Raw genomic sequence first — 56,131 nt, 5'->3', positions numbered from 1 at the left:
CACTGAACGACGGCGCGCCGGGCTCAGGAGCCGGCGCATTTTCCGCGACGTCCGCGTCTTTTTGCATGTCTTACCGACAACCCTATTGAAATCAGTGCCATCGCCCATATCGTAGAATTCCGATATATGATTCGGACAGTTACGATGCAGCCGCGATGAAGACCCCCCCTACCACTCAAGCTCTAGACGTCGACGCGATCTGCAAGGCGCTCTCCAATCCGGTGCGCCGCGAGATTCTTGCGTGCCTGCGCGAGCCGCAGGTGCACTTCGGCGACCAGGAGCTGCCGCTCGAAAACGGCGTTTGCGCGGGCAAGATCGACGCGCATTGCGAGCTTTCGCAATCCACGGTGTCCGCGCATCTGGCCGTGTTGCAGAAGGCCGGACTTGTCACGTCCAAACGCGTGGGGCAATGGGTGTTCTTCAAGCGCAACGAGCCGGTCATCGAGGCGTTTATCGCCCATATGAACGCGCAGTTGTGACTCTTCAGCGACGAAACATCCGCTGAATACGCATCGTCCGTTTCGACTCCTGTATCGCTTTTCAGCCCGCGGGCCGCGCCCGCAGACAAGGTGACCCTACATGGCAACGCTTTTTGACCCCATCCAGATCGGCGACCTCACGCTGCCGAACCGCATCATCATGGCCCCGCTCACGCGTCAACGCGCAGGTGAAGTGCGCGTGCCCAACGAGCTCATGGCGAAGTATTACGCCGAACGCGCCACGGCCGGCCTCATCATCAGCGAGGCGACCTCGGTGACGCCGCAGGGCGTCGGCTATGCCGAAACGCCGGGCATCTGGTCGCAAGAGCAAGTGGAAGGCTGGAAGATCGTGACCGATGCGGTGCATGCCGCGGGCGGACGTATCTTCATGCAGCTGTGGCACGTGGGCCGTGTGTCCGACCCTGTGTTTCTGAACGGCGACCTGCCGGTGGCGCCCAGCGCGATTGCGCCGCAAGGCAACGTGAGCCTCGTGCGTCCGCAGCGCGGCTTCGTCACGCCGCGCGCTCTCGAAACCGTAGAGATCGCCGACGTGATCGCCGCGTTCCGCCAGGGTGCAGTCAACGCGAAGGCGGCCGGGTTCGACGGCGTGGAAATCCACGGCGCGAACGGCTATCTGCTCGACCAGTTCCTGCAGGACAGCACCAACCAGCGCTCGGACGCCTATGGCGGCTCGATCGAAAATCGCGCGCGCCTGCTGCTCGAAATCACCGACGCGTGTATCGACGTTTGGGGCGCGAATCGCGTGGGCATGCATATCGCACCGCGCGGCGACGCTCACACGATGGGCGATTCGAATCCGGCGGCGACGTTCGGTTATGTGGCGCGCGAACTCGGCAAGCGCAAGATCGCGTTCCTCTTCGCGCGCGAATCGCTTGGCGACAACCGTCTCGGGCCGCAGCTGAAGGCCGAATTCGGCGGTCCGTTCATCGCGAACGAAAAGTTCTCGCTGGAATCGGCGCAGGCCGTACTGGCGGCAGGCGAAGCCGACGCGGTCGCGTGGGGTCAGCTCTTCATCGCAAATCCCGATCTGCCGCGCCGTTTCGAACTGAACGCGCCGCTCAACGCGCCGAATCCGTCGACTTACTACGCGCGCGGCGAAACGGGCTACACGGACTACCCGTCGCTCGAAACCGCGGCATAAGGACTGCGTGCGGCCCATGGCCGCATGCCATCAGGCGGCCACGGCGCAGACATTCTGTCTCGCCGTGGCCGTTTTTCGCTGGAAGTCCCGAAAATGCGGGGTCTCGCGCGAGCGGGCGCTAAAGTTCAGACAGATCACGCTTTCGACCCGCTGCCGGCGTTTTTTGCGTGATAGGCGGATTCAATTGGTATCCCGCGCCCCGATGTCCTTGAATGGAAAGCCCCCTCCCAACCCCTCCTCGCTGACCGGAGCCAAGTCATGCCGAAGACCGCCGATGCTTCCGAGATCGTCCATACCATCGCCGAAGAAACCAATACGCCGGAGGAAACGGTCGCGCGCATCTACGCCGACACGCTCAATGAATATCGAGCGCAAGCGCGCATCCTCGACTATCTGCCGCTTTTCGCCGCGCGCAAGACACGTGCGACGCTGCGGCAAAATGGCACGAAGCCGCACTGATCGCCGTCTGTCAGCTTGTCTTTGCGCCGGTCACACGCAGGCCGGCCGCCCCACCCCGCCACATTTTTTTGGATGATGCGCGCCCGCTTAGGGCTCGCACCGCTGCATCCATAGGCCGTGCCCGTCGCACTCCGGCTGCCAGCGCCCAAGCCCTTCTCTTAAGGTTGGTTTAATTCTTTGCTGCAACCATAGGCTCAACCCCTGTTGAGCCGCCGGAAACATCGGCGGCGTTTTTTTGCGCGGCAAGCCTAGGAGGAGCGAGGTCATGGTTGAAGACGATGTGCTGGTGCACCTGCAGTCCCTGCTGCGCGACGGGGCCGCTTCGACGGTCGCGTCGTGCCGGGTCTCCACGCCGCTCCAGCATCCGTGGGGCCGCGCCTACCGGCTCGTCGAATGGACGACGCCGCTCGATGACAGCGCCCGCCGCCAGGTCGTGCCCGCCGAAAGCACGGCGCTCGATATCGCCCGCCTCGTTGCGCAGCACGTGCCCGGCCGCCGCATTCTGCTGAACGGCGAACCCGCCGCAGTCGAACGACCCCGTACGCGCCGCCGCCGCGCGCCTGGCACCGCGAACGCACGCGCGGTACGCTAGACGCGCCTCTTCCGGGCGGCGCACAAGAGGCGGCTCACGCCGCACGTCCCCAGCACGTCGCCCCGCCACGCGCCCTTCCCGCGGCGGCAGCGTCAAGCCACAAGGCGCGCCAGCGACGCCTCCAGTTCACCGCTCACACGCGTCATCGGCGCGCGCAGTTCATTGCGGATCCGCCCGCAGGCGGCGAGCCCCGCCTTCACCGGCCCCGGATTAGGCTCCGCGAACGCCGCCCGCACGAGCGGCACGAGCGTGTGCCAGATCGCGCGCGCATCGGCGAGACGGCCTTCCTGCAACGCACGCGCCATCCCCACGAAACGCTCCGGCCGCCAATGCGCCGACGCCGCAATCGCCCCGCTCGCGCCCGCGCACATCGCGCCGAACATGTCGATGTCCTCGCCGCAGAGCACCTGCAAACGGCCGTCGAGAAGCAGCGCGAGCGTCTTGTCGAGCGAGCCGCCGCAGTCCTTCACCGCGACGATGCGCTCGTGCCCAGCGAGGTCGAGCAGGCTCGGCAACTCGATGCGCACGCCCGTGCGCGCAGGGATGTCGTAGACGATCAGCGGCTTGCGGCTCGCATCGGCGAGCGCCGCGAAGTGGCCGATCACGCCCGCCTGCGAAGGGCGGACGTAGTAAGGCGCGGCCGCCAGCACGCCCGCGATGGGCCGCTCGTTGAGCGCCTCGATGCGCTCGCAGACGGCCGCCGTGTGATTGCCGCTCACGCCCGCCACGACCGGCAGCCCACCCGCCGACGCCAGCACGGTGGCAAGCACGTCGTCCGCTTCCGCGTCGCTCAGCGCGGCGGGCTCGCCGGTCGTGCCGAGCGCGACGAAGCCGGCCACGCCGGCCTCGACGTAATGGCGCACGAGCGCGTCGAGCGCAGCATGATCGACTGCACCGGCGCTGAACGGCGTGATGAGCGGAATCCAGATACCCGAAAACTCAGACATGACTTTCCCTTGAACTCGACCGTATGGAAGGTCCGTTCAGCGGTGCGCAGGAGGGAAGCAAGCCGTGAATGAGGCGGAAGGCAGGGCGCCTTCGGCTGGCTGTTCCGTCGCACATCTGACGGAACAGCGGACTCCGGTCAGATGAGCGGCTGTTTTTTGGCTTTGGCTTTCACCCACGCCGAAGCGGCCTGCGCGAGCGACGACACCGCGCGCGTGGCGGCGGTGATATTCGGCAGGTCGTGGCGGAGCGGGTTACGTAGCATGTCGCGCAGTGTAACCGAGATCGCGCGTGTTCGGGCGCGCGCCAGCAGGCGGCGTGCTGCGCGCCCAAAACGGCCTCTCGAGCGCTCCTCCGACAAAAGAACTTGACTTCTCGCGTCACCGAACTAATATACGCACCGCGTACATTAACCAGAAATCACGGGTGCCAGCATGAGCGTTCCGCAACAAGCCTTTCTCCGTGACGCCATGCGGCGTCTGAACATGACCCGCGACGCATTTGCGAGCCGCATCGGCGTGTCGCGCCGTGCGCTCGATACGTGGCTGCTGCCAGAGGAGTCGCAGGAATCGCGCGCCATGCCGGAGATCGTCGAGCGCTTCGTTTCGGAAATCGTCGGCAACGGCGAGTCGCGCGAGGACTATACGCAAAGCGTAGACTCGCCGCGTTCGCTCGCAAGCCAGATGCAGTTCGAGGGCAAACCGCAACTGCTTTCGGTGGAACAGTTCTCGCGCGACTCCGTCGAGGCGCTGTTCCGCGTGGCCGACATCATGCAGCCCATCGCGCGCCGCCGGAAAATCTCGCGCGTGCTCGAAGGCGCGGTGCTCGGCAACCTGTTCTTCGAGGCCAGCACGCGCACGCGCGTGAGCTTCGGCGCCGCGTTCTGCCGTCTGGGCGGTTCGGTGTGCGACACGACCGGCTTCACGTTCTCCTCGATGGCCAAGGGCGAATCGATCTACGACACGAGCCGCGTGATGGCCGGCTACGTGGACGCGATGGTGATTCGGCATCCTGATCAAGGCTCGGTGGCCGAATTCGCGCGCGCCGTGAACATCCCCGTGATCAATGGCGGCGACGGTCCCGGCGAGCACCCGAGCCAGGCGCTGCTCGACCTCTACACGATCCAGCGCGAGTTCTCGCGCCTCGGCAAGATCGTCGACGGCGCGCATATCGCGCTCGTGGGCGACCTCAAGTACGGCCGCACGGTGCACTCGCTCGTGAAGCTGCTTGCGCTCTATCGCGGCATCAAGTTCACGCTCATCTCGCCCCCGCAACTCGAAATGCCCGCTTACATCGTCGACAAGATCTCGACCAACGGCCATGTGGTCGAGCAGACGCACGACCTGCGCGCGGGTCTGCGCGGCGCGGATGTGGTGTACGCCACGCGCATTCAGAAGGAGCGCTTCGCCGACGAGTCATTCGAAGGCTACACGCCAGAATTCCAGATCAACCAGGCGCTGATGGACGAGTGCTGCAGCGCTGAAACGCTCGTGATGCACCCGCTGCCGCGCGACAGCCGCCCAGGCGCCAACGATCTCTCGACCGATCTGAACCACGATCCGCGCCTCGCGATCTTCCGCCAGACCGACAACGGCATTCCGGTGCGCATGGCGATTTTCGCGGTGCTACTGGGCGTGGAAAATCTCGTGCAGCATTCGATGCGCGACGCCGTGTGGCGTCCGCCCGCGTACCTCGGCCCGGACGACGCCGTGTTCCACGGCATCGACTGAAGCTCGTTGCGCTCGCAACGTCATCGGCCCGCAAGCGTCAAGTCGCGCTTGCGGGCCGATTTGTTTATGGCGTGCTCAAGCGCCTTGCGACGTGCACACGGTCACGCAGGTTAGCCCTTCCGCCTTTTCCGCCGCGTCGATCGCGCTCTCCAACGCATCGAACGGGTGACTCTGGACTTCGATCGCATCGAGCGGCAGTTGCCCGGACTGCACGAGCGCGATCAGCGCACGATAGTCCGCACCGCTGTACATGAAGTGGCCCATCAACTCCCAGTTGTTGATGAGCATCTCGCCATACTTGATCGGCAACTCCACCTCCATGCTGCCCATCAGCACCATGCGGCCGTTGCGGCGCAGGCTGCGCAGCGCGGCGAGCGTGGCGGCCGGATCGGTGGCGTGGCCCACCATGTCGAAGGCGAGGTCAGCGCCGCCGTTCGCGGCCGCGCGGACGGCCTCCACGTCGCGCGCCATCTCGCCGCTGAGCGCGACGGTGACCACGCGGGCGCCGCCGAGCTTCGCTAGCGGCGCCAGCGCCGCCGCGCGCCGCCCGAGCGCCACCACACGGCCCGCGCCGAGTGCGAGCGCATCGAGCACGGCCGCCGAGCCGAACGCGCCGGCCGCACCGTTCACCACCACGGTTTCGCCCGCCGCGAGCCGGCCGCGCCGCAGACCGCCGAACGGCACCACGAGCTTGCCGAGCGCCGCGAGCTGCGCCGAGGGCACATGATCGAGGCCATCGAGCGCGAACACCGTCGAGGCCGGAAACTCGACCGCCTCTCGAAGCGTGCCGTGCGGAAAATCGCCGAGCATGGGGCCGCTGTCGGGGCTGATCGCCGTGAGCCCGAGCAGCGCCTGGGCGGGCTCGCGCAGCGCCTCGTCGGCAACCCAATAGGGGCTCAGCGCCACGCGCTGACCCACGCGATAGCCGTACACGCCTGCGCCGACCGCGAGCACCCGGCCGATGCCGTTGGTCCCCGGCGAAAACGGCCCCGGCGGGTAGCCGTAGGGCAGCTTGCCCTGCACGTACTGGCGCGTATAGCTCAGGAGCGGCACGGCTTCCACGCCCACCAGCAGCGCGCCGCGGCGCGGTTCGGGTTGCGGCACGTCGCGCAGCGCGAGCGGCTGGCCGGGTTGATCGAGCATCCAGGCTTTCATGGCTTCTCCTAGTGGAACGGCATTTGACGATTGATCCGACGGATTGAACTCTAGGCGAGCGAGACGTATTCTTGAAATCAATTGCCGACATTCCACCTATTACCGTGATTGATCTCTCTGGCATCGACCTGAATCTGCTCGTGTCGCTCGACGCCATGCTCGGCGAGTCGAACGTGACGAGGGCCGCCGCGCGCCTCAATCTAACGCAGCCGGCCGTTTCTGCGCAGCTCGCGCGGCTGCGCCAGCTCTTCGACGACCCGTTGCTCATTCCCGCCGCGAATGGCCGCGGCATGACACCCACGGCGCGCGCGCTCGAATTGATGGAGCCGCTGCATGCGGCGCTCAAGACGCTCGAAACGGTGGTGCGCCGCGAGAGCGCCTTCGATCCGCTCACGGGCACGCGGCGCTTCTTGGTCGCCGCGAGCGATCAGTGCGTGGCCGTGCTCGGCCTGCCGCTGATGATTGAGTGGCCGCGTCTCGCTGGGCCAGGGCTGCAACTGGCGTTCATCGCGATTGAATCCGGTTCGCTCGCGGAGCGCTTCGAGCGCGGCCAAATCGATTTGCTGCTCGGCTCCGCGCAGCAGGTGCCCGCAACGCTCAAGGCCAGGAAGCTCTACGACGAACGCTTCGTCGTAGCGCAACGCAAAGGCCACCCGCGCGGCACGGCCCCATTCGACCTGGACGGCTATTGCGCGCTCGAGCACGTGCTCGTTTCGACCAGCGGCGCGAGCTTCTTCGGTTTCATGGACGAACATCTCGAAGCGCTGGGCCGACGCCGCCGCGTGGCGCACTCGGTGCAGCACTTCACGCTCGTGCCCGAGGTGCTCACGCGCACGGACTATGTGGCGACGTTGCCTTACCGGCTCGCCGCACGCTACCTGGACCGCGTGGACCTGTTCGAGCTGCCGTTCGAGGCACGCGGCTTTTCGATGCATGCGGCATGGCATCCACGCAATCACGCCGATCCGGCGCTCGTGTGGCTACGCGACGCCGTCGCTGCCCTGAGCACCGGAGACACGGTTAGCGATCCTCTCGATTGACGCGTGCGCAATTCGTTCGCGCTACGTTGCGAAAGCCCGCTTTTGTCCATGCTCCCCGAAGCCGAATTCGCACGAGCTCATCGTGCGCGGCGAGTCGCTCGAGAACAAGATGTCGAGTGCGGCGGCCTGTTCGCGTGCATCGGCGCAGACGCGGACAGGGGCTGGCTCGCCCGGGAGATCGCTTGCGACAAGCGCGGCTACGTGCTGACCTGCGACTCTGCGACCGCGTTTCTGTCCGTGGCGCCAGCTTCGCGCCGGGCTGGCGTCAGCCATGCGACCGCGTTGCGCCATCTAGCAATATGCAGCGAAAAATTCACACGTAAGCGCTTTACTTTCGTGTTCGAGAAGTGCAATTTGCAGTTCTGCAGTGCCCAGTCGAACCAACCGCGGCATCGGAATTGCTGCACAAAAGAGGCGCGCCGCTGCGCGACGAAGCCCTGCGCAACTCCGCGCGGCCAGCGCTTGAAGTCCCGGTTTGTCTTCCGTCTTCATCCTGGAGTCCGCAGATCGCCATGTCCAACGAACGTCCCCTCGATGCGCCGTGCGATTGCGACGACGCCTCCCAAGCTTCTCCCTCCCGCGCGCCCGCCGACGTCACGCGCCGCCGCTTCCTGCAATCGGCGGCTGCCGCTGCCGCGTTGAGCGCGACGCCTCATCTGCATGCACAGAATGCACCGCCGGCCAGCGCGCCAACTGAAGCGCCGCCGCCCGCGCCCGCGCAACCGGTCAGGCTCGACATCAACGGGCGCGCATACGCGCTGCATATCGAACCGCGCGTCACGCTGCTCGATGCGCTGCGCGACTATGCTGGCCTCACCGGCACGAAGAAGGGCTGCGATCGCGGCCAGTGCGGCGCCTGCACGGTGCTCGTCGAAGGACGGCGCATCAACAGTTGCCTCACGCTCGCGGTGATGCACGAAGGCCAGCGCATCACCACGGTCGAAGGCCTCGCGGGCGTGGCCACGTTGAGTCCCGTGCAGCGTGCCTTTATCGAGCACGACGCCTTCCAGTGCGGCTTCTGTACGCCGGGCCAGTTGTGTTCGGCAACGGCATGCCTGAGCGAATTCGCGGCAGGCGCAGCGAGCGCCGCCACGTCCGACGTACGCACGCGCCCCGCGCAACTGAGCGATGCCGAAATACGCGAGCGCATGAGCGGCAACATCTGCCGCTGCGGCGCGTATGTCAACATCGTGGCCGCCGTGCGCGACGCGCACACGGCAAGCGCCTGAGTACGGAGGCACACAAATGGATGCCATCTCGTACCAGCGCGCCACCGACGTGAACGGCGCGATTGCCGCCGCCCAGCGTCCCGGTGCGGTGTTCATCGGCGGCGGGACGAATCTGCTCGATCTCATGAAAGGCGGCGTCGCGCATGCGGTGACGCTCATCGACATCACGCGCATCGACGCGCTCAGTCAAGTTGCAACGCTGCCGAATGGCGGCCTGCGCATCGGCGCGCTCGTGCGCAACAGCGACGCGGCCAATCACACGCTCGTGCGCACGCACTACCCGCTGCTCTCGCAGGCGCTGCTCGCCGGCGCTTCGCCGCAACTGCGCAACATGGCGACCGTGGGCGGCAATCTCATGCAACGCACACGCTGCCCGTACTTTTACGACACTGCGTTCACCCAGTGCAACAAGCGCGCGCCAGGCAGCGGCTGTGCGGCGATCGGCGGCTTCAACCGCATGCACGCGATCCTCGGCGCAAGCGCACAGTGCGTGGCCGTCAATCCATCCGATATGAGCGTCGCGCTCGCGGCGCTCGACGCCACCGTACAGGTGAGCGGTCCGGGCGGCGCACGCACGATCCCGTTCGCGTCATTTCATCGCCTGCCCGGCGACCGGCCCGATCTCGACACGACGCTTCAGTCAGGTGAACTGATCACAGCGATCGACCTGCCGCCGCCGCTGTTCAGCGAGCACGCGCACTACCTCAAGGTCCGCGACCGCGCGAGCTATGCGTTCGCGCTCGTCTCGGTCGCGAGCGCGCTGCAACTCGACGGCCAACGCATTCGCACGGCGCACATCGCGCTGGGCGGCGTCGCGCATCGGCCCTGGCGCGCGAGCGTAGCGGAGCAGCATCTCGCTGGAAAAACGCTCAGCGAATCGACGCTGCGCGAGGCCGCTGCGGCGGAACTCGCGCAGGCAAAACCGCTCGCCGGCAATGCATTCAAGGTCGGACTCGCGCAACGCGCGATCGTCCGCTCGACGATGCTCGCCGCCGCCGGCACGCAAGGCAACAACACCGGAGATTTCGCATGAGCACGCTGACCGGACAACCGATGGACCGCATCGACGGCATGCTCAAGGTCACGGGGGGCGCCCTCTACGCGAGCGATTTCCCCGAAACGCGGCTCGCCCATGCCGTGCTCGTCACCAGCACGATCGCGAGCGGCACGATCGCGTCGATCGACGCGAGCCGCGCGCAGTCCATGCCCGGCGTGCTGCTGGTCATGACATACCAGAGCGCGATGCGGCTTCCCAACGGCGGCCGCTCGCCGCTCAAGCCGCCGGCGGGACGGCACCTCACGCTGCTGCAGGACAACGTCGTGCGCTACAGCAACGAGCCCGTTGCGGTCGTGGTGGCCGACACGCTCGAACACGCCACGGATGCCGCGCGTCACATCAACATCGCCTACGCGCCGACGCAGGCCACGCTCGACTTCAATCGCGCGAAAGGCGACGCGCACGCGCCGCCCAGCCCAATGGGGCGCCCGGTCGAAACGACGCGCGGCAATGTCGAAGCCGGATTGCACGAAGGTGCGGTGCGCTTCGAGGCCGTCTACACCACGCCCACGCAGTTCCACAACCCGATGGAGCCGCATGCGACGATGGCCCGCTGGGACGGCCCGGACCTCACGCTCTACGACGCCACCCAGGGCGTGAGCGGCGCGCGCGACGCAGTGGCGGCCGTGTTCGGCATCGCGCCGGACAACGTGCGCGTGATCTCGCCGTTCCTCGGCGGCGGCTTCGGCTGCAAGGGTTCGTCGTGGTCGCATGTGAGCCTGTGCGCAATGGCCGCGAAGCAGACGGGCCGCCCCGTGCGGCTCGCGCTCGCGCGTCCGCAAATGTTCGGGCCGGTCGGCTCGCGGCCGCACACGGAGCAGCATCTCTCGCTCGCGGCGCGCCCGGACGGCACGCTCACGGGCCTGCGCCACGACACGCTCGCCCACACGTCCACGTTCGAAGACTGGCTCGAGATGTGCGGCCTCGTCGCGCGCGTGATGTACGCGGTGCCCAACTGCAGCACGAGCCATCGTGTCGTACCCCTGAATGTCGGCACACCGACCTTCATGCGCGCGCCCGGTGAAACCACCGGCTCGTTCGCGCTCGAATCGGCCATGGACGAGCTGGCGTGGCAACTGAAAATGGACCCGGTTGCGCTGCGCCTGAAAAACTATGCGGAAAGCGAGCCGCAGGACGGCAAGCCCTGGTCGTCGAAAGCGCTGCGCCAGTGTTACGAGGCGGGCGCGCAACGCTTCGACTGGTCGCGGCGCATCCCCACGCCGCGCGCGATGCGCAACGGCAACACGCTCATCGGGCTCGGCATGGCGAGCGCGACCTACCCCGCGAATCGCAGCGAAGCCGCCGCCGTTGCGCGCATCCTGCCCGACGGCAACGCGATGGTCGCGTCGGGCACTCAGGACATCGGCACCGGCACCTACACGGTGATGACCCAGGTGGCCGCCGACGCGCTCGGCTTCCCGCCCCACCGCATCCGCTTTGCGTTGGGCGATTCGACCTTGCCGGGCGCGCCGGTTTCGGGCGGCTCGCAGTCGGCGGCGAGTGTCTCGCCCGCCGTGCAGGCCGCGTGCACGGCCGTGCGCGACAAGCTCATCGCGCTCGCGCGCGCCGATCGCGGCTCGCCCGTCTTTGGGCTCGCCGCCGATGACGTGAGCGTGCAGGACGGCTGGATCGTGAGCCGCAGCGACAGCTCTCGACGCGATCCGGCCGCCGCCGTCATCGCACGCGCAGGGGGCCAGCCGCTCGAGGCGCAGGTCGCAACGAAGCCAGGCGCCGAGAAGCAACAGTATGCGTTTCACTCATTCGGCGCCGTGTTCGCCGAAGTGCATGTCGATGCCGATACCGGCACGATGCGCGTGGCGCACATCGTCGGCGCGTACGACGTCGGACGCGTGCTCAACGAAAAAACGGCGCGCAGCCAGTTGATGGGCGGCATGGTGTGGGGCGTGGGCACGGCCCTGCACGAAGAGGGCCTCCTCGACACGCGCATGGGCCGCATCGCGAACAACAATCTCGCGGAATACCACGTGCCTGTGAACGCTGACATCGGCGAACTGGACGTGCTGTTCGTCGGCGAACCCGATCTGCGCTTCAATCCGCTTGGGGTGCGCGGCATCGGCGAGATCGGTATCACCGGCGTGCCGGCAGCCATTGCGAACGCCGTGTATCACGCCACGGGCGTGCGCGTGCGCGATTTGCCGATCACGCTCGACAAGGTCGTCCCGCAGATGACTTCGCTTGCGTGACCGGCATTGCAGGTCGCGCCGTGCATGCCCTGCACCGGCACAGTGCATGAGCGGTCGGCAAATGCCGGACAATGCAAGGGCTGTGCCGCGCGCGGGGCTTGCCTCACGCGCGCTTGCGCCGCACAATCACTGCTCACCCCCTTCGCCGGCGTATCACACCCATGGCCTATGCTTCGTTCGCCACCGGCGTGTTGCTCGCCGCCGGCACCGGTTCGCGCTTCGATCCCAACGGACTGCGCAACAAGCTCCTCGCTCCCCTCCCTGAAGGCACGTGCGTCGCGCGCGAGTCCGCGCAACGGCTGCTGCGCGTCGTATCCAAGGTCATCGCCGTTGTCCGTCCCGGGGCGGAAACACTCGCGCATGTGCTCAACGACGCGGGCTGCGAGGTGGTGTTCGCCCCCGACGCCGCGCGCGGCATGGGCGCGAGCCTCGCTGCGGGCGTGGAAACCGATCATGAAGCGGAAAGCTGGATCGTCGCGCTGGCCGACATGCCCCGCATTGCCGTCGAATCGATCGAAGCCGTGGCGCGCACACTGGATGGCGGTGCATCGCTCGTCGCGCCGTTCTATCGCGGACAGCGCGGACATCCGGTGGGCTTCGGCTACGCGCATCGCGCGGCGCTCGTCGCGCTCGACGGCGACGCGGGCGCACGCGCCCTGCTGAGCACCCACTCCCTTACACGCGTCGAAGTCGACGACCCCGGCATTCTGCGCGACGTCGACACGCTCGCTGACCTCAACGGGCTTTAATGCGCGCTCGCGCGCCACGATTGTTCAATTGCGAGTGCCAGGCATGCAATCGATCGCCTACGCTATAGGTGACGCGCACCACACGGCCGCACGTTTTAGCGCAAGAGGACCTCGCGATGATCTGCTCGCACACGAATCCGCTTCCCGATCCACTCGCCGATCCGACGCGGGACCCCGAACGCGACCCGCTCACCCCGCCGGCACCGGGCCATCACAACGACGAACCGCAGCAGCCCGAGGGGCCGCCGGACAAAGACCCCGTGTGATCGCACGCCCGGCCGCGCCGGCCGGGCATCGCGTCTTAGGGCCGTAGCGACGCTCGCGACGACGGTTCGCAAGCGCCGCGTCCATCTCTGCGCGCTCCGCGCTTCTTCCGCCCCAAAACCTCACCTTTCGCAAAGCTTGCGCCTTCGACGGTCGATCCGTAGAATGCAAACGATTCCTATTTGCAGTATTGGAGATTGCAGTGAGCCCAATCGTGATCACGTCCGCCCGCGCGCGTCGGCTGGCGAGCCGAGGTTTTGCATGAGACCGCTGCTGGTTCGCCTGCATCGCTGGTTCGGTCTTGGCATTGCAGCCTTCCTGTTCCTCGCTGGACTCACCGGCGCGGTGATCGCGTGGGACCACGAACTCGACGCGCTGCTCAACCCAACGTTCTTCCGCAGCGCGACGCCGGGCACGCCGCTGCCTGCGCTCGAACTCGCAAGGCGGCTCGAGGCCGCAGAGCCGCACGCGGTCGTGACCTTCATGCCGCTTTCCGTCGAGCCCGGCCATACCTGGATCGCGCAGGTCGCGCCGCGCCCGAACCCCGAGAACCAGGCGCCCTATACGCTCGACTTCAACCAGGTCGCACTCGATCCCGTCACGGGCGAGGAGCAAGGCCGCCGCATGTGGGGCAAGGCTTCGCTTGCGCGCCAGAACCTGATCCCCTTCCTCTACCAGCTCCACTACACGCTGTTCATGCCGACGAAGATGGGCATCGACTTCGGCGTATGGACGATGGGCGTGGTGGGGATGGTATGGCTGCTCGACGGCTTCATCGCGATCGTGCTCGCGTTTCCAAGCCCGAAAAGCTGGCGCAAGTCGCTCGCCTTTCGCGTGAAGCGCGGCGGTTATGCGCTGACGTTCGACCTGCACCGTTCGGGCGGCGTGTGGCTCTGGGGACTCCTGACCGTGGTGGCCGTGACATCGATTTCGATGAACCTCGGCGCGCAGATCGTGCGCCCCGTCGTTTCGATGTTCTCGACGCTCGCGCCGGACCCGTTCCGCATCGTCGCGCCGGGCCCCGCGCTCACACCCGCCGAGGCAACGGCCGCGCGTGAACGCATCGTGGCCGAAGCCGCCGGAATGGGCCGCCGCGAAGGCATCACGGCGCCGCCGGGCGGACTCTTCGGGCTGCCCACCTCCGGTGTATATGGCGTGGGCTACTTCGAGGCGGGCAACGATCACGGCGACGCGGGCCTCGGCAATGCCTGGCTCATTCTGAACGCGCGCACGGGCCAGGTGCTCGGCAAGCAGATTCCGGGCCGCGGCAGCGCGGGCGATATCTTCATGCAGGCGCAGTTTCCGTTGCATTCCGGGCGCATTGCCGGGCTGCCGGGACGCATCGCCATCAGCTTTACCGGCGTTGTCGTCGCCATGCTGAGCGTGACCGGCGTGCTCATCTGGCTCAAGAAAGCGCGTGCACGGCGCAAGCCCGCGAAGCAGGCGAAGCAGGCGAAGGCGGCCAGCACGATCGTCACGCGCGAGCGCGCCGCGAACTGACCGCCGGGCCAGCCGATCAGAACTTGTGGCGAATGCCCGTCACCGCGAGGAACTGGTTGCCGTTGCTCGATGCGCCCGATGTCCCTTCGATCTGCGCCACGGCGTTCGTTGCGCGCTGATAGATGAGGTCGAGATAGACGTCCGTGCGCTTCGAGAGGAAGTATTGCAGCGCGCTGGTCGTTTGCCAGTAGTGCCAGCTATCCTTCTGGCCGTTCGCATTCACGCCCGTCCAGGTCTCGCCGATCGCCGCATGAATGGACGGCGTAATCGCATAGCGCAGGCTGAGTTCCGCGTTCTGATAGTGCTGGTACTGGCTCTGCGGCGTCAGCTCGAATGCGACGTTCGTGTACATCGCGCCCACACCGAGATTACCAAAGGTGTACACACCGCCCGCACCCCAGATGCGCTGCTGCGTAATGCCCTTCAGGAACGTAAAGTAGTTATCCGAAGGAATCGCGCCGGTCGTGTCCGTAGCCGGATGATCGAGCTGCACATAGGCTGCGCCGAACTGCAGCGGGCCGCCCGCGTAGCTCGCGCCCACGCTCCATGAACGGTTCGTCCCGAAGTTGCCTGCGTTGTTGCTGAAGCCGTACATCGAGTTGATCGTCAGTCCGTAGAATTTTGGCGTGACGTACTTGACGGAGTTGTCGGTGCGGAACGTGTTGTTCAGGTCGTCGGTGTCGAACGGGTGCGTACCGTACTGCGAAGTCTCCACGGCCATCTGCAGCGGTTCGAGCGAGTCCTGCGCCGCATTGTACTGGCGGCCGAACGTGAGCGAGCCCCAGCGGTCGCTCGCGAGGCCCACCCACGCCTGGCGGCCGAAGATGCGTCCGTTCGCGCTCGCGGTGCCGGTCTGCAGGTTGAAGCCGTTCTCGAGGCGGAAGATCGCACGATTGCCGCCGCCCAGATCCTCGCTGCCGAGCAGGCCCCAGCGCGAGCCCTGCTCGCTGCCGGCCGTCGCCTGAAAGTTCGACTTGCCGCCCTGGTTGCTCGTGTAGGTGAAGCCGCCGTCGGCGATGCCGTACAGCGTGACGCTCGACTGCGCGTTGGCGTGCGAGGCCGCGAGACCGAGACCGCCGATGACGACTGCGAGGGTGCGCCGGGATGCTTGAAACATGCGTTTTTCTCCTTCTGGCATTCGATGTGCCGTGAATTGATGTTGATCTCCAGATGCGCGCCGCGAGGTGCGATCCATCTTTTGCACTCCTGATGAAACGACCTCGCTGCGCGGCGCCAGGCAACGGCTACCCGCTTGCGCTCCGCATTGGCGATGGTCTGCCTGACCCGCTTGTTTTATTGCTTAAAACAGCGTATTATTTATTATTCGGGCCGGCTTTCCGTCCCGTCAAGAAGCTGTCAAAAACCCGCGACACGACGCAGGGCGTCGCGGCGTCCGTCAAAAACGCTGTATTCCTTTACAGCTGGTCCAATTCGGCATTTTTACCAAGCCATTCCAGGGGAAACCCCAATCGGCCCAATTTCTACGCCGCGCTACGCTGTCTCTTGGAACTAAAACGCTGTTTTATTGTTTAAAACAGACGACACGTGACTGACTAGCGATGACGAACACCAGCCCTCTTTCCCCCCAGGCAGACGAATACGCGCACTGTTTCACCGTGGCGGCACAGGGTGCGCCGCTGCCGATCGTGTTCGATTCGCCGCATAGCGGATTTACGCTGCCGGACGACTTCGGCACCGTCGCGCCGCGCGAGGCGATCCTCACCTCGTGGGACGCGTTCGTCGACGAACTGTGGGCCGGCGTGCCCGCGCGCGGCGGCGTGCTGATAGGCGCACGATTTCCGCGCGCCTACATCGACCCGAACCGTGCCATTACCGACATCGACGCCGAACTGCTCGCCGAGCCCTGGCCCGAGCCGCTCGCGCCCGAACCGTACACACGTCGCGGCATGGGCCTGATCCGCCGCTACGCGCTGCCGGGCGTGCCGCTCTACGATCGCAAGCTTTCTGTCGATGAAGTCCGGCACCGCATCGACGCGTACTACCGCCCCTATCGCGCGGCGCTCGCGCAGGCGGCTGAAGCGGCTTACGCACAGCACGGCGCGCTGTGGCACGTGGACTGTCACTCCATGAAATCGCGCGGCAACGAAATGAACGTCGACTCGGGCGAGGCGCGCCCCGACTTCGTCATCAGCGACCGGCGCGGCACGACATCGGATCCGGACTTCACCCAATGGGTCGCGGATCACTTTGCGGCGGCCGGCTATCGCGTGCAAATCAACGAGCCTTACCAGGGCGGCGACCTGCTGCGCGCCGTGAGCGATCCGGCGCGCAACCGCCACAGCATTCAGATCGAACTGAACCGCGCGCTCTACATGGACGAGGCCGCTTGCTCGAAGCATGCGGGTTTCGACACGCTCAAGCGCGACCTCGACGCGTTCGCCGACGCCCTCGCCGACTGGGTGCGCGCGCAACTCAGCGCAAAGTGAGGCAAGCCATGACCTATATCGTCGATGCCGTCGACAACGCGCTCAAACTGCTCAGCTATGTGGCCGAACATCCGGGCCTTGGCGTAACGGAACTGTCCACGCAGCTGGGCATCAACAAATCGCGCACCTATCGCATGCTCTGCACGCTGGAGTTGCACCGCTATGTCGCGCAAGACGCACAAAACTCAACCTACGCGCTCGGTCCCCAAGCCTTCGTGTTAGGCGTGGCGGCCACGCAGCAAAACACGCTCGTACGCTCGGCCTCGCGCCACATGCTTGCGCTCAACCAGGCCATCAACGAAACGATCGTGCTGCGCGTGCGCGAGGGGCTCGAGACGGTTTGCGTCGCGCGTTGCGAGACCACGCACCAGGTGCGCGCCGTAGGCGCGGTGGGCAACCGCCGGTCGATTAACCACGGCGCTTCGGGCAAGGTGTTGCTCGCGTTCGCACCTGCTGCCGTGCGCACCGACTATCTCGCGCGAATGAAGAAAATGCCCGAGGCGCCTGACCTCATCGCGCTCGTCGAAGAACTCGATGCGATCGCGCGCAAGGGCTACGCCGTGAGCCTCGGCGAAGTGACGGCGGGTGCGGTGGCGATTTCCGCGCCGGTGCGCGATATGTCGGGCGCGACGGTGGCGGCCGTCGCCATTTCGGGGCCGGAAATGCGCATTGGCCGCGCCGAGATTCCCGACTACCTCGAACGCCTGCAGGCCTGCGCCGATGCGATCTCCGCCGAACTCGGCTATGCGGGCGCACGCGCCGCGGCGCTTTCCGCCTGAGCGCGCATGGAGGATTCCTTATGATCACCGCTCCGCCCTCCTCCCCGCGTGAAGACACGCCGCCCGCAGAAGGCGCGAAAGAGGAACCGAGGCCGCACGGCAAGATGCTGCACCCTGTCATCATGATGCTCTGGGTGCTCGCCGCCGCCTTGGCGATGACCTGGTTCGTCGACGCGGGCCGCTTCGAGCGCCACGACAAGCTCGTGGTTCCGGGCACCTACCACGTGGTGCCGAAAAGCAGCGAACTCGCTACGCTCGTCGCGCCGGCAGTCACGAAAAGCACGCCGGACCGTGCGGCGCCCGCGAGCCTCGTCTCGGTGTTCGTCGCCATTCCGAACGGGCTCATCAAGAACGCGCCGCTCATCGTCATGGTGATGTTCGTGGGCGGCATGTTCGGCGTCATGAAACGCACGGGCGTAGTGGACGCCGGCATCGACCGCCTGCTCCAGCTTACCGCCGGCAACGTCTACGTGCTCGCGCCGCTGCTCATGATCCTGATCGGGCTTGGCAGCACCATGCTCGGATTCATTTCGGAGTACCTGGTCATCATCCCGATGGTGATGCTGCTCGCGAAGCGGCTCGGCCTCTCGAACTTGTTCGCGGTGGCGCTCGTCGCGATTGCGGCGAAGATCGGCTATATCGCCTCGGTCACGAATCCGCTGTCGCTCGCGGTTGCGCAGCCTATCGTCGGTGTGCCGCTCTTCAGCGGGCTGGCGTTGCGGCTTGGCGTGTTCGTGGTGTTCCTGACGATCGGCGTCGCGTATCTCCTGCTCTATGTGCGCCGCAGCGGCTATCGGCGGGAGGCCGCCGTCGAGGCGCTGCATGCGCCCACGCCGCTCTCGCGCCGCCACAAGGCGACGCTCGTCATCCTCGCCGCTGCAGCCGCCGCACTCGTGTTCGGCACGCGCGAACTGAAGTGGGGCAACGTCGAGCTTTCCGCGTTCTATGTGGCGATCAGCATCGTGACCGCGCTCGTGGGGCGGCTCGATTCGCGCAGCGCGTCCGAGGCCTTCGTCGACGGCATGAAGGGCATGGTGCTCGCGGGTCTCTTGATCGGGCTTGCGGCATCCGTCGAATTGATCCTCCAGAACAGCTTCGTGCTCGACACGCTGATCGATTACTTCACGCGCCTCGCGCACGGGCGCTCTAGCGTCTGGGTCGCCAACGGGCTCATGGCCGTGCAGATGCTGCTCGACGTGTTCATTCCCTCGGTGTCGGGCAAGGCCGCGGTGAGCATGCCGATCATCGGGCCTATCGCACAGCTTTCGGGCGTGAGCGGCCAGACCTCGGTGCTTGCATTCGTGCTGGGCGGCGGCCTCACGAACATGGTCACGCCGACTTCCGGCATGCTGCTCGCGTATCTCGCCACGGCGCGCGTGGGCTTTGGCGAGTGGATACGTTTCATTCTGCCGCTCTTTCTCGTGCTGCTCGTGCTGTCTTCGGCGACCCTTGCGCTTGCGGTGCTCACGGGATATTGAAGCGCGGCCGCAAAAGCAAACGGGCGGCCGAAGCCGCCCGTCAATCGCTTTCGCAATATTCGAAATACGCGCTTAACGCGTCACTTCATCGAACGCCGCCAGCAAGCGGTCGACGTCGGCGGCGTGGATGTCCCCCATGGTCGAAATGCGGAACAGTTCCGCGGACAAGCCGCCCTGCCCCGCATAGATCACGAAGCCGCTCGCCTTGAGCGCGTCATGCAGCGCGGGATAATCGACGCCCGCGGGCAAGCGGAAGGCGCGCAGCACCACTGACGACTCGTCCTTCGGCAGCACGCTCTCCATGCCGCGCGCGGCGAGCCCTGCGCGCACCTGCTCGGAAAGCGCCGCATAGTGCGCGTGACGCGCCTGCCAGCCGCCTTCGTCGGCGAGTTCGCGCAGCGCCTCGACGAGCGCGTAATAGGCGTGCACGGAAGGCGTGAACGGCGTATTGCGCTGGTCCTGCAGCGTGGCAAGACGCTTGAGGTCGAGGTAGTACGTGCGGCTATGCGCTTGCGCGAGCGCGGCGCGGCGCACGACCACGAAGGCCGCGCCCGGCACGCCGTGCAGGCACTTGTTCGCCGTGGCCGCCACCGCCGCGATGCTCGCGTCGGCGAAATCGATCGCTTCGGAACCGAAGCTGCTCACGCCGTCCACGAGCATTTGCACGCCGCGCGCGCGGCACGCTTCGCCCAGTGCGCGCAGATCGTTCAGGCGGCCCGTGGTTGTTTCGTGATGAATGATCGCGACGTGCGTGACCGATTTGTCGGCGTCGAGCGCGGCGGTGATCCGCGCGAGGTCCGGCGCCTGCATCCAGTCGTGTTTGACGACCTCGTGCGCGATGCCGTACTGCTTCGCAATCGCGGTGATGCGCTCGCCATACACGCCGTTCTCGACGATCAGCAGCTTGCCGTTCGCGGGCACGAGCGTCGAGATCATGCTTTCGACCGCAGCCGTGCCGGAACCCGTCATGAGCACGGCCTGCCACTGCGCGGGATCGAGATCGTAGACGCCCACGAGGCGCGTGCGCGCCTCTTCCTGCACGTCGAAGAACTCGCTTTCGCGATGGCACAGATCTTCCTGGAGCAGGCTCCGGCGCACGCGTTCGGTGAGCGTGACCGGGCCGGGATTGAGCAGCAGCATCGGTAGTTCCTTATTCAGCAGACTTAACGACAGCGGCGCCGATGTGGCGCATGAGGCGCGTCTTCACATCGGGCGGCGTGATCGTGGGGCGCGGCAGACCCTCGGGCGTGCCGCGGCGAATCGTCAGGCGTACGAAGCGCGTGCCTTCGACACCCGAAGCGCTCTTCGCGCGATCGCGCGCGGCGGCGAGCACCCCATCGAGCATGGCGAGACCGTCGCCTTCCACGGCGTCGGCGTAACCGCACGCGGCGGCCACGTTGGCGAACGACACCTGCCCCGACACGGTGGCCTGGCCACCCGTCGAATCGTGCGCGCCGTTGTCGAGCAGCACGTGAGTGAGGTTCGCGGGGCCATAGGCGCCGAGCGTGGCGAACACGCCCATGCGCATGAGCGCCGCGCCGTCGCCGTCGAGCGCGACCACATTCAGGTCGGGCCGAGCGAGCGCGAGGCCGAGCGCGAACGGCGTGACGCAGCCCATCGAGCCCACCATGTAGAGCTGGTTCGAGCGGTCGTCGAGCGCATAGAGTTCGCGGCCGCAGAAGCCCGTCGAGGCGACTACCACCGTCGACTCGGCAGGCGTCGCGGCGATCACGCGCTCGAGCGCCTGCTGGCGCGTGGGCAGTTGCTCAGACGTCCGTCCGGTCCAATGGGTCTGCGCGACAGGCAGCGCGTGCTTTGCCGGCATCGCGCCGCCGCCCTCGAGTTCGTACGGCGCCACGCTGCCCTTCTGCATGACGAGCGCGTACGGGCGGCCCGTTTTTTCCATGTGCTCGATGGCGCGATCGAGCGCCGCCGCGATCTGGTCGGCTTCCGTGGGGAACGTCTCCCACGGAATTTCCATCGTTTCCAGCATCTGCGGCGTGACCGGGCCCATCAGCGCGTGCTGCGGCTCGTCGGGCACGCCCGGTTGGCCGCGCCACGTCACGATCAGCAGTTGCGGCAGGCGGAACGTCCACGTGAGCGAGGTGAGCGGGCTCACGGCGTTGCCGAGACCCGAGTTCTGCATCATCGTGATGCCGCGCTTGCCCGCGAGCGCCATGCCCGCGATGACTGCGACCGCGTCGCCTTCATTGGCCGCGCTCACGTAGTGCAGCGAGTCGTCCTGCAACACGTAGTTGATGAACGGCGTGAGGTACGAGCACGGCACGCCGGCGTACCACTCGAAGCCGCGCGAGCGCGCCGCTTCGACGAATTGTGCGGCTTCGATCATGCCTGGCCCTCCGCGCCCAGCGGCGTTTGCGCGTGCGTATAGACGCCCTGAGCGAAATCTCCCGCGCGGCGGAAGTCTTCGAGGTCGTTCACGCCGCGCCAGTGGCCGTGCACGTACTGCACTTCGATTTTCTCGCCGTCTGCGATCAGTGCGTTGAGCAGCGCCGGCATGTCGAGCGTGTCGAAGTCGGCGCGCGTCTGCAGCTGCGCGAGCTTCTTCGCGAGCTTCGCGCGGCCCGCGCCGCGCACGTTCACGAGGCCGATCCAGCGGCCGTGCGGGGCCGCGCCGTTCGCGGCCGTACCGTCCGCGGCCCGATCGTTCGCCACGCGCTCGAGGAACACCCTGTTGCCGAACAGATCGCGCTCGTCGGCGGCCGAGCACCATGCGAAGTCGCGCGTGCTGCTGTTCTCCGACTCGGGCGACGAATCCACCACCACGCTGAAGTCCGCTTCGCTTTCCACGAGATCGCGCAGGATGTAGCTGCGGAACACGAGGTCGCCGTACGAAATCACTGTGTCGTTATCGAGCGCGCCAACCGCGCACGCGAGGGAAGCCAGTTCGTTCGTCTGCGCGAAACGCTCGTTGCGCACGAGCTTGATGCCCGCCGTGTCGATGGCCTCGGCCTTGTAGCCGCCCACCACGGTGATGTCGTTGACCGACTGCTTCTTGAACGCATCGACGAGCCAGCGCAGGAGCGGCTTGCCCGCAACCGGCAGCATGACCTTGGGCTTGTCGTGCGTGTAGGCGTCGAGGCCCGAGCCGCGGCTCGCGGCCAGCACGATCGCCGAGCCTGCGCCGCGCGACGAAGAGGAAAGGTAGCGGTCTTCGGCTTCCGAGTATTCGTCGGCGTCCTGCAAGCGGAAAATTTCGTTAACCGTAGCAATACGGTCTTCGACATCGACGAGTGTTTGCGTTTCGTAAATCGTCCTGGTCACGGCCTGCATGGCCGAAACGGCCGCGCGGATCTGGTGGTTCGCCCAGATCACCGTGCTGATGCCCGCCTTGCGGAACACATCGGTCGGCGTGCTGTAGTACTTGGTCGGCACGATCACGAGCGGGCCGCGGCCCGCCCACTCGCGCGCGAACGTGAGAATCTCGTCAGGCTTCGAGAGCTTGCTGTGGATGAGGATCGCATCAGCGCCGGCCTGGCGATACGCCTCGGCGCGCTTGAGCGCTTCGTCCATGCCCCAGCCCGCGATCAGCGCCTCGACGCGCGCGACGATCGAGAAGTGCTCGTCGGTCTGCGAGTCCTTGCCCGCCTTGATCTTGCCGCAGAACTCGTCGATGTCGGCGAGCGGCTGCGCCTCGCCCTTGATGAAGCTGTTGGTCTTCGGGAACTGCTTGTCTTCGATGCACACGCCCGCAATGCCGCGCTGCTCCAGCTTGCGCACGAGACGGCGCACGTTGTTGAAGTTGCCGTAGCCGGTGTCGCCGTCGAGCAGGATGGGCAGGTCGCTCGCGTCGGCCATGAACTCGAGGTTGTCGACCACCTGGGTCCAGCTCGCCTCGTTGTTGTCGCGCACGCCGAACTGAGCGGAGATCGAGAGGCCCGAGCCCCAGATCGCCTTGAAGCCCGCCTCGCGCGCAATGCGTGCGGAAAGGCCGTTGTGCGCTTCCATCAGGAATTCGAGTTCGTTGCTGGTCAGCATCTGGCGCAGCCGCGCGCTGCGCGATGCGGCACGAGCGGCGGGGACCAGGGCGGGTTCGCGTGCGTTCATTCTTGTTGCTCCAGTGGACGTCATGCGGGCGGCAGCGGAGGCTGCGCCGTGTGCGTCGCATCGTTGGTAAAGGTCCTTCATCCCCGCGTCATCGCCGGCCTCGAATTGAGGGCGGCCGGGGCAAAGCCGCGACTATATCGGAAATGATTCCTATCCGCAGTCGATCCCGGCAAAGAGTGGCAAATCATGGAGTTGCTGTGAAATTTGTGGCTTTTGGCGGCGTGTTCGTGGGCGTTTCAGCGACGCGTCATTTGCGCGAGATCAAAGTTCGTTGTTTTGTATGAAGAAAAAACCGCCTGGACAGGGTTCGCCCTGGGTCTCGCGCACGTTTGCGTGGGCCGTAAACACACTCTGGCGGCAACGTATCGCCAGTCGTACCGACCCTGCCCTGTGAAAGACCCCGACCGACCATGCAGACCATGACCCTCAACAAGAAGCTCCGCTCGATGATCGCGATCCTCTGGATCGGCCTGCTGTTGATCGTCGCCTTTGGCGCCTGGCAAAGCCGCGAGTCGATGATCCGCGAGCGGCGCGCGCAGCTCACCACGCTCGTCGAAGAAGCAATGAGCGTTACGAACTACTATTACGGCCTCTCACAACGCAACGTCATGCCCGAGGCCGATGCCCAGAAGCAGGCGCTCGCCGTGATCGCCTCGATCCGGTACGGCACCGACGGGTACCTGAGCATCAACAACTCGCAGTCGGTCATGCTGATGCATCCGATCAAGCCCGAACTCGACGGCAAAATGCTTGCCGACTTCACCGATCCCGCGGGCACCCACGTGTTCAGCGAGCTCGTCAGGGCCGCGAGCGGCCCGAACGGCGGCTTCCTCGACTACCTCTGGGCCAAGCCCGGCCACAGCGAGCCCGTGCCGAAGACGAGCTACGGCCGCCGCTTCGCGCCGTGGGACTGGGTGATCGTGACGGGCATGTACATGGACGACGTGCGCGCCGAGTTCTACGACAGCCTGCTGCGCTGGCTCGGCGTGACGTTCGTGCTGGGCGCCGCCGCCACGGCGGTGATGGTGCTCGTGGTGCGCAGCGTGCGCAGCAGCATCGGGGGCGAACTGGAAGGCGCGGTCGATGCGGCCAATCGCATCGCCGAGGGCGACCTCACCTTGCGGCTGCAGGCGCAGGGCACGAACGAGGCCAGCCTGATGCGCGCGCTCGCGACGATGCAGACGGCGCTCGTGCAAACCGTCTCGCGCGTGCGTAGCGGCGCGGAAAACATCAACGTTGGCGCGAACGAGATTGCGGCGGGCAACACGGATCTCTCGCAACGCACCGAGGAACAGGCGGCGGCGCTCGTGCAGACCGCGTCGAGCATGGATCAGATGACCGCGAACGTGCGCCAGAACGCGGATAGCGCCCAGCATGCGGCTTCGCTCGCGAGCCAGGCCGCCGACGTCGCTACGCGCGGCAGCGCCGTGGTCGAGGACGTGGTGCGCACCATGGGCGACATCACGACGAGCTCGCAGCAGATCGGCGACATCATCGGCGTGATCGACGGCATTGCGTTCCAGACCAACATCCTTGCCCTGAACGCCGCCGTCGAAGCGGCGCGCGCGGGCGAGCAGGGCCGCGGCTTCGCGGTGGTGGCCGCCGAAGTGCGCAGCCTCGCGCAGCGCTCCGCCACCGCCGCCAAGGAGATCAAGGCGCTGATCGAAAAGTCGACCGGCACCGTGACCGAAGGCCAGCATCTCGTGACCAACGCGGGCTCGACGATGACCGAGATCGTGCAGTCGGTGCGACGCGTGCACGAAATCCTCGAAGAGATCAGCAACGCTTCGCGCGAGCAGAGCGCCGGTATCGAGCAGGTCAACCGCGCCGTGGGCGAGATGGATCAGGTGACGCAGCAGAACGCGGCGCTCGTGGAACAGGCCGCCGCCGCCGCCCACTCGCTCAAGGATCAGGTGAGCGGGCTGCGCGAATCGATCGCGAGCTTCCGCTTGCCCGCGCACATGTAACGTTGTCGCCATACCGGCTCGCCGCCGGTTTGTTTGTCTTCCCGCCGGGCCGCATTCGCGGCCCGCTTCGCTTTGCGCCTCTCCCCCGCTTCTCTGCGACGCGCGCCCAACAGCCTCGCGGACGTGGGCACCGATCATTTCAATTAAATTACATCATGTTTACAATGTTATTCTGCCTTCCACCCCGCCTTGTCGATGAACCGTTCCAGGAAACCGCCGCGCGACCCGCACGCCACCGCGACCCGTCACCCGATGCTTGCGCCGCGCCTGCCCGCGTGGCGCTCGAAGTTCGTCGTGTTCATCACCTTCGCGGCCTTTGCGGCGCTGGCCGGGCGCGCGTTCTGGATTCAGGTCGCCAACCACGGCTTTTACGTGAAGCAGGGCCAAAAGCGCTATCAGCGCACGCTGGAGCTCGACGCCATGCGCGGGCGCATCGTCGACCGCAACGGCGCGCTGCTGGCCGTGAGCCTCGCGACCTTCGAAGTCTGGGTGAATCCGCGGCTTCTGGACGCCGCCGCGCACGCGCCGCTCGCGCGCGTGCTCGAGATGCCGCTCGCGGAACTGGAGCGGCGCGTTGCGGGTGACCGCTCCTTCGTGCTGCTCAAGCGCCAGGTCGACGCCGAAACCGCCGCGCACATCGACGAGATGGGGGCGGGCGGCATCACCCTGATCGCCGACTCGAAGCGCTATTACCCGGAAGGCGAGTCGGCCGCGCACGTCGTGGGCTTCACCGACATCGAAGACGCCGGTCAGGAAGGCGTGGAGCTTGCCGCGAACGCGCGCCTGCGCGGCACGCCGGGCCAGCGCGAGGTGATCCGCGACCGGCTCGGGCGCGTCATTTCCGAGCCGAGCGAGCGCGTGCAGCCGCGCAACGGCGACACCGTGCAGCTCACCATCGACCGGCGCGTGCAGCAGCTCGCGTACACCCAGCTCAAGGCCGCCGTGGCGAAGAATCATGCGCAAGCGGGCAGCGTCGTCGTGCTCGACGCGCAGAACGGTGAAATCCTCGCGCTCGCGAACTGGCCGTCGTTCGACCCGAACGACCGCGCGCGGCTCACGGGCAAGCAGTTGCGCAACCGCGCCGTGGTCGACACGTTCGAGCCCGGCTCGACCATCAAGCCCGTGGTCGTTTCGCTGGCGATGGACCTGCACAAGGTCAACGCGAACACCATCATCGACACCGCGCCGGGCACCTACCGCATCGGCCCCGCGATCATTCACGACACCTCGAATCACGGCCGCATGACCGTGGCGGAGGCGATCCAGAAGTCGAGCAACATCGCGCTCGCCAAGCTCGCGCTGAATCTGCCCGCCCAAACGATCTGGGACAAGTATCAGGAGTACGGGCTCGGGCAGCGGCCCGGCGTAACGTTCCCGGGCGCAGCGCCTGGCCGCGTGCGGCCGTGGGCGCGCTGGCGCCCCATCGAACAGGCGACGATGGCATATGGCTACGGCCTGTCCACTTCGCTTTTGCAGATGGCGCAGATCTACACGGCCTACGCCGGCGACGGCACGCTGTACCCGGCCACCCTCCTGCGCGAAGCGCCGGGCGGCGCGGGCGGTGCCTCCGCGTCGGCGGCGCGCGCGGTCACGACGCCTGCCACGGCCGCCGCCATGCGCAAGATGCTGGAGATGGCGACGAGCGACGGCGGCACGGGGCGCGCCGCGAATGTGGAAGGCTATCGGGTGGGCGGCAAGACCGGCACCGCGCGCAAGCAGGTCGGCGCGGGCTACGCGAAGAACCGCTATCGGGCGCTGTTCGTCGGCATGGCGCCGATGAGCGCGCCGCGCGTGATCGTCGCGGTCATGATCGACGATCCTGCGGGCAAGGCGTTCTACGGCGGCACGGTCGCGGGGCCGGTGTTCTCGGCTGTGACGGCGGGCACGCTCCAGTTGCTCGGCGTGCCGCCCGATGTCGCGGCCGCACCCGAGAGCGCCAAAGGTGTCAGCGGCACCCGGCCCGGCTCAGCGCGCGGCTAGCGCCGCCGTCAATGGTCGCGATATGCGGGCGGCGGCTCGCTGCCCGACACGACGGGCGCGCCCGCTTCTGCATTGGGCGCGGGCGGCGTGCCGTAAGCCGATTGCGCGACCTGCTCCTGCGCCAGACGCGCTTCGTTGGCGCGCTTTTCAGCGAGCCGGCGCATGGCGCTCTGCACATCTTCCGGATACGTGGCGTCGTTCGCCGAAGCCGGGTAGTAGCCCACCGACTCCAGATCGACCAATTCCTGAAGCACCTGGGCGCGCGTCACCGGGCCGTTGTGCGTCCCGGCGGATTGGGCAAACGAGACCGCCGGAACGATCGCCATCATCGACACCAGCGCCGCGCGCAGCATTGCGTTTTTCACCATGCTCTCCGTAAGAATTCGATGAGCAAAGTCTACGCAGCGCGGCCATGCGTAAAAACCGGCTCGCGAGGGAGAGAGTCTTCTATTCCCCGCAAGATTGATGAGGAGTTCTGCAAGCTTCAGATCTGGTCGCGGCCAAACGCGCGCAGCCCGTCGAGATCGAGCACGTCCACGCGGTTATACGAGAGCGCGACGAGCCCCTGGCGCTCCAGCGTCTGCAGGGCCTGATTGATCCGTTGACGCGACGCGCCCGCCAGCATGCCGATCTCCTCCTGCGAGATGTCGAGCGCCCGGCCCGTCTCGGGGTAGAGATCGGGATTGAACATCTGCGCGAGCGACTGCGCGACGCGCGCATCGACGTCGAGCAAGCGGCTGTTCTGGATCAACGCGATGAACTCGCCCATGCGGTTGTTGAGCTGATGGATCACGAAGCGGTTGAACGGCAGGCTGCAATCCATGAGCCGGTGGAACGTCCCGGTGGCGACGGCCATGACGAGCGACGGCTGCAGCGCGATCACGTCGTACTTGCGCGGCTCGCGCTTGATCACGCTCCCCTCGCCGAACCAGCCGCCATGCGGGACGCCCGAAAACGTGCCGCCGCGCCCCGATGCATTGAAGATCGCCAGCTTCACGAGGCCGGAACTCACGCCGAGCCACCAGTCGGAGGGCGCTTCGCGCGCGGCGACGATCGCGCCCGCGGCATAGCCTTGCGCATGCGAGGACGCCAGCACCCACTCGCGATGCTCGGGCGCAAGCCCGCGGAACCACGCGCAGCGCTCGAACAGCGCCGCGAGGCGCGCGGCGTTGGCGGCGTCGATGCGTTCGCCTTCGCGCCATGAATCGCGGGCGGCCGGTGTTCCGTCCGGGGGCATAATGGATTGCGGCATCGCGCTTGCCTGGGTTAGGTCAATCTTTGGGTCGATCTTGTCGAGCGGACCGCGCGTCGCGGCCCGCTCTGTCGCGCCGGCGACAGACTGGCGCGCGCGGCCCTGCTACGGTAGCGCGAATCATATCGACAAACCAATAACCGTTTGGAGACACCGCCATGTTGCACCCCTACGAAGAAGGGCTCGCGCAGCGCGAAGCCAATTATGTGCCGCTCACGCCGGTCGATTTCATTGCCCGCGCCGCCGAGGTCTATGGCGAGCGCCTGGCGGTGGTCCACGGCGACGTCCGCCGCAACTGGCGCGAAACCTATGCGCGCACGCGGCGGCTTGCGAGTGCGCTCGCGCGGGAGGGCATCGGCCGCGGCGACACGGTGGCGGTGCTGCTGCCCAACATCCCCGCGATGGTCGAGGCGCACTTCGGCGTGCCCATGCTCGGCGCGGTGCTCAACACGCTCAACACGCGACTCGACGTCGCAACCGTGCTGTTCATGCTGCGCCATGGCGAAGCGAAGGCGTTGATAGTCGATACCGAATTCGCGCCGCTCGCGCAGCGCGCGGCGCTCGAATTCCCCAACCTCAGGATCATCAGCGTGGCCGACATCGCGGCCGCCGACCCCGAGTGCTTCCCGCGCGCAACCGACTACGAGGCGTTCCTCGAACAAGGCGATCCCGAGTTCGCCTGGGAGCCGCCGCGCGACGAATGGGACGCCATTGCGCTGAACTACACCTCGGGCACGACGGGCGACCCCAAGGGCGTGGTCTATCACCATCGCGGCGCGTACCTCAACGCGGTGAGCAACATCCTCGAATGGGACATGCCCAAGCACGCCGTGTACCTCTGGACGCTGCCGCTCTTTCACTGCAACGGCTGGTGCTTTGCGTGGACCGTCGCCGCGCGCGCGGGCGTGAACGTGTGCCTGCGCAAGTTCGACGCGAAGCTCGTGTTCGACCTCATTCGCAGCGAGCGCGTCACGCACTATTGCGGCGCGCCCATCGTGCAGGGCGCGCTCGCCGACGCCCCCGCCGAGTATCGCGAAGGCATCGCTCACACAGTGTGCACAATGGTGGCCGGCGCGCCGCCCGCGCCGGCCGTGATCGAAAAGATGAAGGCGATCGGCATCGAACTCACGCATGTCTACGGTCTGACCGAGGTGTACGGCCCCGCTGCCGTGTGCGCGGTGCAGGCGCGCTGGCAGACGCTGCCCGACGAGGAGCAGGCGCGCCTCGCTGCACGCCAGGGCGTGCGCTATCACCTGCAAAGCGGCGTGAGCGTGCGCAACGCGCAGACGATGGAACCCGTACCCGCAGACGGCGAAACGCTCGGCGAGATCATGTTCCGCGGCAACATCTGCATGAAGGGCTATTTGAAGAACGAGCGCGCGACCGAAGACGCGTTCCGCGGCGGCTGGTTCCATACGGGGGACCTCGGCGTGATGACGCCCGACGGCTACGTGCGCATTACCGACCGCAGCAAGGACATCATCATCTCCGGCGGCGAGAACATTTCGAGCATCGAGGTGGAAGACACGCTATATCGTCATCCGGCCGTCGCGCTCGCCGCCGTCGTGGCGATGCCCGACCCCAAGTGGGGCGAGGTGCCTTGCGCGTTCGTCGAACTGCGGCCCGGCGCGAGCGCCACGGCCGAGGAAATCATCGCGCACTGCCGGCTCTTTCTCGCGCACTTCAAGGTGCCGCGCGCGGTGCGATTCGGCGAACTGCCGCGCACGTCCACGGGCAAGATCCAAAAATATGAGTTGCGCGCGCAACTAGGTTCGCAGAGCGCGATCGACGTGGCTGGCGCAACGCCCGCGCCGAAGACCCCTCGGTAAGAACGACATAGGGACCTGCTGGCCGGTACAGGTGACGCATTCGGGCCGCCCCTATCGCCCGAATGTAACGTGAGTTGACAACTCGACCCCCTATGGCCTGCTCACGATTGTCAGTGGCCGCGCTTAATCCTTTCTGCATCAAGGGCCAACCGTCAAAGCGGCCTTTCCTGCATGAAGAATCGTATGAAACGAAAGCTTACAAGTGGTCACGTTTTCCTCCGCTTCGGGCCGATAAGCTTGGAACTGTGGTCGCAACACAAAGGCATCCCGGTGCCATGTGACTGACGACGCAACCAAAGAGGAGGTAACTCATGAATACGAAGAGCTGGAAGACCCCCGCCCGCGGTATCGCCGCAGCCCTGATCGCCGGCGGCGCATTGATGGGCGCATCGAGCGCCTTCGCTCAATCCGCACCATATGGGCTGCGTGCCGAGTCGGCGCCGCAATACGGTCAGCCGCACATGATGCCGGTGGATGCGCACGTCTCGATCGGCTGGCACGAAAACCGTTACTACGACGGCCACCGCTATTGGGAACACGACGAGTGGATGCACCATCACCCGCACGATCCGGGCCCCCAGCACTACCGCGACGACGACCGTCGTCCGCCGCCCCCGCCGCGTTACTGATCCGCGTGACGCACGCGTGATCTAAGGAGCGCCCTTTCCAGAGGCGCCCGAAGCGGCACACCGAGGCCGGTCTTCCCCGAGGGAGACCGGCCTCGGCGCATTTCGGCGCCTTACTTCGCGATGCATGCGTGATCGCACGGATGTCGTTCGGCATGCCAAACAGATTGGGCGCGATGCCCGCCACACGGCCGATCCGGCCAGCGGCGCCCGCGTGCCGGGCGCGGCGGGAAAGCCGGACGTCAGTAATTGCAGGTAATGCGGAAGTGTTGCCGGACGCACGGCCCGCGGGTAACGTTGATGGGCGTTTCGTTCCCCGGAGCGCACGGTGTATTCTCATTGCCCGGCCAGAGATGGCCGGGATTTTTTTGCGCGCGAATGAGAACACTAGCGCCCTTTGGGCGCTACGCGCACCAGGTTTTTTTTCCGATTGCGGCCACAATTTTGCGGACGTAAGGTGGGATTGCCTCTTGAGAACAGGCGAGCCTTGTGACCCCCGGTCGTGACACCGTCCGACCGGGGATTTTTTTGGCTTCTGTGCTTTGGAGAATCGCGTCTGCCGCAACGGTGCAGCGGCGCCGCGAGAGAAAAGCTATGACGGATCACCGAATGAGGAGTTCGGCTTCGCTCCAGCCAGAGCTAGATCCGTCATGCGGTGCATTATCCGGGCTGAACGCCGGGGCGTCACTAGCATCTCCCGCAAAGAACCCTTACGCAAACTGGCAAGATATGGGGACGGACGTCGAAAGCCGGCCCATGGGCATCGGTTAACATGGGGGTTTCGCCTGCAGTGCCACCCCGCTCGTGCCGACTTTCACGCTCGCCCATCCCGTTACCGCGGAACTCGATATCCGCAAGAGCCGCTTCATCGCGCACGCTATTCCTGTTGCCGACCGCGACGCGGCCATGTCTGAAATCCGCCGTCTGCGCGACGAACATCCCGCCGCCACGCACGTTTGCTGGGCGCTGCTCGCGGGCGGCCAGTCCGGCATGTCCGACGACGGCGAACCCTCCGGCACCGCCGGGCGCCCGATCCTCGAAGTGCTGCGCCATCACGACCTGGACGGCGTGCTGGCCGCCGTGGTGCGCTACTACGGCGGAGCGAAGCTTGGCGCGGGCGGCCTCGTGCGCGCCTATACCGACGCCATTGCCAGCGCCCTGCAGGGGGCGCAGCGTATCGAGCGCATCGCGCAGGCGCGCCTCACCGTCGAACTCGGCTATCCCGATGAAACCCGCGTGCGCCACTGGATCGACCAGCAGCAGTTCACGCTGGTGGAAAGCCAGTACGCCATGACAGTCCGCCTCACGATCCAGTTGCCCGCCACCGCCCTCGACGCCGCGCGCACCACGCTCACCGACCTTACACAAGGTCGCTCGGGCTTCCCCGAGCACCTCTGAAGCGGGCCGCGGACTGCCTCCGCAGTGCCGACCGCGCACTTTTCAAAATCTTTTCATTTCTTTCATAAAGTTTCATGAAAGCTTGCCGTAATGAAAGCATGACCGCGCATTCGCGCGTTCCGTCGACTCGACGCACCAGAACGAACGGACTTCTTTCATGGCAAGCACGATCACGAACACCACGACCGCCAGCGCGAACAGCGCGCTGAGCGACGCCGCCCAGTCGATCATCAGCGGCGCGACCAACTCCGCGCTCGACGTCAACCAGCTCGTCAAGGCGCTCGTCAACGCAAAGATCGCGGGGCCGAGCGCTATCCTCAGCGCGAAGCAGACGGCCAGCAACACGACGCTGTCGGCGCTCGGCACGCTGAAGTCGGCGCTCGCTTCGCTCCAGACCTCACTCGAGCCGTTCAAGGATGGCGCCGCGCTGCAACGCTTCACCGTCACGACGAGCGAGAAGGACAAGGGCTTGAGCGCAGTGGCGGGCAAGAACGCCGAGGCGAGCAGCTTCACGGTCGAAGTCGATCGCCTCGCGACAGCGCACAAGCTCGCCTCGGACAGCTTCGACGCGGGCGAGACGCTCGGGGAAGGCAGCCTCGACATCTCGACGGGCGGCAAGTCCATGCATCTGACGATCGCCGGTGGCAGCAACAAGCTCACCGACGTCGTCGCGGCGATCAATCGGGCGAAGGACAACCCCGGCGTCACGGCTTCGATCGTCAACGGCGCCGACGGCCAGCACCTCGTGCTGACCGCGAACAAGACCGGCGCGGCCAACGCGATCGAGGTGCAGGCGGCCTCAGGCCTCGATCCGCGCCTCGTTTCCTCGCAGATGCGCGAAGTCGAGGCAGCCGGCGACGCCGAGCTACGCATCGACGGCACGCGCGTCACGAGCGCGAGCAATACGCTCGAGGGCGTGGTGAGCGATATCACGATCAAGCTCGCAAGCGCATCGGTGGGCACGAAGCAAACGCTCACCGTCGCCCCCGACACCGAAGCGACGGGCACATCTATCCGCGACTTCGTGAAGGCGTACAACAGCTACGTGGATGCCCTGAACGGGCTGACCTCCTACACGGCCGCGACCGGTTCGACGAGCGCGCAAGCGGGCGCGCTACTCGGCGACTCGATCGCGCGCACACTCGCGGCGAGTCTGCCGGCGGTCGTTTCGACGGGCGTGAAGGGCAGCGACGGCGTGACCCATTCGCTGGGCGAGATCGGCATCAAGCTCGACAAGAGCGGCAAGCTCGAGATCGATGACGAGACGTTCAAGAAGGCGCTGCAACCGGGCAACAGTGCGATTGCGGCGCTATTCGGCAGCGGCGGCATCACTGCGAAACTCAACAGCGCCATTACGCCCTACGTGAAATCGAGCGGCATCATCGAGCGGCGCAGCACGGACATCAACAAGGAGCTCGACGACATCAAGAAGCAGTCGTCGATGCTCGATGTGCGCGCAACCCAGCTCACTGCGCAATTCAACCGCCAGTTCACCGCGCTCAATAACCTCATGTCGATCATGAACAACAACCAGCAATATCTGACACAGCTCTTTGGCGGCGCAAACAGCGCGGGCGCCCTCGCGACGAATCACAAATAAGGCGTGAATGCGCGCGGCTCGACGCTAGCAAACGTCGACGGCAGACGAAAAAAAAGGCCGCCGAGTGAATCGGCGGCCAACAGGGGACGTGAAGAACAACCGCGAATCGAACTATCGAATCGACCCGACCGCTCCATCATGGCGAGCCAAAATTAAGACAAACTTAAACGCGCGCAAAAAACGATTGGGAATTCCGGCGCGCGAGGGCGCAGGCAATGGAAAGAACGCGTAATAATGGGCTGGCTATACTTGATCCGGTCCGGGCCGCTCGTTCATTCGCGCCCGCATGACCGTCTTCTACCCAACCCGGAAGAGCCGCCATGTTTGATCGACTGCATCGGTTTATGGAAGGCGCAGGTCCCGAGCGGCGCCATCGCGTCTGGAGCAAGCTGCGCATTTTTGTGGCCGCAATGGGCACGCTCGGCTCTGCCGCCGGCATCGCCATCGCAGTGGTCGGGCTCATCAACTTCGACCAGCAGAAGGTGATTGCCGGCGTGGCCGTCATCATCGTCTGCACGGCGATCTACGTGTCGATCCTCGTGCGCGACCGCAATCGCGCCGACTAGCACACGCCGCCCTGGCGTCACTGCCTCACTGCAGGTTCTGGCCGTCGCGCGTGACGTGCACGGCCGTCGCGCCCACGTAGTCGGCGCGAATGCTGTCGCCCACCTTGATCGATTCGAGCGGCACGTCCGGCGGCGCGACCACCACGACCGTGCGGTTCGGTCCGCGCAACGCGACCTTGCGGCTCTTGCGGTCGATCTTCTCCACCGTGGCGATCACCTGCACGCTGCGCGCCGTCGCCGTCATGCCGCCGGAAGCGGGCGTGGTAGCGACCGTATCGACGCGCGAGCGGATGCCCCTCGTGGCCATCTTTTCAGCGCGCAGCAGCAACGCCTCCTTGTAGAGGATGTTCACATGATCGCCGGGCTTGAGCTTGCTCACGTCGCCGACTGCCGGATCGACTGCGACCGTCACGAGGTTGCGTCGCGCGCCGCGCAGCGTGACCGAGTTGGTGGCCGCGTCGATGCTCACGACCGTCGCCGTGGTCTGCACCTCGCCGATCTGCAGCGCGGCGTTGGGCGCACTCTCGGGCGCACTCTCGGGCGCGGCAGCGGACGCCGTCTGCGCAAACAGCGGTACATGCGGCGACACGCCGAGGGCAAGCACGAGTACGGCGCCGAGCAGCGGCGCGCAACAACGGTAGCGCGTGGACATGAAGCCTCCTGGTGTGGATGGTGATTGGCACGAGAGCGGCATGGCGCCGCTCGCTCGCATCAAGCGCTGTTTATGCAGGCTTCTTCGGCCGCACAGCGCAGGTAATGGGCATACACACGCTCGCGTTCTTCGTTCGCGAGCTGACGCTTTTCGGCGAGCCGCAGCATTCGATGCCGGTCCGCGCCGAGCGTTTCGTAGTAGCGCTCGGCATGCAAGCGCTTGAAGCGCGTATAGAAGTCCGGGCCGGGCAGACCCGAATCGGTCGAGAGCAGCGAGGCGTAGTCGGCCTCGCGCGGCTCGCACAACGCGGCCGCGGCCGCCTCGAGCATTTCGTAACGCACCCGCAACGGCACCTCGCCCGCGAACAGGGCATGAAACGCTCCATACGGCACGAGCGAGCGCCGGCTCGCAGCGCGGCGCAACAAACGACCTACCTTTTCATCGAGTTCTTGGTTCATCCGCAGCGGCCAGAAAGCGGGCCGCCGCCCGTGCCGCGCATCGCTTGACGGAGCGCGCGGACGCGTTTGGCGGCCCGGCAGGATTCAGGGACCCGTTTCGCCGCACGATACGCTGCGCGGCGAATCCGGCATTCTGCATTCGTTCATTCGAATCAAACCGCATTGAAATCGATTCGAAATATTTGCGAAAACCCATTCTGCACAAAAAAATCAAATCACTCCCTGAAATTGCCCGATCGCCATCCCATCCACGCCGAGGCATACCGGTTTTTTACCAGACAGCGGCTGCACACGCTAACAAACATTTAAAGGTGCGACAACCTTCACTTAATTCATATTGAATAAAACCGACTCAACTCAATATGTGCCGAATACTGAATTAGTCATACAAAACAACGCCAAGTGTTGTTTTTCAAGGTTGAGCAATTAAGTCAGGTTAACCGGCTGCAATGGGAGCAAACTGCGCATTGCGTGATCGGTGCGAAATGGCGGCGCGCATTGTTGACGCACGCGAGTCGGTTGTTTTTTCCCATTAGTTCAGGATTATCCACAAGTCAAGCAGACTATTTTTCCGCTAGCTATACACATTCCCTACAAAAACAATTATTAATATCCGCTGCGGAACACCGAGGCGTTTCGCAACAAGCGCCCTTCACCGGGCGTCGATTTCGCCGTCCGTCATGACCCCCGCGTCACCGCACCGGCGCCGGGTCCATGGCAAGCGACAAGACCCGCTTGCAGGAAGGGTTACAGGAGCGGCACATCCGCAATGCCGCGTGTCCGGAATCTTTCGTCGACGAGTGAACACATGCTTACCCGAACCGAGAACCTGCCGAGCGTCGCGAGAAGAATGGCCGCCGGCCAGATGTTGATGGAAGGCGCGACCGTGAATAGCGTCGCCGACTCACTCCACCTTTCCGCCCAGACGGTGAGGCGCTACAAGTCCATCGTCGAGGACGGCGGCCTTGCAGCGCTCCAGCAGATGAGCGTGGGCGGCCGGCCTTCAGTGCTCGATCAGGCCGCGCTAGGCTGGATCGCGAGCGCCCTGCACGGCTCCGCGCGAGAGCACGGCTTTGCGAGCGATGCGTGGACCAACAGCCGCGTGCGCGAGTTGATCGGCCGCCAGTTCGGCGTGCACTATTCGCGCGTCTATACCTGGCAGATCGTCTCGAACCTCGGCCTCGGCCACCGGCTGTCCAAGTCCGCGCGCTGAACGGCATCGAGTGCGTCGCGCGCCGCACGAGAAGCCGGCGCGCTTTAGCCTCGCGTTGCGGGCGCATCGCGGCCTCGGCTTCCGGCTTCGGAATCCACCAGCGGCTGCGCCCCCTCGCCCGTCAATTGCTGCGACCGGACCTGATTGCGACCCGCTTCCTTGGCCTCGTAGAGCAGGCGGTCGGCGGCGGCCAGCAGCTTCGCGCCGCTGCCGCCCTCCGGCGGATTGCAGCTCGCACACCCCGCGCTCACCGTCACGCACCCATGGTGCGTACCAATCAGCGTGAGATTGTCCGACTCGATGCGTTTGCGGATCTTTTCCGCCATGCGCGTCGCAGCGTCGAGCGCCGTGCCCGGCAGCACCACCGCGAACTCTTCGCCGCCAAAGCGCGCGGCGAGATCGGTTGCGCGCCGCGATCCTGCGGCGATGCGTCCGGCCACGAACACCAGCACCTCGTCGCCGGCGGCGTGCCCGTAGGTGTCGTTGAAGAGCTTGAAGTGGTCGATGTCGAAAAACAGCACGGCAAGCGGCGTGCGCCCGCGCACCGCGTGATGCCATTCCTCCGCGAGACGGCTGTCGAGCGCGCGGCGATTCGCAAGCCCGGTGAGCGGGTCGGTGACGGCGAGACGCATGAGCTTGCCCTCGGCCACCACCTTGTCGCGCAATGCGAAGGCGAGCATCCACGACACCGCGACCCACGCGCCGCCGAACACCGTGGTCATCACGAGGGCGATATAGCTGCGCCGCCGCCAGCTGGCGAGCACGTCCCCTACGGCGGGCGCGACGACGACGATGAACGGCGAGTTGCCCACGTGCGCAAAGGTGTAGATGCGCTCGACCCCGTCGATTGCCGAGTGCGACGTATAGGTGCCGGCGTCGCGACGCGAAAAGAACGCGAAATTGGGCAGGTCCGCGTAGCTCGAGCCGGCGCCGCGCGTCGAGGGCGGCTTGCTCGCGAGCAACGTGCCGTCGCGCATCAGGATGAAGAGGTGGCCGCCGGGGCCCAGGTCGATGCGCTCGAGCAGCTGAGCGAGATAGTCGAGGCGCACCCCGAGCAGCGCGACGCCCGCAAACGAGCCGTCGGGCGCGTTGATGCGGCGCGTGAGCCCGATCGTGAGCGCGCCGCCGCGCAGGCGGGAGTGGAACGGCTTCGAAAAGAACAGGCCCACATGCGGGTCGCGCTGCTGAGCAATGAAGTAATCGCGGTCGGCGAACGAAATACCGACGGATGAGGCGTCGAAGGCGTTGCTGCGCGAGGCTTTGACATGGCCCGTGGCGTCGATCACGTAGGCCCCGCCGAGCCTCGACGCCGCCGTCGCCCGGTCGAACAGCACGCGCTGGCGCAGCGATTCGGGCATGCTCCAGGTCTGCGGCTGCTGCGCCGCCTGGACCACGGCCTGCAGCGACAGGTCGTAAATCTCGACGTTGCGGGCAATGTCGTTGCTGATGAGCTGCACGAGGTTGCGGGAGTTCTCCTGCGCGTGGCGCAGCTCCTCGGCGCGGCCCTCGTAGAGCGCCGCGTAGGTGAGGATCGCCATCACCGTCGCGACGAGCGTGCCGGAAAGACCCGCGAAGAAGGGATAGTTGCCGATCAGGCGCGTCGCCGCCTTCGCCCGCGCGTGGGCCCAGCGGTGCACCAGAAGACGCAGCGAAAGAACCCGTTTTGGCATCTGCGCAATCCTCTTGCTGACGGCGCGATTCATTCGATGGAGCGCCGGTCTGTCGGGCATGCATCGGGCATGGCTGGCACGAATCCGTCATCAAACGGACACCTGGGCGGTTCAGGATCGGAGGCGAAACCTTTGCCCACTCCCTCCCCCAGGAGCCCGCCTGCCATGCCAGAATTTTCCCTGTCACCGCAACCGGGCGCCGCCCCCGCACGCGGGCGCAATGCCAGCCTGCTCGCGTTCCTTGTCGTCATCGCCGCAGGCGCGGTATACGTGGGGATGCATCTCGCCGACGACCTCTCGCCGGTGCGCGAAAGCTCGGCGATGCCCTGGATCCTGCTCGGCATCGCACTCCTGATCGCGCTCGGCTTCGAGTTTGTGAACGGCTTCCACGATACCGCGAATGCGGTCGCAACCGTCATCTATACGCACTCGCTTTCGCCCAATATCGCCGTGATGTGGTCGGGCGCGTGGAATTTCCTCGGCGTGCTCACCTCCACCGGCGCGGTGGCCTTCGGCATCCTGCAACTGCTGCCTGTGGAACTGATACTGCAAGTGGGCAGCAGCGCGGGCTTCGCCATGGTGTTCGCCCTGCTCATCGCCGCGATCATCTGGAATCTGGGCACGTGGTATTTCGGTCTGCCTTCGTCCAGCTCACATACGCTGATCGGCTCGATCATCGGCGTGGGCCTCATGAACCAGCTCATGCACGGCGCGAACGGCACGAGCGGCGTGGACTGGAGCCAGGCGCTCGGCGTGGGCAAATCGCTGCTCTTTTCGCCGATCGTCGGCTTTTTGCTGGCCGGCCTGCTGCTGCTCATCCTCAAGGCCGTCGTGCGCGTGCCCGCGCTCTACGCGGAGCCGAAGGGCAAGGAGCCGCCGCCGTTCTGGATCCGCGCGCTGCTCATCCTCACCTGCACGGGCGTGTCATTCGCGCACGGCTCCAATGACGGCCAGAAGGGCATGGGCCTCATCATGCTGATCCTGATCGGCACGGTGCCCACGGCCTATGCGCTGAACCGCGCCGTGACGGCCGAGCAGACGCAGACCTTCATCGCCGTCGCGCACGACGCCACGCGCGCGCTCGAGCGCTACACGAACGGCGTGGCCGCGCCCGCCGATCCGCGCGCCGAAGTGGAACGCTTCATCGGCCGCCGCGCCCTCTCGAACACGACGGTGCCCGCGCTTGCCGCGCTGTCGAACCAGGTGACCGAACAGGTGCGCGGCTACGGCTCGCTCGCGGCAGTGCCGCAATCGGTCGTCGATAACGTGCGCAACAACATGTACGTGGTCTCCGAGGCGATCCGCCTGCTCGACAAGCAGAAGGCGGTGCCCTTCTCGGCCGACGACCTGAAGTCCATCAACAACTTCCGCAGCCAGATCGACCACGCGACGAAATTCATCCCGACATGGGTGAAGGTGGCCGTGGCGATCGCGCTGGGGCTCGGCACGATGGTGGGGTGGAAGCGCATCGTGGTGACGGTGGGCGAGCGCATCGGCAAACAGCACTTGACCTACGGCCAGGGCGGCTGCGCGGAGGTCGTGGCGATGGTGACGATCGGCGCGGCGGACGTGTACGGTCTGCCGGTCTCGACCACGCATGTGCTCTCCTCCGGCGTGGCGGGCACGATGGCCGCGAACGGCTCGGGCCTGCAATGGAATACGGTGCGCAGCCTCGTGATGGCGTGGGTGCTCACGCTGCCCGCTTCGATCGTGCTGGCGGGGGCGCTTTATTGGGTGTTCAAGCACGTGTTCTGAGCACGAACGGTCAGGAAAAAGCCGCGCTCCCTGTGAGGGGAACGCGGCATTTTTTTACCTTGTGCGCCTGCGTTCAGACAATCGAGATTTTCAGCGTCTTGCCGCACGCCTGCGCGTATTTGCGCAATGTGTCGATGGAAGGCGAGTGCTCGCCTGATGCGAGCGCGCGTTCGAGCCGCGTTACCGCTGGCGCTTTCGTACCCATGCGCTCGGCGACCTGCGCCTGACTTAGTCCTGCTTGATGGCGGGCCGCCAGCACTCTCGATCAGGTCAAACGCGAGCAACCCCTCAATAAATTTCCGGAATGAACATATTCTCCGGCACCGGCTGGCGAATGTAATCCGGATGATGCACGCGCGCCGGCAGTGTGACCTGCGGGTGCTCGATCTCGTGATACGGCACCTGGCTCAGCAAGTGGTGAATGCAGTTCAGGCGCGCGCGCTTCTTGTCCACGCCCTGCACGACCCACCACGGCGCCTCGGGAATGTGCGAGCGCTGCAGCATCACTTCCTTCACGTGCGTGTAGGCCTCCCAGCGGCGGCGGCTTTCGAGGTCCATCGGCGAGAGCTTCCACTGCTTGAGCGGATCGTCGATGCGGCTCTGGAAACGCACTTCCTGCTCGTCGTCGGTGATCGAGAACCAGTACTTGACGATCTGGATGCCGCTCCTCACGAGCATCTTTTCGAACTCGGGCACCGAGCGAAAGAATTCTTCGTATTCGTCGTCGGTGCAGAAGTTCATCACGCGTTCCACGCCCGCGCGGTTGTACCAGCTGCGATCGAACAGCACCATCTCGCCGCCCGCCGGCAGATGCTGCGCATAGCGCTGGAAATACCATTGCGTACGCTCGCGGTTGTTCGGCGCGGGCAGAGCGGCCACGCGGCACATGCGCGGGTTCAGCCGCTGCGTGATGCGCTTGATGACACCGCCCTTGCCTGCCGCGTCGCGTCCCTCGAAGATCACGACGAGCCGGTGCCCCGTGCTCACGATCCAGTCCTGCATCTTCACGAGTTCGCCCTGCAGACGGATCAGCTCGCGGAAATAGACGCGGCGCAGCGCACGCGCCTCGTCGCTGATCTGCAGACCGCTTTCCTGCAGCCGGTCGTCGACCTCCATTTCGAGCTCTTCATCGTAGGCGTCGATGAGCTCTTCATCTAGACGCCGGCGGCGTTGCAGCTCGGCTTCCTGCTCTTGCGCATCCCGTTGTTCGGCATCCATCGTGCGGTCCAGTTCATTCATGGCGACTCTCTCCTTGGTCGATATGCTGTCAACTCGCGCCACTATCGGCGCAGCGAGTGTCACGAATATTTCAAATGCATTGCGGCGGCTCAAGTGAGCGGCTTGGCGAAGCTCAGCTCGTGGCCGTCCGGGTCGGCGAGATGGAAATATCGCTCACCCCACGGCGCGTCGTGCGGCGCGAATTCTGGCCTTGCACCGGCCGCCAGCGCCTGGGCGTAAAAGGCGTCCACGTCGGCGACGTAGAGGATCACGCGGCCCCAGCCGCTCACCGCACCGTGCGGTCCCTCCAGCAGGTTCAGATAGCAGGCGCCGGCAGCGCCCCCCAGCTCGAACGACGCAAATCCTGGCACCGCCGGCCCGGCTCTCTGCACGAAGCCGAGCGCCTCGTAAAAGGGCACCGACCGCGCGATGTCGCTGACAGTCAGCGTCACGGCACTCAACGCTACGATTTGCGCGGCGCGTTGGTTCATCTGTTCCTCCTGCTCATGCGGCCAGCTAATGCGTGCGGCCCGGAATGAGGCCCGTCGGCCCGATCAGCCGACTTTAGCAGCGTTCGCGCGGCCGGCGCGGGCCGCCGGTGCTTTCTCTCGGCCGCCCGACACCCTGCGCGCGGTGTTGCGCGCCGGCTTGCCCGCCTGCGCAGCCGCTGGCGCGGCGAGCGGCGCATCGCCGCTGGTTGGACCAATTTCCGGCCAGCCGATCTCTTCTCCCACCCGCGTACGCACGAAGTCGATGTGCGTCTGCATCGCCGTGCGCGCCTCCTCGGGACGCCGCGCGACGATCGCGTCGCACAGCGTGCGGTGCTGCAGCAGCAACTGGTCCGGCGCATCTTCGTTGTGCACGCGCAGCCCCGTGCCGTTGATCGTGATGTGCTCGCGCAGCACGCCCAGCACGCTCGTGTGCAGATGCAGGAACATCGCGTTGTGCGAGGCCTGCGCGATCACTTCGTGCAGCTTCGCATCGGTGTCGGCTTCGGCGGCCTTGTCGTCCGCTTCGCGCGTGCGCTCCAGTTCCTGCATCAGCGCGCGAATGCGCTCGAGATCCTCGTCGCTCGCGCGCAGCGCCGCAAAATACGCGGTCGCACCTTCCAGCACGCGGCGAAACTCGAGGATGTCTTCGCGCAAGGCCGGATGATCGGCCACGAGTTGCCCCCAAGGCGAAGCAAAGCCCGTGCGCAGCTTGTCGGTGACGAACACGCCCGCGCCCGGCCGGCTCTGCACGAGGCCGCGCGCGGCCAGGCGCTGAAGCGCCTCGCGCACCGTGTTGCGCGCCACGTCGTATTCCAGCGCGAGCACGCGCTCGGAAGGCAGCTTCGCTCCTGCGCGCCAGGTGCCGTCGAGCAGCGACGTCTCCATCTGACGCATCACGGTCTCCACGCGCCCGCGAGCGCCTGCCCTGTCCCTCATTGTCGTATCCGAGTCTCGTTCTAGCTCGCGGCAAGTGGTCCAACCAGTTTGAACCGTTCGCCCGAAGCGGGAATTATGCGCCCAAACCAGCGCTCGTCCCCAACCTGCCCGGCCCCTGGCCCGTGGGGAAGCAGCACGAAAGCGCGCAAAGACACCGAGTGAGACATGAAGTCACGGCAATACCCCACCGAGCGCCCCACTGACGTCTACCTGTTCGCCACCTGCCTCGTCGACCTGTTCGTGCCGCAAGCCGGCCTCGACGCGGTGAAGCTGCTCGAACGCGAAGGCCTCACGGTCCATTTCCCGCGCAGCCAGAGCTGCTGCGGCCAGCCCGCGTATAGCAGCGGCAACCCGCGCCAGGCGCGCGAGGTCGCGCTCGCGCAACTCGGACTCTTCGAAAAGCCCTGGCCCGTAATCGTGCCTTCCGGTTCGTGCGCGGGCATGATGCGCCACCACTGGCCTGCGTTGTTCGACGGCGACGCCACCAACGCCGCGCGCGCCGAGGGACTCTCGGCACGCGTCTACGAACTCGCGGAATTCCTCGTGCGCGTGCTGAACGTCGACTTCGACGCGTACGGCGCGCAGGGTACCGTCCAGCAGCCCGACGAGCGCGTCGTACTGCACACCTCGTGCGGCGCGCGGCGCGAGATGGGCACGCGCGCGCACGGCGTCGAAGTCGTCGATGCGCTGCCGGGCGTCACACGCATCGAGCACGAACGCGAATCGGAATGCTGCGGCTTCGGCGGCACGTTCTCGCTCAAGCACCCGGACATCTCCGGCGCGATGGTCGCCGACAAGATCGCTTCCGCCTGCGCCACGGGCTGCGAGCGCCTGGTTTCCGCCGACTGCGGATGCCTGCTCAACATCGGCCACGCGGCAGCGCACAAGGGCGCGCCGCTCGCCGTGGAGCACCTCGCCTCGTTCCTCTGGCGCCGCACGGGCGGGGATGCCGCATGAACGTCGATACGATGAGCGCGCGTGCGCGCATGCTGCAACGCCTGCGCGGCCATGCACCCGCCGCGCCCTCCACCACGCTCGAAGCGCTCGACGCGCGCATCGACGCGCATTTCACCGGGCGCCGGGCGCTCGCCCCGCTGGCGCTGAACGAACGCATCGCGCAGTTCCGGCGCATGCTCGAGGCCGCGCACGCGGAAGTGATCTGCGCGAGCGCCGCAACGTGGGCCGCCGATCTCGCCGGCCGCCTCGCGGCGGCGGGCGTGCGCAGCCTGCTGCTCGACATCGCCTGCGCCGAAGGCCAGGCGCTCGAGGCGGCACTCCCGTCCGTCGTGCAGGCACGCAGTTACGCGCAGCCGATCGAGCAATGGAAGGCCGAACTCTTCGACACCGTCGACGCGGGCTTCACCGTCGCGCGCTCGGGTCTCGCGGCGACGGGCACGCTCGTGGTCGTGCCCGACGCGAACGCGCCGCGCACGGTCTCGCTCGTGCCGCCGCTGCACGTCGCGCTGATCTACGCGAACACGCTGCACGCCGACCTGCACGCCGCCGTGGCCGCGGAGCGCTGGCGTGAGGGCATGCCCACCAATCTCGTGATGATCTCGGGACCTTCGAAGACCTCGGATATCCAGCAGACCACCGCCTACGGCGCGCATGGTCCCCGCGCCCTGTGGGTCGTCGTCGTGACCGATGAGGATCGCGCAACGGGTGCGCAGCATGGAGCCGCCGAATGAGCACGACCACGCAGACCTCACAGGAAAACACGCTTCATTTCGTCCCGACCGCGGAATTTCACCAGCGCGCGCGCACGGCGCTCGACGACCCGCAGCTGCGCAAGAGCTTTCGCGGCGCGATGGATTTCCTGCAAGGCAAGCGCGCGGCGCAGTTTCCCGAAGCGGACGAACTGGAAGCCCTGCGCGATCTCGGCGAAGCCGTGCGCCAGCACGCGCTCGCGCGCCTGCCTGAACTCCTGGAGCAACTGGAAGCGAAGCTGCGCGCGAACGGCATTCAGGTGCATTGGGCCGAGACCGCCGAGGAGGCGAACCGCATCGTCCACGCCATCGCGCAGCATCACGCGGCGACACGCGTGATCAAAGGCAAGTCGATGGCGAGCGAGGAAATCGAGCTCAACCATTACCTCGCCGAGCGCGGCGTCGACTGCATCGAGTCGGACATGGGCGAGTACATCGTGCAGCTCGCGGGCGAGAAACCTTCGCACATCGTGATGCCCGCCATCCACAAGACGAAGGGCGACATCGGACACCTGTTCGAAGCGCACATTCCCGATACGCCCTTTACGGAGGACGTGGACACGCTCATTCAGACGGGCCGCCGCGCGCTACGCCGCGCCTTCGTGGAAGCGCAGATCGGCCTCTCCGGCGTGAACTTCGCCGCCGCCGACACGGGCACGCTCTGGCTCGTGGAAAACGAAGGCAACGGCCGTCTTTCCACCACGGTGCCCGACGTGCATATCGCGATCATGGGCATGGAAAAGGTGGTGGCGAAGCTCGAGCATATTGTGCCGCTTTCGAGCCTGCTCACGCGCTCGGCCACGGGCCAGCCGATCACGACGTATTTCAACCTGATCAGCAGCCCGCGCCGCGCAGGCGAAAAAGACGGCCCGCGTGAGGTGCATCTCGTGCTGCTCGACAACGGCCGCAGCCAGGCCTACGCCGACGAGCAACTGCGCGCCACGCTGCAATGCATCCGCTGCGGCGCGTGCATGAACCACTGCCCGGTGTACACGCGCATCGGCGGGCATGCGTACGGCACGACCTACCCGGGGCCGATCGGCAAGATCATTTCGCCGCATCTGCTCGGGCTCGACGCGACTGCAGAGTTGCCCACCGCTTCGAGCCTGTGCGGCGCGTGCGGCGAAGTCTGTCCGGTACGCATTCCGATTCCGCAACTGCTGGTGCGCCTGCGCACCGAGGCGAACCGCGACCCCGAGGAAAGCGTGGCGCATCCGTTGCGCGGCCAGGGTGCGAATCACAGCAGGAGCGAGCAGTTCATCTGGCGCTTCTGGAGCGGCGCGTTCGCGCATCCGCGCGCCTACCGTGCGCTGCGCTGGGCCGTGACGCGTCTGCGCGGCCTCGCGCCCTCGCAGCAAATGGGCTGGACGCAGCATCGCACGCCGCTCAAGCCCGCCCCGCGCAGCCTGCACGACCTGCTGCGCGAACGCGACCAGCCGCAATAGCGTTCATCTCGTCAGGCGTGCGAAATAACGCTAAAAGCAAGCCTGACGAGATCACATAAATTTTCTACCCGCATCATCGGAGGAGACCGTAGTGCAACCCTGGTACCAGATCTACACACCGCTCGGCAGTCTGTGGCTGTCCGCGCTCGTGGCCGCCATTCCCATTCTGTTCTTCTTCGTCGCGCTCGCCGGCCTGCGCATGAAGGGCCATGTCGCCGCGGCCATCACCCTGCTGCTCGCGCTCGCCGTGGCGATCTTCGAATACGGCATGCCCGTGCGCCAGGCGCTCGTTTCCGCCGGCTTCGGCTTTGCCTACGGCATCTGGCCGATCGCGTGGATCATCGTCACCGCGGTGTTCCTCTACAAGATCGTCGTGAAGACGGGACAGTTCGAGATCATCCGCGCCTCGGTGCTCTCGATCACCGATGACCAGCGCCTGCAGCTGCTGCTGATCGGCTTCTCGTTCGGCGCGTTCCTCGAAGGCGCGGCGGGCTTCGGCGCGCCGGTGGCGATCACCTCGGCGCTGCTCGTCGGCCTCGGCTTCGAGCCGCTCTACGCCGCGGGCCTGTGCCTCATCGCCAATACCGCGCCGGTTGCGTTCGGTGCGATGGGGATTCCCGTCATCGTCGCGGGCCAGGTGACGGGTATCGATCCGTTCCTGATCGGCGCGATGGCGGGGCGCCAGTTGCCGCTGCTCTCACTGTTCGTGCCGTTCTGGCTCGTCTTCATCATGGACGGCAAGCGCGGCGTGAAGGAAACGTGGCCCGCCGCGCTCGTGGCCGGCGGCAGCTTCGCTGTTACGCAGTACTTCACGTCGAACCACATCGGGCCCGAGTTGCCGGACATCACCTCGGCGCTCGTGAGCCTCGTCGCGCTCGCCGCGTTCCTCAATGTGTGGCAGCCGCGCCGGGCAACGCAAGGCGCGAGCGTGAAGGTGAGCGGCGGCGCCGCTGCGCTGGGCGGTTTCGGCGGCGGCAGTTCGCGTGCGGCGGCTTCGAGCCGCAAGGCTTCGCCGTTCAGCATCGCGCAGACCGTGCGCGCGTGGTCGCCGTTCATTCTGCTCACGGCCATCGTGACCGTGTGGAGCGTCAAGCCGTTCAAGGCGCTCTTCGCAGCGAAAGGTCCGCTCGCGGGCACGATTCTGAGCCTGCACGTACCGGGCCTCGATCAGCTCGTGGTGCGCACGGCGCCGATCGTCGCGTCGCCCAAGCCGTACGAAGCCGTGTTCAAGCTCGACTGGCTCTCGGCCGTGGGCACCGCGATCATGATCACCGCGATCCTCTCCGCGATCCTGCTGCGCATGAAGCCGCGCGCCGCCGTTGCCGCGTTCTTCGAGACGCTCGGCGAACTGCGCCGCCCCGTGCTGTCCATCGGTCTCGTGCTCGCCTTTGCGTTCGTCGCGAACTACTCGGGCATGTCGTCCACGCTCGCTCTCGCGCTTGCGGGCACCGGCGCCGCCTTCCCGTTCTTCTCGCCGTTCCTCGGCTGGCTCGGCGTGTTCCTCACGGGCTCCGATACCTCGTCGAACGCATTGTTCTGCTCGCTGCAGCACACCACGGCGCATCAGATCAACGTGTCGGACACGCTGCTCGTCGCGGCCAACACCTCGGGCGGCGTGAGCGGCAAGATGATTTCGCCGCAATCGATCGCGGTGGCCTGCGCGGCAACCGGCCTCGTCGGCAAGGAATCGTCGCTGTTCCGCTTCACCGTGCGTCATAGCCTGTTCTTCGCGGCTGTCGTTGGCGTGGTGACGCTGATCCAGGCTTATGTGCTGACCGGCATGATCCCGCGGTGATGGCTGAGTTGCCGGTGCAACGCGCCGTAACAAAGTGATGAGGGCCGACTCCCCCCGCGCGCGGGCGACGAAGGTGCCCGTGAAGATCGTCGACGAGCCGCGAGGCCGGAGGACCTGACGCACGGTTATTTCCTGTGGCACCCCGTGGCCGCCTTGATGCCACACGAATGAACTCCGTCCCCGTTTGCGGCTATGATCGTCTACTGCGGCGCGGCGACTCGGCGCCCTGTCGGACCCACGGGGAGTGTCGAATGGCAATGGGGTGGCTCGTCGTATTACCGTTCGTCGCCGCAGCGCTCGTCGCGTTCGCGGGGCCGCTTGCTGGACGCTGGGCGTCCGCCTCCGGCACGTGGGTCGCATTCGCGGCCGCGCTCTTCGGCCTGGGACTGCTGGGCAGCGAACGCGTTGGCATGGCCACCCATGGCGTACTGCACTGGCAAGCCGACTGGATCCCGCAGCTCGGCCTCTCGTTCGCGCTGCGCCTGGACGGTCTTTCGTTCATGTTCGCGCTGCTCGTGCTCGCGATCGGCCTGCTCGTTTTTATCTACGCACGCTACTACCTCGCGGGCAGCGAGTCGCTGCCGCGCCTTTACGCGCTGCTGCTGCTCTTCATGGGCGCGATGCTCGGCGTGGTGCTGTCGGACAACCTCCTGCTTCTCGTGATCTTCTGGGAACTCACGAGCATCGTGTCGTTCCTGCTGATCGGCTTCTGGCCTTCGCGCCCCGAAGCGCGGCGCGGCGCGCGCATGGCGCTCACCATCACGGGCGCGGGCGGCCTCGCGCTGCTGGCAGCCGTGCTGCTGCTTGGCCATGTCTGCGGCAGTTACGACCTCGATGTCGTGCTTGCGCATGCGGGCCTTGTGCAGCGCCATCCGCTGTATCCCGCGATTCTCCTGCTCGTGCTTTTCGCGGCCTGCACGAAGTCCGCGCAGTTCCCGTTCCACTTCTGGCTGCCGCATGCGATGTCGGCGCCCACGCCCGTTTCCGCATACCTGCATTCGGCGACCATGGTCAAGGCGGGCATCTTCCTCATCGCGCGCTTTTACCCCGTGCTCGAAGGCACCGACTGGTTCTTCTACGTGACGAGCCTGATCGGCCTCGTCACGCTCACGGGCGGTGCGGCCATGGCGCTCGTGCAGCGCGATCTCAAGGGACTGCTCGCGTATTCCACCATCAGCCATCTCGGGCTCATCGTGCTGCTGTTCGGCCTCGACACGCAGCTCTCCACCGTCGCCGCGCTCTTTCACACCTTCAATCACGCGGTGTTCAAGGCCTCGCTCTTCATGGCGGCGGGCATCATCGACCATGAAACGGGCACGCGCGACCTGGGCCGCCTGCGCGGCTTGCGCCGCTTCATGCCGCATACCGCCGCGCTGGCCGCCGTGGCATCGCTCGCCATGGCGGGCGTGCCGCTGCTCAACGGCTTCCTCTCGAAGGAGATGTTCTTCGGCGAAACGCTTGCACAAGGACTCCTTGGCGACTTCAACTGGATCATCCCCGCGCTCGCTGTCATCGCAGCGGGGCTCTCCGTCGGGTACTCGCTGCGCTTCGTATGGGGCGTGTTCTTCGACGGCCAGACTCCGCACGACCTTCCGCACTACCCGCCGCACGAACCGCCGCGTTTCATGAAGCTGCCCGTCGAGATTCTCGTCGTCATCTGTCTGCTCGTGGGCCTCGTGCCGCAGCAGACCATCGGCAGGATGCTCGAGTCCGCGGCGTGGTTCGCGCTGGGCGGCAGCGTGCCCACGTACAGCCTGAGTTTGTGGCACGGCATCAATCTGCCGCTCGTGATGAGCGGCGTGTCGTTTGCGGGCGGCGCGCTGTTGTTCTTCTATCGCCGCGATGCGTTCCGCCATCATCGTTCGGTGCTTTCCGAAATGAACGCGAGCGAAGGCTTCGACCGCTTCGTGCAGCAGCTCGAAAAGGCCGCGGGCCTCGTCGTCAATCTCTTCGAAACGCGCTCGCTGCCGGCGTATCTCGCGTGGATGATCGCGGCGATGCTGATCGCGCCGGGCTCGGCGCTCCTCGCGCTCGCTTCGCTGGACGGCGCATACCGCTCGGCGCCGCTCGATGCGATGACGCTCGTCGGCCTCGTGCTGATGGCGTTGATGGCGGTAGGCGTCGTGCTCGTGCGCGCCAATACGCTCTATGCGCTCGTGATGCTGAGCACCTGCGGGTTGCTCGTCACGCTCGCGTTCGTGCGTTTCTCCGCGCCCGACCTCGCGCTCACGCAGATCTCGGTGGAAGTGGTCACAGTGCTGCTGCTCGTGCTCGCCATCTACTTTCTGCCTGTCGTGCAGCGCGCGCCACAGCCTGCCGCCGCGCGTGCCCGCAATGCGGTGCTCGCACTCGCGGGCGGCGCGCTGATCGGCGCCGTGGCGTATGCGGTGATGACGCGCGCCCCCATCGACGGCGTCGGCCAGTTCTTTCTCGCGAACGCGCTGCTGGGCAGCGGCGGGCACAACGTCGTGAACGTGATCCTCGTGGATTTCCGCGGGTTCGACACGATGGTCGAGATCAGCGTGCTCGTGGTCGCGGGGCTCGCCGTCAAGGCGCTGCTGCGCGGCCTGCGCCTGAAATCGCCCGATACGGGCCCGGGCGGCCTGCCGTGGTCGTCGCAGTCGCATCCGCTGCTGCTCGCCATTCTTGCGCGCCTCATGCTGCCGCTCACCCTGCTCGTTGCCGTGTTCATCTTTCTGCGCGGCCACAATCTGCCCGGCGGCGGCTTTATCGCCTCGCTCGTGATCTCCATTGCGCTGCTGCTGCAATACGTGGCGAGCGGCGTGCTGTGGACCGAGTCGCGCATCCGCGTCAACTACCGCGGGCTAGCGGGCCTCGGCATTCTCGTCGCGGCCGCGACGGGCGTAGGCGCGATCGTGCTCGGCCACCCGTTCCTCACCAGCGCGTTCGGCCATCTGCACGTGCCGCTGATCGGCGAAATCGAACTGAGCACGGCCATGCTGTTCGACCTCGGCGTGCTTGGCGCCGTGGTCGGCACGACGCTCACGATCGTCTCGCACCTCGGCGTGCGCGACAAGGACATGCAATCCGTGGAGAAAAGCTGATGGAAGCCGCCTTCGCCATTACGCTCGGCGTGCTCTGCGCAAGCGGCCTCTACCTGCTGCTGTGCGCCCGCGTGCTGCCGGTGATCCTCGGCATCACGCTGTTCTCCTATGCGATCAATCTGTTCCTGCTCGGCATGGGCCGGCTCTCCACCGGCAAGCCGCCCGTGATCGCGGCGGGCGCGCAGTATGCCGACCCGGTGCCTCAGGCGCTCGTGCTCACTGCGATCGTGATCGGCTTCGCCATGACGGCCTTCACGGTCGTGCTCGCGCTGCGCGCGCTCGCGATCGACGGCACCGACCACGTGGACGGCGACAACCCGCAGCGCAGCGGCCTGGAGATGCGCGGCGAATGAACCACGCTCTCATCCTCCCCATCCTGATTCCGCTGTTCGCGGCCGGCGCGATCGTTGCGCTGCCGCTGCGCGCGAAACGCCTGCAGCGTGCGATCAACGTGATCGCCACGCTAGCGCTGCTGCCCATCGCGGTGGCGCTCGCCGAATTCGCGGCGCAAGGGCAGGTTGCCAGCTACGCACTCGGCGCGTGGCCCGCGCCGTTCGGCATCGTGTTGCAGATCGACCGGCTCGGCGCACTCATGCTCGTGCTGACCGCGCTGCTCGCGTGTTGCTGCCTGCTCGGCACCACGAGTGCCGATGTGCGGCGCGGACGCTACTATCGCGCACTCGTGCAGTTCGAGCTGATGGGCCTGAACGGCGCGTTTCTCGCAGGCGATCTCTTCAATCTGTTCGTCTTCTTCGAGCTGCTGCTAATCGCCTCCTACGCGCTGCTGCTGCATGGCGGCGGCCGCCGCCGCGTGCGCAATGGCCTGCACTACATGCTGTTGAACCTCGTGGGCTCGTCGTTTTTCCTGATCGCGCTGGGCGTGCTGTACGGCCTCACGGGCACGCTCAACATGGCCGACGCCGGCGAGCGGCTCGCGCACCTGGACCCCGCGTCGCTGCCCCTCGCGCAGTTCGCGGGCGCGACGCTCATGCTCGTATTCGGCCTCAAGGCCGCCGTGTTCCCCATGTCGTTCTGGTTGCCACAGGCGTATCGAAGCGCAATCGGGCCGGTGGCCGCGCTGTTCGCGATCATGACCAAGGTGGGTATCTACGCGATGCTTCGCTGCGACGCGCTCGTGTTCGGCGCGGCGGGCGGCGTGCTCGACGCGTTCCTGCATCAATGGGCGTGGTGGCTCGCCATTGCGACGATCGTCTATGGCGCGCTCGGCGCGCTCGCGGTATCGAGCCTCAAGACCACGACCGGTTTTCTCGTGCTGGTCTCGGTCGGCCTGCTGATTGCGGCTGTCACGCTGCAGACCGTGCTCGCCTGGAGCGCGCTGCTGTACTACCTCATCAGCACGACGCTATGCACGGGTGCGCTGTTCATGCTCGCCGATACACTGGAGTCCGAACCAGGCGAGCCGGCGACCGTGCCCGCTGCAGCCGAAACACGCGAGCCCGCCTCGCTAGAATCGCTCGACGACGCCTCCGCGCCGGCCATCACACCCGAAGCAGACGGCGAGCCGATCGCAGTGCCTCCCAAGGCGGCGAACCCTGGAAAAACGCCTGCGCCGTGGCCCTCGAATATCGCCGGTGTGCTCTATCTCGCGGCAGCGGTTGGCGCAGTCGGCCTGCCGCCGCTCTCGGGCTTTCTAGGCAAGGCCATGGTGCTCGCCGCCACGCCGCTTGCGCAGGCCGTCGTGCTCTGGCCCGCCGTGCTGGTCGCGGGCCTGCTGTCGATCGTCGCGCTCAGCCGCACAGGCACACGCCTGCTGTGGGCGATGCCCGCTGCACGCGCCTGCGTCGGCGCACCCGCCACCGCGCCGCGCGGCAGCCGCGCCAAGCTCGGCGCGTGTGGGCTGCTGCTTGCGGGCGTGGTGGCGGCAACGGTGTTTGCCGGCCCGCTCAAACAATATCTCGACGCCACCGCCGCGCAGTTGCTCGACCGCGAAGCCTACGTTCACGCGATCCTGCCCGCGCAGGCCGCGCAAGCCTCACAGGGCGGAGGAAGCTGACATGCTCAAGAGGCTCTTTCCGCACCCTTGGCTCACCGTCGTGCTGCTCGTATGCTGGGTCTTGCTGATGAACGACATCTCGCCGGGCAACCTGCTCCTTGGCGTCGTGCTCGGGACCGTCATCGCCTACCGCGTGGGCGAAGGGCTATGGCTCGCGCCCGTGCGCTTCGGCAAACCGTGGCTGCTCGTGCGGCTCTTCGGGCATGTGCTCTACGACATCCTCGTGGCGAATCTCGAAGTCGCATTGCTCGTGCTCGGCCCGACGAAGCGCCTGCGCCCTGCCTTCATCGACGTGCCGCTCGACAGCACCCACGAAATCGCGCTGTCCGCGCTCATTAGCATCGTCTCGCTGAGTCCCGGCACGCTGTGCGCCGAACTCTCCGACGACCGCAGACGCCTCGTCGTGCACGTGCTCGATCTCCAAGACGAAGCCGCGCTCGTCGCCTTGATCAAGTCCCGTTACGAAGCCCCGCTCATGGAGATCTTCGCATGCTAGCCATCATCATCCCGGTGTCGTTCGCGATCCTCGGGCTCGCGTTCCTGCTCACGCTCGTGCGCCTCGTGCGCGGGCCTTCGCTGCCCGACCGTCTCGTTGCGCTCGACACGCTCAACGTCAACGCGATCGCGCTCATCGTCGTCTACGGCATCATGCTGCGCTCGACGGTCTTCTTCGAAATCGCGCTGCTCATCGCGGTCATGGGGTTCGTGGCAACCGTCGCATTCACGAAGTACCTGCAGCGCGGCGACATCATCGAACTGAACTAGGGCTTCGCCATGCAAACCGTCATCGAAGCGATTGTCTGCGTGCTGCTCCTGCTCGGCAGCGCGTTCACGCTGATCGGCGCGATAGGCCTCGCACGCCTGCCCGACTTCTACATGCGCCTGCACGGACCCACCAAATCGACCACGCTCGGCGTAGGCGGCGTCGTGCTCGCTTCCGTCGTGTACTTCAGTGCGCACAACGATTTCGCGAGCCTGCACGAAGTGCTGATTCCGGCGTTCCTGTTTCTCACCGCGCCGATCAGCGCGCATATGCTCACGAAGGCCGGGATCCAGCAACGCGTCGCCGTTTCGTCCGTCACGCGCGGACGGCCGGACGCCGCCCGCGCAAGTGCAAGCGGTCATCGTGCGCAAAACGCGGACCCGGATGACAACGGCGCACAGGACTCTTGAATATCGGCGCGCACCTTCGCGCCGCCGTAAAAGCTGCCATCGAACGTCGCAAGTGCCGCGCGCGGCCGCCTTCACACGCGTGCAGCCCCCATCGCCCCCCTCTCCTTATCCCGTTGCGCGCGCACGCATTGCGCGGAAACGCGCCGCACGGCACACCAATTGCTGATCGCACTCGCCCCTATGCAGCATCGCGCCGCCGTCCGGGCTCGCGCAGGGGCGCAATAACAACGCACGGCCACAAATGAGGCCGTACACCGTGCAGCCTGAACGAAACGAATGAGGTCAACAATGAAGACAATACGCACATTGCTCGCGTTCGCGAGCGCGGCAGCCCTGCTCACGGCATGCGGCGGCGGCAGCAGCAGCAACGACGTCGGCAAGGAGATCGGCGTGCAGAATCCCGAGATACATTTTGTGCACGCCCTGCCTGGCGGCCCGAACGTCGACTTTCTGGTGAACGGCAGCGCCCTGCAGACGAACATCGCGTACAAGCAGGTCACGAACTTCGCCAACATCAACACCGGCAACACCAACGTCTCGTATGCGAGCACGGGCACGACCACGGCGATTGCGAGCGGCGCCTTCCCCGACGTGGCGAAGGGTCACGAGTACACCGTGCTCGCGTTGCCCGCGCTCACGGGCGGCGACATCGGCCTGATCGACGATCCGTTCGACAAGGGCCTGCTTTCCAGCAGCGCACGCCTGCGCGCCTTCAACGCCACCGTCAATGCGCAGAACCTCGACATTTACATCGTCGCGCCCGGCACGGACATCAACACCGTGCAGCCGACCTTGCCGGCCGTGGGATACAAGAATGCCGTGCCCGCGAGCGGCCAGGACTCGATCTATATGAACGGCGGCAACTACGTGGCGATCGTCACGACAGCGGGCAGCAAGACGGCGATCTACGAGTCGGCCTCTTTCAACCTCGCGAACAATGCGGACTGGCTCATTACGACCGTGCCGATCTCGGGTACGCTCTCGCAACTCCTGCCGGGGCAGATTCACCTGCTCGTCGCGCAGGGCGGCAACACCTCGCAGCCGGCCGTGGAGTACAACAACACGCTCACGGGCCAGTAGTTCGTTGCGCTTGCAACCGGCGCGGCGAGTGGCGGCGTGCTACCTGCGCCGCTCACGCGGCCGCGCCGCGCCCGGTTTTGCGGGCCTCCCCCAGCACGTAATCGATGAAGGTGGACGCCGCCCGCGTGTGATGGCGGTTCGGCATATAGAGCATGTACATATGCGTGCCGAATATGCTCAAACGCCACGCGTCGAGCGACGTGACGGCAGCGCCTTGGCGAATGTCGTCGTGCATCACGTAGTCGGGCACGATGCCTACGCCGAGCCCCGCGAGAATCGACTGGCGCAGAAATAGAAAGTTTTCCGAAATGATCGAAGGCTCGAGCAGCACCTCGTGCCGGTCGTCGTTCAGATAACCCGCAAGGCGCAATTGCCGCCCCACCACCGTCGCCGTGATGACGGGTGCGCGCGCCAGATCCTCCAGCGTTTGCGGCATGCGGTGCTTTTCGGCCCACTCCGTGCACGCACACGCGATGTACTTCACCGGCCCCATGTCGCGCGCCACGAGGTTCTGAGGCGGCTCGTGCATCACGCGCACGGCAATATCGACTTCGTCGCGCAGCAGGTCCTCCACGCGGTTTTCGAACATCACGTCGAGCACGATGCCGGGGTACATCCGCTTGAACTGAATGAGCCAGTCCGACATCACGAGCTGCCCGTAGCCGCTCGGCACGGAAAGCCGCACGCGCCCCTGCAGGCTCTGGCCGAGGGTGGAAACCGATTCGCGCGCGGCGAGCAGCGCATTCTGGATCGCCCGGCCGTGCTCGTAGAGCTTCAGGCCGATTTCGGTCGGCTCGACCCGGCGCGTGGTGCGGCGCACGAGCTGCAGGCCGATCGACTTCTCCAGATGGTTGAGGTGGTAGCTGACGTTCGCGCGGCTCATCTTGAGCCGGCGCGCCGCCTCG

At 66.2% G+C, this 56,131-nt stretch carries 51 protein-coding genes and 3 pseudogenes (2 of these 54 only partly in view); 37 read left to right on the top strand and 17 right to left on the bottom strand.

The genetic code is table 11. From position 1 onward, the window contains the following. The 5 genes and pseudogenes from M3I53_RS15605 to M3I53_RS15585 all read left to right on the top strand — a co-directional run. Positions 1–6, top strand: the final stretch of a protein-coding gene (locus tag M3I53_RS15605; RefSeq protein WP_254316815.1) for an ABC transporter permease. The gene continues 1,305 nt to the left of window position 1, outside the view; 6 of the gene's 1,311 nt are visible here — the last part of the coding sequence; the start codon falls outside the window, past its left edge; its stop codon occupies positions 4–6. Positions 7–155: 149 nt separating this feature from the next. After that, complete coding sequence (locus tag M3I53_RS15600) at positions 156–479, top strand: helix-turn-helix transcriptional regulator (RefSeq protein ID WP_254316814.1); 324 nt, start codon at positions 156–158, stop codon at positions 477–479. Between the two features lie 100 nt (positions 480–579). Beyond that, positions 580–1,641, top strand: a complete 1,062-nt coding sequence (locus tag M3I53_RS15595; RefSeq protein ID WP_254316813.1) for an alkene reductase — start codon at positions 580–582, stop codon at positions 1,639–1,641. A 258-nt stretch (positions 1,642–1,899) separates the two neighbouring features. Beyond that, complete coding sequence (locus M3I53_RS15590; RefSeq protein WP_254316812.1) at positions 1,900–2,100, top strand: DUF3562 domain-containing protein; 201 nt, start codon at positions 1,900–1,902, stop codon at positions 2,098–2,100. A gap of 265 nt (positions 2,101–2,365) precedes the next feature. Beyond that, positions 2,366–2,596, top strand: a pseudogene (locus tag M3I53_RS15585) (DUF2866 domain-containing protein); the annotation flags it as partial. A gap of 188 nt (positions 2,597–2,784) precedes the next feature. Here M3I53_RS15585 and dapA read toward each other — a convergent pair. Next, on the bottom strand, positions 2,785–3,639 hold the full coding sequence (gene dapA / locus M3I53_RS15580; RefSeq protein WP_254316811.1) for a 4-hydroxy-tetrahydrodipicolinate synthase: 855 nt from the start codon (positions 3,637–3,639) through the stop codon (positions 2,785–2,787). Positions 3,640–3,776: 137 nt separating this feature from the next. Then, a complete protein-coding gene (locus M3I53_RS38205) occupies positions 3,777–3,902 on the bottom strand; it encodes a hypothetical protein (protein ID WP_302057695.1) in 126 nt (41 codons plus the stop codon). Between the two features lie 169 nt (positions 3,903–4,071). On the opposite strand from M3I53_RS38205, the gene M3I53_RS15575 reads away from it, so the two are divergent. Further along, a complete protein-coding gene (locus M3I53_RS15575; RefSeq protein ID WP_254316810.1) occupies positions 4,072–5,367 on the top strand; it encodes an aspartate carbamoyltransferase in 1,296 nt (431 codons plus the stop codon). 75 nt (positions 5,368–5,442) lie between these two features. Here M3I53_RS15575 and M3I53_RS15570 read toward each other — a convergent pair whose 3' ends face one another. Beyond that, a complete protein-coding gene (locus M3I53_RS15570; protein WP_254316809.1) occupies positions 5,443–6,522 on the bottom strand; it encodes a zinc-binding dehydrogenase in 1,080 nt (359 codons plus the stop codon). A 71-nt stretch (positions 6,523–6,593) separates the two neighbouring features. On the opposite strand from M3I53_RS15570, the gene M3I53_RS15565 reads away from it, so the two are divergent. The 7 genes from M3I53_RS15565 (at position 6,594) to M3I53_RS15535 (ending at position 14,565) form a co-directional block, all read left to right on the top strand. Then, positions 6,594–7,562: a LysR family transcriptional regulator gene (locus M3I53_RS15565; RefSeq protein WP_254316808.1), complete on the top strand. Its 969-nt coding sequence runs from the start codon at positions 6,594–6,596 to the stop codon at positions 7,560–7,562. Between the two features lie 512 nt (positions 7,563–8,074). Further along, positions 8,075–8,791, top strand: coding sequence for a (2Fe-2S)-binding protein (locus M3I53_RS15560; protein WP_254316807.1), 717 nt, complete (start codon positions 8,075–8,077; stop codon positions 8,789–8,791). A 16-nt stretch (positions 8,792–8,807) separates the two neighbouring features. Next, positions 8,808–9,824 carry a xanthine dehydrogenase family protein subunit M gene (locus tag M3I53_RS15555; RefSeq protein ID WP_254316806.1) on the top strand — a complete coding sequence of 339 codons (1,017 nt, stop codon included), beginning with the start codon at positions 8,808–8,810 and terminating at the stop codon, positions 9,822–9,824. Then, a complete protein-coding gene (locus tag M3I53_RS15550) occupies positions 9,821–12,052 on the top strand; it encodes a xanthine dehydrogenase family protein molybdopterin-binding subunit (protein WP_254316805.1) in 2,232 nt (743 codons plus the stop codon). The genes M3I53_RS15555 and M3I53_RS15550 overlap by 4 nt, the downstream gene beginning before the upstream one ends. 161 nt (positions 12,053–12,213) lie before the next feature. Then, complete coding sequence (locus M3I53_RS15545) at positions 12,214–12,801, top strand: NTP transferase domain-containing protein (protein WP_254316804.1); 588 nt, start codon at positions 12,214–12,216, stop codon at positions 12,799–12,801. A 116-nt stretch (positions 12,802–12,917) separates the two neighbouring features. After that, entirely contained in the window at positions 12,918–13,067 is a 150-nt protein-coding gene (locus tag M3I53_RS15540; RefSeq protein ID WP_165822772.1) for a hypothetical protein, read from the top strand. Between the two features lie 259 nt (positions 13,068–13,326). After that, the gene (locus tag M3I53_RS15535) at positions 13,327–14,565 is read left to right on the top strand and encodes a PepSY domain-containing protein (protein ID WP_254316803.1); all 1,239 of its coding nucleotides are present in this window, start codon (positions 13,327–13,329) and stop codon (positions 14,563–14,565) included. A 16-nt stretch (positions 14,566–14,581) separates the two neighbouring features. Here M3I53_RS15535 and M3I53_RS15530 read toward each other — a convergent pair whose 3' ends face one another. Then, positions 14,582–15,682 carry a porin gene (locus M3I53_RS15530; protein WP_254316802.1) on the bottom strand — a complete coding sequence of 367 codons (1,101 nt, stop codon included), beginning with the start codon at positions 15,680–15,682 and terminating at the stop codon, positions 14,582–14,584. A 92-nt stretch (positions 15,683–15,774) separates the two neighbouring features. Between M3I53_RS15530 and M3I53_RS15525 the strand changes: the two genes are divergently transcribed. Genes M3I53_RS15525 through M3I53_RS15510 form a run of 4 tightly spaced genes read left to right on the top strand, consistent with a single transcriptional unit; the run spans position 15,775 to position 19,269 of the window. Further along, complete coding sequence (locus M3I53_RS15525) at positions 15,775–16,098, top strand: hypothetical protein (RefSeq protein ID WP_254316801.1); 324 nt, start codon at positions 15,775–15,777, stop codon at positions 16,096–16,098. A gap of 26 nt (positions 16,099–16,124) precedes the next feature. Further along, positions 16,125–17,012 (top strand): N-formylglutamate amidohydrolase, encoded by an 888-nt coding sequence (locus M3I53_RS15520; protein WP_309249524.1) that lies wholly within the window; start codon positions 16,125–16,127, stop codon positions 17,010–17,012. A gap of 8 nt (positions 17,013–17,020) precedes the next feature. Then, entirely contained in the window at positions 17,021–17,791 is a 771-nt protein-coding gene (locus M3I53_RS15515; RefSeq protein WP_254316800.1) for an IclR family transcriptional regulator, read from the top strand. A gap of 20 nt (positions 17,792–17,811) precedes the next feature. Then, positions 17,812–19,269 carry a YfcC family protein gene (locus M3I53_RS15510; RefSeq protein ID WP_254316799.1) on the top strand — a complete coding sequence of 486 codons (1,458 nt, stop codon included), beginning with the start codon at positions 17,812–17,814 and terminating at the stop codon, positions 19,267–19,269. 72 nt (positions 19,270–19,341) lie between these two features. Here the strand turns inward: M3I53_RS15510 and M3I53_RS15505 are convergent, their stop codons facing one another. The 3 genes from M3I53_RS15505 to aepX are packed head-to-tail and all read right to left on the bottom strand — an operon-like array spanning position 19,342 to position 23,337. Further along, on the bottom strand, positions 19,342–20,409 hold the full coding sequence (locus M3I53_RS15505) for a 2-aminoethylphosphonate aminotransferase (RefSeq protein ID WP_254316798.1): 1,068 nt from the start codon (positions 20,407–20,409) through the stop codon (positions 19,342–19,344). 10 nt (positions 20,410–20,419) lie between these two features. Then, positions 20,420–21,619, bottom strand: a complete 1,200-nt coding sequence (aepY, locus tag M3I53_RS15500) for a phosphonopyruvate decarboxylase (RefSeq protein WP_254316797.1) — start codon at positions 21,617–21,619, stop codon at positions 20,420–20,422. Then, positions 21,616–23,337 (bottom strand): phosphoenolpyruvate mutase, encoded by a 1,722-nt coding sequence (gene aepX / locus M3I53_RS15495; protein ID WP_254316796.1) that lies wholly within the window; start codon positions 23,335–23,337, stop codon positions 21,616–21,618. The genes aepY and aepX overlap by 4 nt, the downstream gene beginning before the upstream one ends. 419 nt (positions 23,338–23,756) lie before the next feature. Here aepX and M3I53_RS15490 point away from each other — a divergent pair, with 419 nt between their 5' ends. Both M3I53_RS15490 and M3I53_RS15485 read left to right on the top strand, forming a co-directional pair. Further along, the gene (locus tag M3I53_RS15490) at positions 23,757–25,304 is read left to right on the top strand and encodes a methyl-accepting chemotaxis protein (RefSeq protein ID WP_254316835.1); all 1,548 of its coding nucleotides are present in this window, start codon (positions 23,757–23,759) and stop codon (positions 25,302–25,304) included. Positions 25,305–25,499: 195 nt separating this feature from the next. Next, the gene (locus M3I53_RS15485; RefSeq protein ID WP_254316795.1) at positions 25,500–27,284 is read left to right on the top strand and encodes a penicillin-binding protein 2; all 1,785 of its coding nucleotides are present in this window, start codon (positions 25,500–25,502) and stop codon (positions 27,282–27,284) included. Positions 27,285–27,292: 8 nt separating this feature from the next. On the opposite strand, the gene M3I53_RS15480 is transcribed toward M3I53_RS15485, so the two are convergent. Then, positions 27,293–27,652, bottom strand: a complete 360-nt coding sequence (locus M3I53_RS15480) for a DUF4148 domain-containing protein (protein WP_254316794.1) — start codon at positions 27,650–27,652, stop codon at positions 27,293–27,295. Between the two features lie 116 nt (positions 27,653–27,768). Next, on the bottom strand, positions 27,769–28,521 hold the full coding sequence (locus tag M3I53_RS15475; RefSeq protein ID WP_254316834.1) for a Crp/Fnr family transcriptional regulator: 753 nt from the start codon (positions 28,519–28,521) through the stop codon (positions 27,769–27,771). Between the two features lie 173 nt (positions 28,522–28,694). Between M3I53_RS15475 and M3I53_RS15470 the strand changes: the two genes are divergently transcribed. The 5 genes from M3I53_RS15470 to M3I53_RS15450 all read left to right on the top strand — a co-directional run bounded on the left by M3I53_RS15470 (position 28,695) and on the right by M3I53_RS15450 (position 34,555). Further along, positions 28,695–30,365 (top strand): acyl-CoA synthetase, encoded by a 1,671-nt coding sequence (locus M3I53_RS15470; protein WP_254316793.1) that lies wholly within the window; start codon positions 28,695–28,697, stop codon positions 30,363–30,365. Between the two features lie 311 nt (positions 30,366–30,676). Further along, positions 30,677–30,994: a hypothetical protein gene (locus M3I53_RS15465; protein ID WP_254316792.1), complete on the top strand. Its 318-nt coding sequence runs from the start codon at positions 30,677–30,679 to the stop codon at positions 30,992–30,994. An 801-nt stretch (positions 30,995–31,795) separates the two neighbouring features. Beyond that, entirely contained in the window at positions 31,796–32,389 is a 594-nt protein-coding gene (locus M3I53_RS15460; RefSeq protein WP_254316791.1) for a YigZ family protein, read from the top strand. A gap of 157 nt (positions 32,390–32,546) precedes the next feature. After that, positions 32,547–33,989: a flagellar filament capping protein FliD gene (gene fliD, locus M3I53_RS15455; RefSeq protein ID WP_254316790.1), complete on the top strand. Its 1,443-nt coding sequence runs from the start codon at positions 32,547–32,549 to the stop codon at positions 33,987–33,989. 320 nt (positions 33,990–34,309) lie between these two features. After that, positions 34,310–34,555 (top strand): DUF2964 family protein, encoded by a 246-nt coding sequence (locus tag M3I53_RS15450; RefSeq protein ID WP_254316789.1) that lies wholly within the window; start codon positions 34,310–34,312, stop codon positions 34,553–34,555. Positions 34,556–34,580: 25 nt separating this feature from the next. Here M3I53_RS15450 and M3I53_RS15445 read toward each other — a convergent pair whose 3' ends face one another. Together M3I53_RS15445 and M3I53_RS15440 are read right to left on the bottom strand one after the other, a co-directional pair. Next, a complete protein-coding gene (locus M3I53_RS15445; RefSeq protein ID WP_254316788.1) occupies positions 34,581–35,207 on the bottom strand; it encodes a hypothetical protein in 627 nt (208 codons plus the stop codon). A gap of 59 nt (positions 35,208–35,266) precedes the next feature. Next, positions 35,267–35,665 (bottom strand): hypothetical protein, encoded by a 399-nt coding sequence (locus M3I53_RS15440; protein ID WP_254316787.1) that lies wholly within the window; start codon positions 35,663–35,665, stop codon positions 35,267–35,269. Between the two features lie 808 nt (positions 35,666–36,473). Between M3I53_RS15440 and M3I53_RS15435 the strand changes: the two genes are divergently transcribed. Next, complete coding sequence (locus M3I53_RS15435; protein WP_028202557.1) at positions 36,474–36,878, top strand: helix-turn-helix domain-containing protein; 405 nt, start codon at positions 36,474–36,476, stop codon at positions 36,876–36,878. A gap of 44 nt (positions 36,879–36,922) precedes the next feature. On the opposite strand, the gene M3I53_RS15430 is transcribed toward M3I53_RS15435, so the two are convergent. Then, positions 36,923–38,548, bottom strand: coding sequence for a diguanylate cyclase (locus M3I53_RS15430; protein ID WP_254316786.1), 1,626 nt, complete (start codon positions 38,546–38,548; stop codon positions 36,923–36,925). Between the two features lie 165 nt (positions 38,549–38,713). On the opposite strand from M3I53_RS15430, the gene M3I53_RS15425 reads away from it, so the two are divergent. Continuing rightward, a complete protein-coding gene (locus M3I53_RS15425; RefSeq protein WP_254316785.1) occupies positions 38,714–40,303 on the top strand; it encodes an inorganic phosphate transporter in 1,590 nt (529 codons plus the stop codon). 73 nt (positions 40,304–40,376) lie between these two features. Here M3I53_RS15425 and M3I53_RS15420 read toward each other — a convergent pair. The 4 genes and pseudogenes from M3I53_RS15420 to M3I53_RS15405 form a co-directional block, all read right to left on the bottom strand. Further along, positions 40,377–40,562, bottom strand: a pseudogene (locus M3I53_RS15420) (helix-turn-helix domain-containing protein); the annotation flags it as partial. Positions 40,563–40,591: 29 nt separating this feature from the next. Continuing rightward, complete coding sequence (ppk2, locus tag M3I53_RS15415; RefSeq protein ID WP_254316833.1) at positions 40,592–41,521, bottom strand: polyphosphate kinase 2; 930 nt, start codon at positions 41,519–41,521, stop codon at positions 40,592–40,594. A 110-nt stretch (positions 41,522–41,631) separates the two neighbouring features. After that, the gene (locus tag M3I53_RS15410; protein WP_254316784.1) at positions 41,632–42,012 is read right to left on the bottom strand and encodes a VOC family protein; all 381 of its coding nucleotides are present in this window, start codon (positions 42,010–42,012) and stop codon (positions 41,632–41,634) included. Between the two features lie 240 nt (positions 42,013–42,252). Further along, positions 42,253–42,906 (bottom strand): annotated as a pseudogene (locus tag M3I53_RS15405) (FadR/GntR family transcriptional regulator); the annotation flags it as partial. Positions 42,907–43,113: 207 nt separating this feature from the next. Between M3I53_RS15405 and M3I53_RS15400 the strand changes: the two are divergent. The 11 genes from M3I53_RS15400 (at position 43,114) to M3I53_RS15350 (ending at position 55,226) form a co-directional block, all read left to right on the top strand. Then, entirely contained in the window at positions 43,114–43,905 is a 792-nt protein-coding gene (locus M3I53_RS15400) for a (Fe-S)-binding protein (RefSeq protein ID WP_254316783.1), read from the top strand. Positions 43,906–43,916: 11 nt separating this feature from the next. Further along, positions 43,917–44,636, top strand: a complete 720-nt coding sequence (locus M3I53_RS15395; protein WP_254316832.1) for an LUD domain-containing protein — start codon at positions 43,917–43,919, stop codon at positions 44,634–44,636. After that, a complete protein-coding gene (locus M3I53_RS15390; RefSeq protein WP_254316782.1) occupies positions 44,633–46,099 on the top strand; it encodes a LutB/LldF family L-lactate oxidation iron-sulfur protein in 1,467 nt (488 codons plus the stop codon). The genes M3I53_RS15395 and M3I53_RS15390 overlap by 4 nt, the downstream gene beginning before the upstream one ends. Positions 46,100–46,190: 91 nt before the next feature. Beyond that, complete coding sequence (locus tag M3I53_RS15385) at positions 46,191–47,894, top strand: lactate permease LctP family transporter (RefSeq protein WP_254316781.1); 1,704 nt, start codon at positions 46,191–46,193, stop codon at positions 47,892–47,894. A 251-nt stretch (positions 47,895–48,145) separates the two neighbouring features. After that, positions 48,146–50,959, top strand: a complete 2,814-nt coding sequence (locus M3I53_RS15380) for a monovalent cation/H+ antiporter subunit A (protein ID WP_254316780.1) — start codon at positions 48,146–48,148, stop codon at positions 50,957–50,959. After that, positions 50,959–51,312 (top strand): Na+/H+ antiporter subunit C, encoded by a 354-nt coding sequence (locus M3I53_RS15375; RefSeq protein WP_254316779.1) that lies wholly within the window; start codon positions 50,959–50,961, stop codon positions 51,310–51,312. Before M3I53_RS15380 ends, M3I53_RS15375 begins: the two co-directional genes overlap by 1 nt. Beyond that, positions 51,309–52,973: a monovalent cation/H+ antiporter subunit D gene (locus M3I53_RS15370; RefSeq protein ID WP_254316778.1), complete on the top strand. Its 1,665-nt coding sequence runs from the start codon at positions 51,309–51,311 to the stop codon at positions 52,971–52,973. Before M3I53_RS15375 ends, M3I53_RS15370 begins: the two co-directional genes overlap by 4 nt. 1 nt (position 52,974) lies before the next feature. Then, positions 52,975–53,469, top strand: a complete 495-nt coding sequence (locus tag M3I53_RS15365; RefSeq protein WP_254316777.1) for a Na+/H+ antiporter subunit E — start codon at positions 52,975–52,977, stop codon at positions 53,467–53,469. Further along, the gene (locus M3I53_RS15360; protein ID WP_254316776.1) at positions 53,463–53,738 is read left to right on the top strand and encodes a K+/H+ antiporter subunit F; all 276 of its coding nucleotides are present in this window, start codon (positions 53,463–53,465) and stop codon (positions 53,736–53,738) included. The genes M3I53_RS15365 and M3I53_RS15360 overlap by 7 nt, the downstream gene beginning before the upstream one ends. A gap of 9 nt (positions 53,739–53,747) precedes the next feature. Next, positions 53,748–54,146, top strand: a complete 399-nt coding sequence (locus M3I53_RS15355; RefSeq protein WP_254316775.1) for a Na+/H+ antiporter subunit G — start codon at positions 53,748–53,750, stop codon at positions 54,144–54,146. A gap of 288 nt (positions 54,147–54,434) precedes the next feature. Next, entirely contained in the window at positions 54,435–55,226 is a 792-nt protein-coding gene (locus tag M3I53_RS15350; protein ID WP_254316774.1) for a DUF4397 domain-containing protein, read from the top strand. Positions 55,227–55,278: 52 nt separating this feature from the next. On the opposite strand, the gene M3I53_RS15345 is transcribed toward M3I53_RS15350, so the two are convergent. Beyond that, positions 55,279–56,131, bottom strand: partial view of a LysR family transcriptional regulator gene (locus M3I53_RS15345; RefSeq protein ID WP_254316773.1) — the 3' portion only. 56 nt of this gene lie beyond the right edge of the window; only the last 853 of its 909 coding nucleotides appear in the window; its start codon lies off the right edge, out of view — the gene reads right to left on this strand; it ends in the stop codon at positions 55,279–55,281.

This window comes from Paraburkholderia sp. CNPSo 3272 (assembly GCF_024206495.1).
GTDB lineage: Bacteria > Pseudomonadota > Gammaproteobacteria > Burkholderiales > Burkholderiaceae > Paraburkholderia.
This window is presented reverse-complemented; position numbering and strand designations above follow the sequence as displayed.

What these genes read in the sequence shown, in the direction of transcription:
- M3I53_RS15600 (WP_254316814.1), top strand. Translation starts at nt 156, where the DNA reads ATGAAGACCCCCCCTACCACTCAAGCTCTAGACGTCGACGCGATCTGC.
- M3I53_RS15595 (WP_254316813.1), top strand. Translation starts at nt 580, where the DNA reads ATGGCAACGCTTTTTGACCCCATCCAGATCGGCGACCTCACGCTGCCG.
- M3I53_RS15590 (WP_254316812.1), top strand. Translation starts at nt 1,900, where the DNA reads ATGCCGAAGACCGCCGATGCTTCCGAGATCGTCCATACCATCGCCGAA.
- dapA (WP_254316811.1), bottom strand. Translation starts at nt 3,639, where the DNA reads ATGTCTGAGTTTTCGGGTATCTGGATTCCGCTCATCACGCCGTTCAGC.
- M3I53_RS38205 (WP_302057695.1), bottom strand. Translation starts at nt 3,902, where the DNA reads ATGCTACGTAACCCGCTCCGCCACGACCTGCCGAATATCACCGCCGCC.
- M3I53_RS15575 (WP_254316810.1), top strand. Translation starts at nt 4,072, where the DNA reads ATGAGCGTTCCGCAACAAGCCTTTCTCCGTGACGCCATGCGGCGTCTG.
- M3I53_RS15570 (WP_254316809.1), bottom strand. Translation starts at nt 6,522, where the DNA reads ATGAAAGCCTGGATGCTCGATCAACCCGGCCAGCCGCTCGCGCTGCGC.
- M3I53_RS15560 (WP_254316807.1), top strand. Translation starts at nt 8,075, where the DNA reads ATGTCCAACGAACGTCCCCTCGATGCGCCGTGCGATTGCGACGACGCC.
- M3I53_RS15555 (WP_254316806.1), top strand. Translation starts at nt 8,808, where the DNA reads ATGGATGCCATCTCGTACCAGCGCGCCACCGACGTGAACGGCGCGATT.
- M3I53_RS15550 (WP_254316805.1), top strand. Translation starts at nt 9,821, where the DNA reads ATGAGCACGCTGACCGGACAACCGATGGACCGCATCGACGGCATGCTC.
- M3I53_RS15545 (WP_254316804.1), top strand. Translation starts at nt 12,214, where the DNA reads ATGGCCTATGCTTCGTTCGCCACCGGCGTGTTGCTCGCCGCCGGCACC.
- M3I53_RS15540 (WP_165822772.1), top strand. Translation starts at nt 12,918, where the DNA reads ATGATCTGCTCGCACACGAATCCGCTTCCCGATCCACTCGCCGATCCG.
- M3I53_RS15535 (WP_254316803.1), top strand. Translation starts at nt 13,327, where the DNA reads ATGAGACCGCTGCTGGTTCGCCTGCATCGCTGGTTCGGTCTTGGCATT.
- M3I53_RS15530 (WP_254316802.1), bottom strand. Translation starts at nt 15,682, where the DNA reads ATGTTTCAAGCATCCCGGCGCACCCTCGCAGTCGTCATCGGCGGTCTC.
- M3I53_RS15525 (WP_254316801.1), top strand. Translation starts at nt 15,775, where the DNA reads ATGAAACGACCTCGCTGCGCGGCGCCAGGCAACGGCTACCCGCTTGCG.
- M3I53_RS15520 (WP_309249524.1), top strand. Translation starts at nt 16,125, where the DNA reads ATGACGAACACCAGCCCTCTTTCCCCCCAGGCAGACGAATACGCGCAC.
- M3I53_RS15515 (WP_254316800.1), top strand. Translation starts at nt 17,021, where the DNA reads ATGACCTATATCGTCGATGCCGTCGACAACGCGCTCAAACTGCTCAGC.
- M3I53_RS15510 (WP_254316799.1), top strand. Translation starts at nt 17,812, where the DNA reads ATGATCACCGCTCCGCCCTCCTCCCCGCGTGAAGACACGCCGCCCGCA.
- M3I53_RS15505 (WP_254316798.1), bottom strand. Translation starts at nt 20,409, where the DNA reads ATGCTGCTGCTCAATCCCGGCCCGGTCACGCTCACCGAACGCGTGCGC.
- aepY (WP_254316797.1), bottom strand. Translation starts at nt 21,619, where the DNA reads ATGATCGAAGCCGCACAATTCGTCGAAGCGGCGCGCTCGCGCGGCTTC.
- aepX (WP_254316796.1), bottom strand. Translation starts at nt 23,337, where the DNA reads ATGAACGCACGCGAACCCGCCCTGGTCCCCGCCGCTCGTGCCGCATCG.
- M3I53_RS15490 (WP_254316835.1), top strand. Translation starts at nt 23,757, where the DNA reads ATGACCCTCAACAAGAAGCTCCGCTCGATGATCGCGATCCTCTGGATC.
- M3I53_RS15485 (WP_254316795.1), top strand. Translation starts at nt 25,500, where the DNA reads ATGAACCGTTCCAGGAAACCGCCGCGCGACCCGCACGCCACCGCGACC.
- M3I53_RS15480 (WP_254316794.1), bottom strand. Translation starts at nt 27,652, where the DNA reads ATGGTGAAAAACGCAATGCTGCGCGCGGCGCTGGTGTCGATGATGGCG.
- M3I53_RS15475 (WP_254316834.1), bottom strand. Translation starts at nt 28,521, where the DNA reads ATGCCCCCGGACGGAACACCGGCCGCCCGCGATTCATGGCGCGAAGGC.
- M3I53_RS15470 (WP_254316793.1), top strand. Translation starts at nt 28,695, where the DNA reads ATGTTGCACCCCTACGAAGAAGGGCTCGCGCAGCGCGAAGCCAATTAT.
- M3I53_RS15465 (WP_254316792.1), top strand. Translation starts at nt 30,677, where the DNA reads ATGAATACGAAGAGCTGGAAGACCCCCGCCCGCGGTATCGCCGCAGCC.
- fliD (WP_254316790.1), top strand. Translation starts at nt 32,547, where the DNA reads ATGGCAAGCACGATCACGAACACCACGACCGCCAGCGCGAACAGCGCG.
- M3I53_RS15450 (WP_254316789.1), top strand. Translation starts at nt 34,310, where the DNA reads ATGTTTGATCGACTGCATCGGTTTATGGAAGGCGCAGGTCCCGAGCGG.
- M3I53_RS15445 (WP_254316788.1), bottom strand. Translation starts at nt 35,207, where the DNA reads ATGTCCACGCGCTACCGTTGTTGCGCGCCGCTGCTCGGCGCCGTACTC.
- M3I53_RS15440 (WP_254316787.1), bottom strand. Translation starts at nt 35,665, where the DNA reads ATGAACCAAGAACTCGATGAAAAGGTAGGTCGTTTGTTGCGCCGCGCT.
- M3I53_RS15435 (WP_028202557.1), top strand. Translation starts at nt 36,474, where the DNA reads ATGCTTACCCGAACCGAGAACCTGCCGAGCGTCGCGAGAAGAATGGCC.
- M3I53_RS15430 (WP_254316786.1), bottom strand. Translation starts at nt 38,548, where the DNA reads ATGCCAAAACGGGTTCTTTCGCTGCGTCTTCTGGTGCACCGCTGGGCC.
- M3I53_RS15425 (WP_254316785.1), top strand. Translation starts at nt 38,714, where the DNA reads ATGCCAGAATTTTCCCTGTCACCGCAACCGGGCGCCGCCCCCGCACGC.
- ppk2 (WP_254316833.1), bottom strand. Translation starts at nt 41,521, where the DNA reads ATGGATGCCGAACAACGGGATGCGCAAGAGCAGGAAGCCGAGCTGCAA.
- M3I53_RS15410 (WP_254316784.1), bottom strand. Translation starts at nt 42,012, where the DNA reads ATGAACCAACGCGCCGCGCAAATCGTAGCGTTGAGTGCCGTGACGCTG.
- M3I53_RS15400 (WP_254316783.1), top strand. Translation starts at nt 43,114, where the DNA reads ATGAAGTCACGGCAATACCCCACCGAGCGCCCCACTGACGTCTACCTG.
- M3I53_RS15395 (WP_254316832.1), top strand. Translation starts at nt 43,917, where the DNA reads ATGAGCGCGCGTGCGCGCATGCTGCAACGCCTGCGCGGCCATGCACCC.
- M3I53_RS15390 (WP_254316782.1), top strand. Translation starts at nt 44,633, where the DNA reads ATGAGCACGACCACGCAGACCTCACAGGAAAACACGCTTCATTTCGTC.
- M3I53_RS15380 (WP_254316780.1), top strand. Translation starts at nt 48,146, where the DNA reads ATGGCAATGGGGTGGCTCGTCGTATTACCGTTCGTCGCCGCAGCGCTC.
- M3I53_RS15375 (WP_254316779.1), top strand. Translation starts at nt 50,959, where the DNA reads ATGGAAGCCGCCTTCGCCATTACGCTCGGCGTGCTCTGCGCAAGCGGC.
- M3I53_RS15370 (WP_254316778.1), top strand. Translation starts at nt 51,309, where the DNA reads ATGAACCACGCTCTCATCCTCCCCATCCTGATTCCGCTGTTCGCGGCC.
- M3I53_RS15365 (WP_254316777.1), top strand. Translation starts at nt 52,975, where the DNA reads ATGCTCAAGAGGCTCTTTCCGCACCCTTGGCTCACCGTCGTGCTGCTC.
- M3I53_RS15360 (WP_254316776.1), top strand. Translation starts at nt 53,463, where the DNA reads ATGCTAGCCATCATCATCCCGGTGTCGTTCGCGATCCTCGGGCTCGCG.
- M3I53_RS15355 (WP_254316775.1), top strand. Translation starts at nt 53,748, where the DNA reads ATGCAAACCGTCATCGAAGCGATTGTCTGCGTGCTGCTCCTGCTCGGC.
- M3I53_RS15350 (WP_254316774.1), top strand. Translation starts at nt 54,435, where the DNA reads ATGAAGACAATACGCACATTGCTCGCGTTCGCGAGCGCGGCAGCCCTG.